The sequence below is a fragment of the Flavobacterium gelatinilyticum genome, from assembly GCF_027111295.1.
Classification (GTDB): Bacteria; Bacteroidota; Bacteroidia; order Flavobacteriales; family Flavobacteriaceae; genus Flavobacterium; species Flavobacterium gelatinilyticum.
The window spans coordinates 1,614,803-1,672,473 of the sequence record NZ_CP114287.1; the positions used below are offsets into that span (position 1 = coordinate 1,614,803).

Annotated in this window: 49 protein-coding genes (2 of these 49 running past the window's edge); 21 read left to right on the top strand and 28 right to left on the bottom strand. The window is 35.1% G+C overall.

Annotation, left to right across the window (positions count from 1 at the left end):
• From OZP11_RS06935 to OZP11_RS06960, 6 genes are all read left to right on the top strand, one after another.
• A protein-coding gene (locus OZP11_RS06935; RefSeq protein ID WP_281234495.1) for a BatA domain-containing protein crosses the window boundary here: on the top strand, positions 1–1,741 show its 3' portion. Its footprint begins 188 nt before the window's first position; the window shows 1,741 of its 1,929 coding nt (coding positions 189–1,929); its start codon lies off the left edge, out of view; it ends in the stop codon at positions 1,739–1,741.
• Between the two features lie 146 nt (positions 1,742–1,887).
• Positions 1,888–3,138 (top strand): dihydroorotase, encoded by a 1,251-nt coding sequence (locus tag OZP11_RS06940; RefSeq protein WP_281234496.1) that lies wholly within the window; start codon positions 1,888–1,890, stop codon positions 3,136–3,138.
• A 4-nt stretch (positions 3,139–3,142) separates the two neighbouring features.
• On the top strand, positions 3,143–3,469 hold the full coding sequence (locus OZP11_RS06945) for a hypothetical protein (RefSeq protein ID WP_281234497.1): 327 nt from the start codon (positions 3,143–3,145) through the stop codon (positions 3,467–3,469).
• 70 nt (positions 3,470–3,539) lie between these two features.
• The gene (locus OZP11_RS06950; RefSeq protein ID WP_281234498.1) at positions 3,540–4,184 is read left to right on the top strand and encodes an alpha/beta hydrolase; all 645 of its coding nucleotides are present in this window, start codon (positions 3,540–3,542) and stop codon (positions 4,182–4,184) included.
• Between the two features lie 27 nt (positions 4,185–4,211).
• Entirely contained in the window at positions 4,212–5,297 is a 1,086-nt protein-coding gene (locus OZP11_RS06955; protein ID WP_281234499.1) for an acyltransferase family protein, read from the top strand.
• A gap of 148 nt (positions 5,298–5,445) precedes the next feature.
• Positions 5,446–6,015, top strand: coding sequence for a cysteine hydrolase family protein (locus tag OZP11_RS06960; protein WP_281234500.1), 570 nt, complete (start codon positions 5,446–5,448; stop codon positions 6,013–6,015).
• A gap of 74 nt (positions 6,016–6,089) precedes the next feature.
• On the opposite strand, the gene OZP11_RS06965 is transcribed toward OZP11_RS06960, so the two are convergent.
• From OZP11_RS06965 to OZP11_RS06975, 3 genes are read right to left on the bottom strand one after another with little or no spacing between them, the layout of a single operon-like run.
• The gene (locus OZP11_RS06965; protein ID WP_281234501.1) at positions 6,090–6,512 is read right to left on the bottom strand and encodes a hypothetical protein; all 423 of its coding nucleotides are present in this window, start codon (positions 6,510–6,512) and stop codon (positions 6,090–6,092) included.
• A 45-nt stretch (positions 6,513–6,557) separates the two neighbouring features.
• Complete coding sequence (locus tag OZP11_RS06970) at positions 6,558–7,061, bottom strand: hypothetical protein (protein WP_281234502.1); 504 nt, start codon at positions 7,059–7,061, stop codon at positions 6,558–6,560.
• A gap of 10 nt (positions 7,062–7,071) precedes the next feature.
• On the bottom strand, positions 7,072–7,836 hold the full coding sequence (locus OZP11_RS06975; RefSeq protein ID WP_281234503.1) for an MBL fold metallo-hydrolase: 765 nt from the start codon (positions 7,834–7,836) through the stop codon (positions 7,072–7,074).
• A gap of 90 nt (positions 7,837–7,926) precedes the next feature.
• Here OZP11_RS06975 and OZP11_RS06980 point away from each other — a divergent pair, with 90 nt between their 5' ends.
• Entirely contained in the window at positions 7,927–9,387 is a 1,461-nt protein-coding gene (locus OZP11_RS06980) for a TonB-dependent receptor (protein WP_281234504.1), read from the top strand.
• Between the two features lie 173 nt (positions 9,388–9,560).
• Here OZP11_RS06980 and bcp read toward each other — a convergent pair whose 3' ends face one another.
• Positions 9,561–10,013: a thioredoxin-dependent thiol peroxidase gene (bcp, locus tag OZP11_RS06985; protein WP_281234505.1), complete on the bottom strand. Its 453-nt coding sequence runs from the start codon at positions 10,011–10,013 to the stop codon at positions 9,561–9,563.
• Between the two features lie 156 nt (positions 10,014–10,169).
• Here bcp and OZP11_RS06990 point away from each other — a divergent pair, with 156 nt between their 5' ends.
• A complete protein-coding gene (locus OZP11_RS06990; protein WP_281234506.1) occupies positions 10,170–10,826 on the top strand; it encodes an endonuclease III domain-containing protein in 657 nt (218 codons plus the stop codon).
• Positions 10,827–10,844: 18 nt separating this feature from the next.
• On the opposite strand, the gene OZP11_RS06995 is transcribed toward OZP11_RS06990, so the two are convergent.
• The 9 genes from OZP11_RS06995 to OZP11_RS07035 all read right to left on the bottom strand — a co-directional run bounded on the left by OZP11_RS06995 (position 10,845) and on the right by OZP11_RS07035 (position 25,283).
• Positions 10,845–11,909: a tetratricopeptide repeat protein gene (locus tag OZP11_RS06995; RefSeq protein WP_281234507.1), complete on the bottom strand. Its 1,065-nt coding sequence runs from the start codon at positions 11,907–11,909 to the stop codon at positions 10,845–10,847.
• Between the two features lie 499 nt (positions 11,910–12,408).
• Positions 12,409–12,552: a hypothetical protein gene (locus tag OZP11_RS07000; protein ID WP_165608771.1), complete on the bottom strand. Its 144-nt coding sequence runs from the start codon at positions 12,550–12,552 to the stop codon at positions 12,409–12,411.
• A 50-nt stretch (positions 12,553–12,602) separates the two neighbouring features.
• Positions 12,603–13,187, bottom strand: a complete 585-nt coding sequence (locus OZP11_RS07005; RefSeq protein WP_281234508.1) for an RNA polymerase sigma factor — start codon at positions 13,185–13,187, stop codon at positions 12,603–12,605.
• Positions 13,188–13,507: 320 nt separating this feature from the next.
• Positions 13,508–14,266: a glycoside hydrolase family 16 protein gene (locus tag OZP11_RS07010; protein ID WP_281234509.1), complete on the bottom strand. Its 759-nt coding sequence runs from the start codon at positions 14,264–14,266 to the stop codon at positions 13,508–13,510.
• Positions 14,267–14,339: 73 nt separating this feature from the next.
• Positions 14,340–15,998, bottom strand: coding sequence for a family 16 glycosylhydrolase (locus OZP11_RS07015; RefSeq protein ID WP_281234510.1), 1,659 nt, complete (start codon positions 15,996–15,998; stop codon positions 14,340–14,342).
• A gap of 57 nt (positions 15,999–16,055) precedes the next feature.
• Entirely contained in the window at positions 16,056–17,651 is a 1,596-nt protein-coding gene (locus OZP11_RS07020; RefSeq protein WP_281234511.1) for a hypothetical protein, read from the bottom strand.
• Positions 17,652–17,663: 12 nt separating this feature from the next.
• On the bottom strand, positions 17,664–19,163 hold the full coding sequence (locus OZP11_RS07025) for a RagB/SusD family nutrient uptake outer membrane protein (RefSeq protein ID WP_281234512.1): 1,500 nt from the start codon (positions 19,161–19,163) through the stop codon (positions 17,664–17,666).
• Positions 19,164–19,174: 11 nt separating this feature from the next.
• Complete coding sequence (locus OZP11_RS07030) at positions 19,175–22,237, bottom strand: SusC/RagA family TonB-linked outer membrane protein (protein ID WP_281234513.1); 3,063 nt, start codon at positions 22,235–22,237, stop codon at positions 19,175–19,177.
• A gap of 241 nt (positions 22,238–22,478) precedes the next feature.
• Entirely contained in the window at positions 22,479–25,283 is a 2,805-nt protein-coding gene (locus OZP11_RS07035; protein WP_281234514.1) for a triple tyrosine motif-containing protein, read from the bottom strand.
• A 197-nt stretch (positions 25,284–25,480) separates the two neighbouring features.
• Here OZP11_RS07035 and uvrA point away from each other — a divergent pair, with 197 nt between their 5' ends.
• Complete coding sequence (uvrA, locus tag OZP11_RS07040) at positions 25,481–28,276, top strand: excinuclease ABC subunit UvrA (RefSeq protein ID WP_281234515.1); 2,796 nt, start codon at positions 25,481–25,483, stop codon at positions 28,274–28,276.
• Positions 28,277–28,337: 61 nt separating this feature from the next.
• On the opposite strand, the gene OZP11_RS07045 is transcribed toward uvrA, so the two are convergent.
• The 5 genes from OZP11_RS07045 to OZP11_RS07065 all read right to left on the bottom strand — a co-directional run bounded on the left by OZP11_RS07045 (position 28,338) and on the right by OZP11_RS07065 (position 34,845).
• Positions 28,338–28,637, bottom strand: coding sequence for a hypothetical protein (locus OZP11_RS07045; RefSeq protein WP_281234516.1), 300 nt, complete (start codon positions 28,635–28,637; stop codon positions 28,338–28,340).
• 325 nt (positions 28,638–28,962) lie between these two features.
• Positions 28,963–30,432 (bottom strand): oligosaccharide flippase family protein, encoded by a 1,470-nt coding sequence (locus OZP11_RS07050; RefSeq protein ID WP_281234517.1) that lies wholly within the window; start codon positions 30,430–30,432, stop codon positions 28,963–28,965.
• A gap of 54 nt (positions 30,433–30,486) precedes the next feature.
• A complete protein-coding gene (locus OZP11_RS07055) occupies positions 30,487–31,773 on the bottom strand; it encodes a glycosyltransferase family 4 protein (RefSeq protein ID WP_281234518.1) in 1,287 nt (428 codons plus the stop codon).
• Positions 31,774–31,894: 121 nt separating this feature from the next.
• Complete coding sequence (locus tag OZP11_RS07060; protein ID WP_281234519.1) at positions 31,895–34,510, bottom strand: YfhO family protein; 2,616 nt, start codon at positions 34,508–34,510, stop codon at positions 31,895–31,897.
• 50 nt (positions 34,511–34,560) lie between these two features.
• The gene (locus OZP11_RS07065; RefSeq protein WP_281235508.1) at positions 34,561–34,845 is read right to left on the bottom strand and encodes a DUF4834 family protein; all 285 of its coding nucleotides are present in this window, start codon (positions 34,843–34,845) and stop codon (positions 34,561–34,563) included.
• 125 nt (positions 34,846–34,970) lie between these two features.
• Here OZP11_RS07065 and OZP11_RS07070 point away from each other — a divergent pair, with 125 nt between their 5' ends.
• The gene (locus OZP11_RS07070; protein ID WP_281234520.1) at positions 34,971–35,939 is read left to right on the top strand and encodes a transporter; all 969 of its coding nucleotides are present in this window, start codon (positions 34,971–34,973) and stop codon (positions 35,937–35,939) included.
• A 49-nt stretch (positions 35,940–35,988) separates the two neighbouring features.
• Positions 35,989–37,107 (top strand): GTP cyclohydrolase, encoded by a 1,119-nt coding sequence (locus OZP11_RS07075; RefSeq protein WP_281234521.1) that lies wholly within the window; start codon positions 35,989–35,991, stop codon positions 37,105–37,107.
• Between the two features lie 169 nt (positions 37,108–37,276).
• On the opposite strand, the gene OZP11_RS07080 is transcribed toward OZP11_RS07075, so the two are convergent.
• Together OZP11_RS07080 and capB are read right to left on the bottom strand one after the other, a co-directional pair.
• Complete coding sequence (locus OZP11_RS07080; protein ID WP_281234522.1) at positions 37,277–37,759, bottom strand: hypothetical protein; 483 nt, start codon at positions 37,757–37,759, stop codon at positions 37,277–37,279.
• 122 nt (positions 37,760–37,881) lie between these two features.
• Positions 37,882–39,141 carry a cysteate-C-fatty acyltransferase gene (gene capB / locus OZP11_RS07085; RefSeq protein ID WP_281234523.1) on the bottom strand — a complete coding sequence of 420 codons (1,260 nt, stop codon included), beginning with the start codon at positions 39,139–39,141 and terminating at the stop codon, positions 37,882–37,884.
• A 280-nt stretch (positions 39,142–39,421) separates the two neighbouring features.
• Between capB and nirK the strand changes: the two genes are divergently transcribed.
• Genes nirK through OZP11_RS07100 form a run of 3 tightly spaced genes read left to right on the top strand, consistent with a single transcriptional unit; the run spans position 39,422 to position 42,284 of the window.
• Positions 39,422–40,867, top strand: a complete 1,446-nt coding sequence (nirK, locus tag OZP11_RS07090; protein WP_281234524.1) for a copper-containing nitrite reductase — start codon at positions 39,422–39,424, stop codon at positions 40,865–40,867.
• Between the two features lie 17 nt (positions 40,868–40,884).
• Positions 40,885–41,661: a formylglycine-generating enzyme family protein gene (locus OZP11_RS07095; RefSeq protein ID WP_281234525.1), complete on the top strand. Its 777-nt coding sequence runs from the start codon at positions 40,885–40,887 to the stop codon at positions 41,659–41,661.
• 17 nt (positions 41,662–41,678) lie between these two features.
• Positions 41,679–42,284, top strand: a complete 606-nt coding sequence (locus OZP11_RS07100) for an SCO family protein (RefSeq protein WP_281234526.1) — start codon at positions 41,679–41,681, stop codon at positions 42,282–42,284.
• A gap of 41 nt (positions 42,285–42,325) precedes the next feature.
• Here the strand turns inward: OZP11_RS07100 and OZP11_RS07105 are convergent, their stop codons facing one another.
• The 5 genes from OZP11_RS07105 to OZP11_RS07125 form a co-directional block, all read right to left on the bottom strand.
• A complete protein-coding gene (locus OZP11_RS07105; RefSeq protein WP_281234527.1) occupies positions 42,326–43,570 on the bottom strand; it encodes a hypothetical protein in 1,245 nt (414 codons plus the stop codon).
• Between the two features lie 231 nt (positions 43,571–43,801).
• Positions 43,802–44,536, bottom strand: coding sequence for an iron-sulfur cluster repair di-iron protein (ric, locus tag OZP11_RS07110; protein ID WP_281234528.1), 735 nt, complete (start codon positions 44,534–44,536; stop codon positions 43,802–43,804).
• A gap of 27 nt (positions 44,537–44,563) precedes the next feature.
• A complete protein-coding gene (locus tag OZP11_RS07115) occupies positions 44,564–46,798 on the bottom strand; it encodes a nitric-oxide reductase large subunit (RefSeq protein WP_281234529.1) in 2,235 nt (744 codons plus the stop codon).
• Between the two features lie 96 nt (positions 46,799–46,894).
• Positions 46,895–47,425: an azurin gene (azu, locus tag OZP11_RS07120; protein ID WP_281234530.1), complete on the bottom strand. Its 531-nt coding sequence runs from the start codon at positions 47,423–47,425 to the stop codon at positions 46,895–46,897.
• A gap of 23 nt (positions 47,426–47,448) precedes the next feature.
• A complete protein-coding gene (locus tag OZP11_RS07125) occupies positions 47,449–47,898 on the bottom strand; it encodes an RrF2 family transcriptional regulator (RefSeq protein WP_281234531.1) in 450 nt (149 codons plus the stop codon).
• 205 nt (positions 47,899–48,103) lie between these two features.
• Here OZP11_RS07125 and OZP11_RS07130 point away from each other — a divergent pair, with 205 nt between their 5' ends.
• Positions 48,104–48,880, top strand: coding sequence for an NYN domain-containing protein (locus OZP11_RS07130; RefSeq protein ID WP_281234532.1), 777 nt, complete (start codon positions 48,104–48,106; stop codon positions 48,878–48,880).
• A gap of 29 nt (positions 48,881–48,909) precedes the next feature.
• On the top strand, positions 48,910–50,424 hold the full coding sequence (locus OZP11_RS07135; protein WP_281234533.1) for an FMN-binding glutamate synthase family protein: 1,515 nt from the start codon (positions 48,910–48,912) through the stop codon (positions 50,422–50,424).
• 59 nt (positions 50,425–50,483) lie between these two features.
• Here OZP11_RS07135 and OZP11_RS07140 read toward each other — a convergent pair whose 3' ends face one another.
• Complete coding sequence (locus tag OZP11_RS07140) at positions 50,484–50,918, bottom strand: hypothetical protein (protein WP_281234534.1); 435 nt, start codon at positions 50,916–50,918, stop codon at positions 50,484–50,486.
• A 251-nt stretch (positions 50,919–51,169) separates the two neighbouring features.
• Entirely contained in the window at positions 51,170–51,574 is a 405-nt protein-coding gene (locus OZP11_RS07145) for a hypothetical protein (protein ID WP_281234535.1), read from the bottom strand.
• Positions 51,575–51,843: 269 nt separating this feature from the next.
• Here OZP11_RS07145 and OZP11_RS07150 point away from each other — a divergent pair, with 269 nt between their 5' ends.
• From OZP11_RS07150 to fjbamP4, 4 genes are all read left to right on the top strand, one after another.
• Positions 51,844–52,242 carry a ribosomal maturation YjgA family protein gene (locus OZP11_RS07150; protein WP_281234536.1) on the top strand — a complete coding sequence of 133 codons (399 nt, stop codon included), beginning with the start codon at positions 51,844–51,846 and terminating at the stop codon, positions 52,240–52,242.
• Complete coding sequence (locus tag OZP11_RS07155) at positions 52,214–52,792, top strand: non-canonical purine NTP diphosphatase (RefSeq protein ID WP_281234537.1); 579 nt, start codon at positions 52,214–52,216, stop codon at positions 52,790–52,792. Before OZP11_RS07150 ends, OZP11_RS07155 begins: the two co-directional genes overlap by 29 nt.
• Positions 52,793–52,996: 204 nt before the next feature.
• Complete coding sequence (locus OZP11_RS07160; RefSeq protein WP_281234538.1) at positions 52,997–54,892, top strand: DEAD/DEAH box helicase; 1,896 nt, start codon at positions 52,997–52,999, stop codon at positions 54,890–54,892.
• Positions 54,893–54,980: 88 nt separating this feature from the next.
• Complete coding sequence (fjbamP4, locus tag OZP11_RS07165) at positions 54,981–55,754, top strand: protein BamP4 (protein WP_281234539.1); 774 nt, start codon at positions 54,981–54,983, stop codon at positions 55,752–55,754.
• A gap of 155 nt (positions 55,755–55,909) precedes the next feature.
• Here fjbamP4 and OZP11_RS07170 read toward each other — a convergent pair whose 3' ends face one another.
• Complete coding sequence (locus OZP11_RS07170; RefSeq protein WP_281234540.1) at positions 55,910–57,370, bottom strand: aminoacyl-histidine dipeptidase; 1,461 nt, start codon at positions 57,368–57,370, stop codon at positions 55,910–55,912.
• A gap of 234 nt (positions 57,371–57,604) precedes the next feature.
• Here OZP11_RS07170 and OZP11_RS07175 point away from each other — a divergent pair, with 234 nt between their 5' ends.
• Positions 57,605–57,671 carry the beginning of a DUF3810 domain-containing protein gene (locus OZP11_RS07175; RefSeq protein ID WP_281234541.1) on the top strand. The gene runs 995 nt beyond the window's last position, so 67 of the gene's 1,062 nt are visible here — the first part of the coding sequence; it begins with the start codon at positions 57,605–57,607; its stop codon lies off the right edge, out of view.

Sequence of the window (57,671 nt, forward strand, 5' to 3'; positions counted from 1 at the left end):
ATTACTGCTGACGTGTGCTATTATTGCTTTTGCACAGCCTTTTTTTGAAGCAAAAGACAGCAAAAATGCCTCAAACGAAATGTATATCATTCTGGATAATTCATTCAGTATGCAGGCAAAAGGCAAAAAAGGCGAACTGCTTAAACGTGCCGTACAGGAATTACTGGAAAATACGCCCGAAACTGCCCAGTTTTCACTTTTAACGAATACTGAAAATTTCTGGAATACTGATATTAAATCATCTAAAAGCGCGCTGCAAAATTTAAACTACAGCGCCTCTCCTTTTGAACTTTCATCGATTTTAGCAAAAGTAAAAGCACACAAATCGGCCTATAATAAAGACATTGTGATTATTACCGATGCTGTTGGCTTAAGCGAAAAAAACACTAAAAATATTGATTTTGAAGAAAAACCATATTTCATAGTTCCAAAAGCCGAACAGAAAAACAACGTTTCTATTGACAGTGTTTACATCAACCAGACTTTAGAAAATTTCTATGAAATTGGAGTAAATTTATCGGCTTATGGCGATGATTTCAAACCTGTTTCTACTGCTTTATACAATCAAAACAAACTGATTGCAAAAACAATTATCAATTTTGACGCTAAGAAAAAGAAAATCAGCTTTACGATTCCGAAAGAAGCTTTTCACGGTTATGTTTCTATTGAAGACAACGGTCTGACGTATGACAACAAATTATTTTTCAGCATTTCTAAAAACAAAAAAACAAACGTTATTAGTATTGGGGAACCGGAAAAAAGCAATTTCTTAACCCGAATTTACACTCCGGCTGAGTTCAACTATAATAATTACGCCATTAATTCTTTAGATTACAATAGTTTAGAAAAACAAAACACGATTATTTTAAATGAATTAATTGAAATTCCGCAGGCCTTACAAACCACTCTAAAAGCTTTTGTTTCAAAAGGCGGGAATCTTGTGGTAATTCCTTCTGAAAAAACGTCGGTTTCAAATTTCAATGCTTTCTTAGCTAATTTTGGTAAAATTCAATTTAATACTCTTAAAACAGAAAGTAAGCTGATTACGAAAATCAATTTCGATCATCCTCTATTTTCAGGTGTTTTCGAGAATAAAATCACAAATTTCCAGTATCCAAAAACAAATGTTTCATTTGACATCTCAAGTCCATATCCGGCTGTTTTATCTTATGAAGACCAAAGTGCTTTTGTGACGTCGGTTCAAAGTCCGGTTTCGGGCATTACCGTTTTTTCAGCACCAATAAACAGCAGTAATTCTAATTTTCAGCAGTCACCTTTAATTGTTCCGTTGTTTTATAAAATAGCACAGAACAATCAGAAAACGGGCGTTAATGCTTTGACAATAGGAAACAATCAGCCTTATTTTGTAGATGTTTTATTGACAAAAGATGCGATTTTGGAAGTAAAAGGAACAGAAGATTCTTTTATTCCGATTCAGCAGATACTAAACAATAAAGTCAAATTAACATTTAATGATTTTCCGGAAACAGCCGGAAATTACAGCATTTTTGACAAAAAAGAATGGGTTGAAAATTTAAGCTTTAATTACAAAAGAACCGAAAGTGATTTGAGTCAGGTAAACACTAATGTGATTTCGGATTTCAAAACAGCCGATACAATTTCAACCATTTTTAATACCCTGCAGACAGAGCGGACAGACAGCCAGATTTGGAAATGGTTTGTTATCTTTGCACTGTTATTTTTAGCATTAGAAATGGCAATTATAAAATTTGTAAAATAGGTTTCGAATTATTCATTTAGTATGTCATTTCAACGAAGGAGAAATCACAGATACTAAGAACATTTGGAACAGAATATCGAGTGCGATTTCTCCTTCGTCGAAATGACAAAATGAAATCTTTTAATAAAAAATAAATTTCTCTACATATGAAACTAATCATCAAAAGCGCCAAAATTATCGACTCAAAAAGTCCGTTTCATAATCAGACCGTTGATCTTTTAATTGCAGATGGTTTAATAGAAAAAATAGGGGTTTCACTTCCAAACGATGATGCAGAAGTAGTACGATTCGACGATCTTCATGTTTCTCAGGGCTGGTTCGACAGCAGTGTTTCTCTTGGAGAACCGGGCTACGAAGACAGAGAAACGATTGCAAATGGTTTAACTGTTGCGGCCAAAAGCGGTTTTACAGCTATAGGTCTACAGCCCAACTCCTTCCCTATTATCGACAACCAGTCTCAGGTTAATTTTGTAAAAAATAAAGCAAACGGTTTTGCAACAGAAATTTTCCCAATCGGTGCTTTAACAAAAGCCAGCGAAGGAAAAGATATGGCAGAACTTTTTGATATGAAAAAAGCCGGAGCCATTGCGTTTGGAGATTACAATAAAAGTATCGACAACGCCAATATCCTGAAAATTGCTTTACAATATGTACAGGATTTCGACGGGCTGGTAATTGCGTATTCGCAGGATCCAAATATAAAAGGAAATGGTACTGCCAACGAAGGAATTGTTTCTACACGATTAGGTCTAAAGGGAATCCCGAATTTAGCCGAAGAACTGCAGGTTTCAAGAAACTTATTTTTACTGGAATACACAGGCGGAAAACTTCATATTCCGACTATCTCTACAGCAAAATCGGTTGAATTAATCAGAGAAGCAAAAGCAAAAGGTTTACACGTAACCTGCAGCGCATCTGTACATCATTTGGTTCTAACCGATGAAAAACTGGATGGTTTTGACACTCGTTTTAAAGTTACGCCTCCACTACGTACAGAAGTTGACAGACAGGCTTTATTAAACGGAATCGCCGATGGTACAATCGATATCATCACATCAGATCACAACCCGATTGATATTGAATTCAAAAAAATGGAATTTGATACGGCTAAAAACGGAACAATTGGTCTTGAAAGTGCTTTTGGAGCTTTATTAACGGTTTTACCCATAGAAACTATTGTTGCTAAATTAACAGCGGCGAGAACAGTTTTCGGATTAGAAAATACCATAATTGAAGAAGGTGCAAAAGCAAATTTAACACTGTTTTCAACCGAAGGAAAATCAACTTTTACAAAAGAAAACATTCTGTCAAAATCTAAAAATTCTGCTTTTTTAGGAACTGAAATTAAAGGTTCTGTTTACGGAATTTTAAATCAAAATCAACTTGTTACAAAATAATACAATGAAGAATACAGTCGAAGAAGGAAAATCAATTGCCATTACCAGTTACATCTTGATTATTGGCGTTTTAATTGCCATGAGCATGAATTCTGAAAAAAAAAACAGTTTTGCTTCTTTTCATATTCGTCAGGCATTAGGTCTGTCTCTGACTTTTATTTCTCTGGGAGCCATTATCAGCAATTTCGACAGTTTTTTCATCACGTTCCCAATGTGGATTTGTATCTCAATCCTCTGGACTTTTGGTATTTTTAATGCTATTCAAGGACAAATGAGACCAATTCCTTTAGTTGGGGAATTGTTTCAAAAATGGTTTAAAAAGATTGGATAATCATTTAAATTCCAAAACCTGGAACTTGAAACCTGAAACTTGAAAAATTCACAACTCACAATTAAAAAAAATGAATCTATCCTTAGAATATAAAATACAAGAACCAAAAGTAATTTTAGATAAAAATCCATTATTACTTTTATTACACGGTTACGGAAGCAACGAAGCCGATTTATTCTCATTTGCCTCTGAATTACCGGACAATTATTATGTAATTTCTGCAAGAGCACCTTACGATTTGCAATATGGTGCTTACGCGTGGTACGCAATCAACTTTGATGCAGATCAGAATAAATTTTCAGATAATGAGCAGGCTAAAATTTCAAGAGACAGAATAGCTGTTTTTATTGATGAATTAACAGCAAATTATCCTATTGACGCTAATAATGTTACTTTAATCGGATTCAGCCAGGGATCGATTTTGAGTTATGCAACGGCACTTTCTTATCCTGAAAAAATTCAGCGAGTTGTTGCGATGAGTGGTTATTTTAACGAAGAAATTATCAAAGAAGGTTTTGAAAACAATGATTTCAAAAACCTAAAAATATTCGCTTCACACGGAACAGTCGATCAGGTTATTCCAATTGAATGGGCAAGAAAAACACCTGCAATTTTAGAGAAATTACATATTCCGGTAGTTTATAAAGAATATCCTGTTGGACATGGAGTTGCACCTCAGAATTTCTTTGATTTTAAGAATTGGTTAGCTATTTAATCACTCTTGCATGCACAAATAGTTAAAATGAAAATAACTTGCTTTCTAAACAAAGAGAACAACAATTTAGATTTAATCAGAATCTTACTAGCTTGTATTGTTATTCTTGGCCATACAATCGCATTAAATGGAATAACACCATATTGGACGGATCCAGTAAGTTTATTTTTTCCAGTAACTTACTCCGGAGCACTCGCTGTAAAGCTTTTCTTTTTTATAAGTGGCCTGGTTGTTACGAATAGTCATCTAAAAAATGACAGTTTCGTATATTTTGCAATTTCAAGACTATTTAGAATTTTGCCTGCTTTACTATTTCTTTTACTAATTACTGTTTTTTTAATTGGCCCAACTATTACTAATATAAGTATTTCAGAATACTTTTCAGACTATAATAATTATAAATATATAATAAAAAATATATATTTTAAAACACAATATATACTTACAGGAGTTTTTAATAACAACTTGTACAAAGATGCAGTAAATGGATCATTATGGAGTTTAAATTATGAGATAAAATGCTACATTGCCTTAATGTGTACATTCTTATTAATTAAAAATAAAAGAACGTTCTTTTTCAATATAAGTTTTGCTGCACTTTTTATGGTAAGTGTTTTCCCTTCAAACTTCATACTTAGCAGACTAAGCAATAATCCGGAAATTTATTATCTGCCTATTTCTTTTGCTTACGGAGTCTTTTTAGCAATAAATCAAAACAAATCTATAATGAATTTGCCACTTGTTCTTTTATCATTTTTTGTTTATTTTTTATTCAGAGGACATCAAGCAGAAGAACTATTTCTTATCGTTGCTTTTTGCAACTTGATCATTTTTATCAGCTCTCGGGAATTTATTTTAAAATTCAAACCTAAATATGATATTTCGTACGGGATTTATCTTTGGGGTTTTTTAATACAGCAAATAGTCTACTTTTGCTTTGGCACAATATATGCCGGATTGCATTTTATTGCAGCAGTTAGCATTTCAATCACAATTGCCTATATTTCATTTATTTACATTGAAAAACCAAGTATACTAATAGGAAAACAAATCTTAGCTTTTTACAATTCTAAGAATATAAAAAAAATAAAATTTAAATCCTCCGTTTTTTAGTTTGTCTCAAAATTTTAAATTCATCTAATAAATCTAATCATATTTTCAATTGAATGGAGTTGCACCTCAGAATTTCTTTGATTTTAAAAATTGGCTTATTGGTTAGTTTTTTAGTTTTAAGAGTTGGCAATAATTAAATCTTCATAAAATGAGCAATTCAAAACTTGATAATCCCGCATTAATTTTAATTGATATTCAAAAAGGATTTCTTGACGTTGCTTATTGGGGCGGAGACCGAAATAATGCAAACGCAGAGGAAAAAGCGGGTGAACTTCTGGAAATATGGCGATCTAAAAATCTGCCTGTTTTTCATGTACAGCATTGTTCTTCAAATCCTAATTCGATTTTAAATGAAACTAATTCTGGAAATGAATTTCAGAATGTTGTAAAACCTCTTGAAGGTGAAACAATCATCAAAAAAAACGTCAACAGCGCTTTTATCGGAACTAATCTGAAAGAATTATTAGACAATGCTAAAATCACTAATCTTGTAATTCTGGGTTTAACTACAGATCACTGTGTTTCTACCACGACCAGAATGGCAGGAAATTTTGGTTATACAGTTTATTTAGTTTCTGATGCATCGGCGACTTTCAATAAAAAAGGCGTAAACGGAGAAGATTTCTCAGCCGAAATAATACATCAAACGGCTTTAGCAAGTTTAAATGAAGAATTTGCTCAGGTGGTTACTTCTGATTTTATTAAAGAGAATCTTTAGTTTTCAGTCACAGTATTTAGTCGCAGTTTTCAGTTTCGAACTGAAAACTGAAAACCGCGACTTAACACTAAAAATTACTGTCCCGTATAAAGAATCTTATCTCCTTTCTTCAAAACATATCCTTTCCACGGACTTAACTGCCAGTCTCCTTTAACCCACGAATCACCTTCGGATTTTCTTTCTAAGATGATCGATTCTTTTTGAGTATCAAGAAAAAGTTCTGCTTTATTTCCGTCAAAAATTACATATGATACTGTTGTATACGTTTTTCCGTCATCATAATGCGACAATTTTGTTCCTTCAAAAATTCGGATGCATTCTTTTTTAAGTGTTGACCAGGTATATCCGGCAGAGGCTTTACAACCGTGAGAATCTGAATCAGCTCCTGTAAGTATCTCTTTTTTAGTTTCTTTAGAAGTTACATTTTCCTGAGTAACTTTTTTACCGCATGAAATTGCAGCGGTCACAATAATCGAAAACAAAAACATCTTTTTCATCTATCCTATTTATTTTACGGTCAAAAAAAAATAGGATTTAAAATCCTATTTTTGATATAACCAAGTTTGATTTACTTCAAATGTAATATTTTCTTTATCATCAACAAAGTATTTTAACAAGACTTCTCCCCATAATTCTCCATTGCTGTAATCTGCAATTATCCAACGGTGGTTTAATACTTTTACTTTGTTAATAATAAATTTATTTGGTCCAATCTGATCTTGTCCTGTATACGGATTTCCTTTTGGCTGTGCATTAAAATCCAGTAATTTTTCAGTTACTGCCGGAATCAGTTTTTCATATAAAATCACTTTTCCGCCAGAAGCACTGTTATCGAAGTAATTCTGTGCATTTTCATTATGCTCCAGCGAAAAATAATCTGCTTCGGCTAATTTTCCAGTTACTAAATTAATACTGTCTCTCAGCTTTTTTGTTGTTTTCTCATATCTTTCTTCGCCAAATTTTACTTCACGGCTGTAAAACATATATGTAAAAACGTTCATTAATATCGCAAGGATAAAAAGGTAAAGCATTAAGGATTTTTTCATTTTGGTATAATTAAATTGTAATTTCTAAATTATCGTAAGCCAGAAAAACATTTTCCGGAAGTTGTTTTTGTACTTCTTCATGAAAGCCCAAAACATGGCTGATGTGCGTTAAATAGGCTTTTTCGGGTTTTACCAGATTAATAAAATCCAGTGCTTCCTGTAAATTAAAATGAGTATCGTGAGGTTCAACACGCAGGGCGTTTACAACCAGAACTTTTACACCTTTGAGCTTCTCAATTTCTACCTGCTCGATGGTTTTTACATCGGTTAAATAAGCGAACTGATCGATTCGGTATCCAAAAACCTGCAGGTCGCCATGCATGGCATTTATAGGAACAGCTATTTTATCGCCAACAGCAAAAGGCTCATTGTTATGCACTTCGATTGTCTTTACGCTTGGTGCTCCGGGATATTTGTTTACGGTTTCGAAAACATAATCAAAACGGCGCCTTAAGTTGTCCAGAACACGCTTATGTCCATAGATTGGAATTTCTCCCTGACGGAAATTAAACGGACGAATATCGTCTAATCCGGCAGTGTGATCTGAGTGTTCGTGAGTGAATAAAATTGCATCCAGTTTACGGCATCCGCAGGAAAGCATCTGCTGTCTGAAATCGGGACCGCAATCGATAACGTACGAGTGCTCGTTCCACGAAATCCAGATGGATACACGGAGTCTTTTGTCCTTAGCATCAGTGCTTTTACAAACGGGATGATCGATTCCGATAATCGGAATACCTTGGGAAGTACCAGTACCTAGAAAATAGACCTTCAATTGAACTTAATTTTTTTACAAAAATAGGATTATTTCTCTTTCATTAGAAGCCTAATTTACTAACTTTGTAACAAATCTATTTAAAATATAATGGGTACAGAAATAAAACTCAAAGGTGACAAGGTCATCGAACAGATTCCTTCCATAAAAGACAAAGCTTTACGCATTAATTTAAACGAGAATATTTACGGAACATTTGCTGAAATTGGCGCTGGACAAGAGACAGTTAGACATTTTTTTAGATCTGGAGGATCATCCGGAACTATTGCAAAAGCAATGTCTGCCTATGACAAAGATTTCAGTGACGCTGTTTACGGCGTTGAAAGTGACGGAAGATACGTTACTGAAAACCGACTAAAAAAAATGCTTACGTTTGAAGGCGAATTGATTGAAGAACGTCTGAGCAGAGAAAAACACCCAAATAAACTTTTTTTCAGCTACGCTAATACTGTAGCAACAATAGATTTTGCCAAACAATTTAAAGGCCATGGCTGGGTTGGTATAAGATATCAGATTGAACCTGACGAGGCTTACAACGAAATTATTCTTCACATTCGTTTTAAAGAGACCGATGCCAGATTACAACAAGAAACACTTGGAATTTTAGGGGTTAACTTAATTTACGGTGCTTTTTACAAATATAATGATCCAAAGCGTTTACTGCGTTATTTATACGATCACTTAGACAAAGATCAGTTAGAAATCGATACAATTAACTTTTCTGGTCCTCGTTTTGCCGATGTAGACAATCGTTTGATGAGTTTACAACTGGTTAAAAACGGAATGACTGATGCCGTAATGTTTAATCCTGAAGGAAAAAACATTCTGCCGGCTGCTATTTTGTATAAAAAGAACCTTTTGGCTTTAAGAGGAAGTTTTCGCCCGGTTACGAAAGTAAATATGGACATGTACGAGAAATCGCTGCAAATGTTCCTTGAAGAAAATAAGGTTGAAAAAGACAATACGCTGGTAATTTTTGAAATCACACTTTCGAATTTACGCTCTGATGGTGAAATCGACGAACGTGATTTTATGGACAGAGCTGAATTACTTTGTTCTCTTGGTCAGACGGTTATGATTTCAAATTTCCAGGAATATTACAAAGTGGTTGAATACTTCGCTAATTATACGAAGGCCCGTATGGGTCTTGCAATGGGTGTAAACAACCTTGTAGATATTTTTGACGAGAAATATTACCGTCACTTAAGCGGAGGTATTCTTGAGGCTTTTGGAAAATTATTCTACAGAGATATGAAAGTTTTCCTTTATCCAATGCTGGATGAAAATGGAGAATTAATGAACTCAAGCAACCTTAAAGTTCATCCTAGAATGAAAGAATTATATAAATTCTTTAAATTCAACGGAAAAGTGGTTGACGTTACAAATTATGATCCAGACAACTTATCTGTTTTCTCTCGCGAAGTTTTAAAAATGATCAATCAGGGAAAAAAAGGCTGGGAACATATGCTTCCGCCAGGTATTCCGGAAATTATAAAAGAGCATCATCTTTTTGGATATCATCCACAAAAAGAATTAGAACAAAATGCTTAATAGAAAAAGTCCCAAGGGGCTTTTTTTGGTTTAAGAGTTTTACTTTGTTTCAGGTTTCAAGTTTTGCTTGACGGGTATAGTTTTAACGCAAAATACATTAAAACTATACATCAAGTAAAACAACTTGAAACCTGAAACCTGAAACCTGAAACCAAAAAACTAAAACAAAAAAATTATTTCAAAATCTGTGCAGCGTGTTCTTTTGTTTTCACTTTTTCGATTACTTCTTCAATAATTCCTTTTTCGTCGATTACAAAAGTTGTTCTGTGAATTCCGTCATATTCTTTTCCCATGAACTTTTTTGGTCCCCAAACACCAAATGCGTTGATTACAGATTTGTCTTCATCAGCAATTAAAGGAAAAGGAAATTCATATTTGTCTTTAAATTTCAACTGCGCTTTCTGGCTGTCGGCGCTCACTCCCAGAAGCTCGTAGTCATTCGCTTTAAATCTTTCAAAATTATCTCTTAAATCACAAGCTTCTGCGGTACAACCTGGTGTACTTGCTTTTGGGTAAAAGAAAACTACTAATTTCTTTCCGGCATAATCAGCCAGTTTATGTGTTTTCCCATCCTGATCTGTTCCTGAAAAACTGGGTGCTTTATCTCCTGCTTTTAATGTCGTCATGATTTTTTATTTTAAGTTGTTGATTTTAGACTGCCTGCCTATATTCGTTAGAGATTCAATTAGAAGCAAAGATAACCCATAAAACTTACAACTCTTAACTTACCACTCTTCTATAAACAGATAATTCCTTATTTTTACATTCTTAAAAGTACGTAAATGAATAAAGAAGCTCGTGTTCAGTTTGTTATAAATAAGTTAAAAGAACTCTATCCTACTATTCCTGTTCCGCTTGATCATAAAGACCCTTATACTTTACTAATTGCCGTCTTACTTTCGGCACAATGTACAGATGTACGTGTGAATCAGATAACGCCTTTGTTATTTGCGAAAGCAGATAATCCGTATGATATGGTAAAAATGTCGGTCGAAGAAATTAAGGAAATTATCCGTCCGTGTGGTTTGTCCCCAATGAAATCAAAAGGAATTCATGGTTTATCTGAAATTCTAATTGAGAAATATAATGGCGAAGTACCGCAGAGTTTTGAAGCGCTTGAAGCTTTACCGGCTGTAGGGCATAAAACAGCGAGTGTTGTAATGTCGCAGGGGTTTGGTGTTCCAGCTTTTCCGGTTGATACTCATATTCACAGACTAATGTACAGATGGAATCTTTCGAACGGAAAAAATGTAGTTCAGACTGAAAAAGATGCTAAGAGATTATTTCCAAGAGAATTATGGAATGATCTCCATTTACAGATAATCTGGTACGGACGCGAATATTCACCGGCTCGTGGATGGGATTTAGAAAGAGATATTATTACCCGTACTGTAGGGAAAAAATCATTAATAGAAGAAGCTGCTAAAAAGAAAGTTTAGCAGCTTCTTTATTTTATTTTACATGGTCTTTTTTAAGGCATTGTATTCAGTTGTCATATCTAATGATCGATATACGCCTAAAAGTGATTTTTTAACCTCTTCGTTTTGAGGATCGATAGTTAATGCTTTGGTCAGGTACGGAATGGTGCTTTTTACAAGTTCATTCTTTTGAGTATTCAGCTTTTCATATTCCTTCATTTCTTTCGGACTATTACCCAGTTGATCCATCTGATCGACTAAATCTTTCTTTTGCTGCATTTTTACATAGGTCAGATTAATACAGCAGTCCATACAACCCGGATTTGACTGCAGCCCAGCCTCATAGTATTTAGAAGCATTTAAATAATCATTTCGCTCTAAATAGCAGTAAGCAAGTGAAATTAAAACTTCTTCTTTTTTTGACGGCGGATAAACAGTTCTTGGTTTTTCGTAAAGTCCTGCCTGAATATTGGATTCCCTCGCACTATAAGAAATAAAGGCTTCTTCTACTTTTGTTTTCTTATTAGTAGCATACAAAACAACCCCTTTTCCGGTATAGTTTATTTTTCTAAGCTCATCGTAATATTTAATGGCATTAATATAATCTTTACCTGTCAGGGCAGCGCCGGCCGCATTCATTAAGTTTAGCGTATCTTTTCTGTCGATTTGATATACTTCGTAGCTTTTAGCAGAGCTTTCTTTAAACTTTCCTGCTTTATAATCAGCAAAAGCACCGTCAACAAGTGTAGATTTCATAGCTTTTAATGCCTGATTCGCTTTAAAGGCGTATTTGTAATTTCGGGAATCATTTTCATACAAAAGAATGTCCTGATATGCTGCAGAAGCAAGTGCAAAATTATTTACCGCATCAATATTTTTTGACGCCAGATCTTTGCACGCATTTCCTTTTACAAAATAGAAATCGGATTTATCAGAATCTGAAGCATTAACGATAAGGTATTCTATCTTTTTTAAAACAACCAGTGCTTCTTCACTTTTTCCTTTATCATATAAAGTCTGAGCTTCTTTTATTTGATCTTTTTGAGCAAACGCTCCTACTGTTATCAATAAAGAAATTGATAACATCATTAGATTATTTTTCATTTTTAAATAGGTTTTGTTTGGTGTAGATTAGTTTTAAACGATTCAAAATCGTTAAGGCTTACTGTTATTGTAAATAGATACGACCTAACACAACAAAACAAAATGAACTGAGTAGTTTTTCTTCATATAGTACCGGTTATTAGTTAAACTTTAAATTGGTTTTGGGTTAATTGATTGTTCTATATTCATATAATAAAAAAATCAGCTGTTAAACTGAGATAAAAATTACTTTTTAACTAAAATAAAATTAAATTCCGAATAATTAAATAATTTTTAAAGAATATATTAAATTTTAACAACCTCAACCAAAACCAACCTAAAATACTTACATCTTTGCTTTTAAAATGCACAGAAATACATTCAATTGTAAAATAAGGACCGAGAGATAACGTCATAAAAAAAACTCACTATTGTATTTGCATACGAACAGTGAGCTTTTAACCAAAACGACCATTTGGTTTTTTCGAAATAAACATCCGACCATAGGGCGGCGGGCTGTTTAATTAGCTATTATTTCAAAACTTTTATCTTCGATTTTCACCACCTTAAGGGCTTGTGAATAACTAAGTAAAAAAGAAACTACTTCTTTTTTAGGTTTTAAATCTTTTGAAGCTAATGCCTTTTTTGAGTAAATTTTCGCCATACTATGAAAATGTTTATACATAGTATAACGGACTTATTTTCAAATTAGTATTAGTTGGTCAAAATAATTTGATGTTTGTCAATAATTTTTCTTAAATTCATAAGAGCATATCGCATTCTTCCTAAAGCGGTATTGATACTTACATCAGTTAATTCTGATATTTCTTTAAAACTCATATCCTGATACATTCTCATTACCAATACTTCTTTTTGATCATCCGGAAGCTCTTCTATCAATTTTTTCAAATCAACTTCTACCTGATCTGCAATCATTTTACCTTCGATGGTTAATGAATCGTCAGACATTACAGAGAAAATAGAAAATTCTTCTGTTTCCCTGTACATTGGCATTTTTTTGGTTTTACGGAAATGGTCAACGATTAAGTTATGCGAAATACGCATTACCCAAGGCAGGAATTTACCTTCTTCGTTGTAAGAGTTACTTTTTAAAGTTTTGATTACCTTAATGAAAGTATCCTGAAAAATATCATTTGAAATATCTCTGTCAGCGATTTTAGAATATATAAATCCGTAAATTTTAGATTCATGTCTTTTAATTAATGTTGCAAGAGCATTTTCATTGCCTTCAACATAATTTTTCACTAATACAGAGTCTGGAATATGCAGATCAGCCATAGTACTACTTTTTTAGTTTTAATAATTGGAGTAATTTCTAAAAAGTAGTTTTATTTTATAGGCGTGATATTTTTTGACTTATGTTAATATTGTGATCAAATTTAACAAATATTTATTTTATAAAGCAAACAAAAACAATAATAATTAACAATTTATCGTTAAGTTTTTTAATGCAGTCTCCTGAATAGATAAAAATCGTTAAAAAAACAGGAAAATCCTTCTTATTTTCAATACATTAAAAACAGATGTAAATAACTTACAGCTAGACTATTAGACTATTTACATCTGCCAAATATTTATTTTAAAAGCAAGATATGTAATTATTGGTAAACCCTTACATAATCTACGTAAAATTTTTGCGGTAAAACTGAATCATCGACATCCGGTCCGCCAAAATTGCCGCCAATTGCTAAATTTACAATGATATAAAATGGTTTATCAAAAGGCCACGTATTTTCATTTTTGATTTCAGGATTGAAAGTATAAACTAAAGTTGTATCAACAAAAAAATCGATTTTGTCTTTATTCCATTCGATGGCATATACATGATAACCTTCTTCGATATTTGGAAATTCGGTTCTTTTGGTATTAATGGTGTTTCCGTGGCTGTCTTGTGTATGAAGTGTTGTGTAGACCATGTGAGGATCTCTTCCTATATATTCTAAGATATCAATTTCTCCGGTTTTTGGCCATTTCACCTCATCAATATTGGCGCCTAACATCCAGAATGCGGGCCATAATCCGTGTCCGACCGGAAGTTTTGCTCTTGCTTCAATACGTCCGTATTTAAATTCTTTTTTGCCTTTTGTCGTAATTTTTGTTGAAGAATAGACATTTCCGTCTTTTTTGGCTTCAATAATTAAATTTCCGTCTTTTATTTCGTGGTTGGTTTTGGTATAAATTTGTCTTTCGTTATTTCCCCAGCCGCATAAATTAGGACATCCGTCACCGGTTTCGAAATTCCAGAATTTTTCATTTATCGTTTTTTTACTGAAATTTTCCTCCCAGACTAATTTTCTTTTTACTTCCTGGGCATAGGAAAATCCGCAGACTAATAACAACAGTACTAGCTTGTTCATAGTTTTATTTTAAAAATTATAAATTAAGAAGGCCAGCCGAAACTGACCTTCTCACTCTTACTAATTAATTAACCTATTGATATACTTTAACGTAATCAACTTCCAGGGTTGACTGTGTAAAAGCAGGATCAATATTGCCTCCCAAATTACCACCCATTGCAACATTCAGTATTAAGAAAAAGTCGCTGTTAAAAGGTAATGATCCATCATTTGGCAATGAATGTATTATTGTATCGTCAACATATATTGTTATAGATGCAGGACTCCAGATCGTTTTGTAGACGTGGAATTCTGTAGACACATTTGGAATAGTTTTAGAAGCCGTATTGGCATTTCCGCCGAAACGTCCGGGATAATGAAATGTTCCATGAACCAGATTCTGAGCGTTTCCTACGTGTTCCATAATGTCAATTTCGCCGCAGGCCGGCCAGATTTTCGTAGCATAATTCTGCCCCAGCATCCAGATAGCAGGCCATGTTCCGCCGCCAGAAGGTAATTTGGCACGAACCTCAACTTTACCGTACGTAAAGGCATATTTACCATCTGTTTTCAGTCTTGCCGAAGAATATTCTGCTCCTCCAGAAGCTTCTTTTTTGGCTGTAATTTTCAGGAACCCTCCTTCAACCTTAATATTAGAAGCTGAATTGGTATAATTTTGTTTTTCATTATTTCCCCAGCCGTTATCTCCTCTTCCTAAATCGTAAACCCATTTAGAAGGATCTGGTGCTCCGTCAACATCAAATTCATCTGACCATACTAAGTTGGTGTAATCTGTTGTTGGATTCTGATTTGGTGGTGTTGTAGTAAAGGTATGATACCATGCCAGTGCCGGATTACCGCCCATTACCGCTCTTACTACCATACGGTTTGCTGTTATAGATAGAATTTCGTACGAACTTTGTCCGATATAATACCCCATGAAACCATTGTCTGAGAAGTTCAGCATTGTTCCTCTGGTTTGAGTCTGATGATTTGGATTAGACATTACAACCGATTCTGAAGGGCTTAATGAAACCGTTTTTACGCCGCCAGTATTGTAAGCTAAACAAGCATCGTCTGGTGAACTTCCTCCTGCTACACTTGCAAAAGCAGCATTAAAGAATGTTGATCCTCCGTTGTCTAATTCAAATTTCAATTGCTCCCCGTCTAAAGAGAAAGTCAGCACATTTTCGTATAAACAGCTGCTAGTAGGCGATGCTGCTTTTTCGAATGCTCCGGCAGAGTAATAATTTGGATAGTAGTTTTTAGTAGCGTCACTATCATTCTGACCAACACCTAAATGCCCAGGTTCAGAAGCTGACCAATACCATTTTTTAGATGTTCCGCCAGTTAAGAACTGTACTGCTTCAGGATCGCTGAAATTGCTTAACACTTCCACTTCAACAGTTGTATTTGATGCTACACCTCCCCTGCCGTATGCAATTACGGTTACGGTATATTTATTTACACCTGTTTTAGTGAATGTTTTTTCGAAATGACCGCCCGGTGCATTTGCTGATGTACCATCGCTAAATGTATATTTAAACGAAACGGCATTATCCGCAGTAGCTATAAGTTTTACTTTTCCGGATCCGTCTCCAAAAGGATCATCTGCAGTTTTACCTACAAGAGCAGCCGTAACCTTAATATTTGACGGTGCACTCAGATCGCCGAAGGAATAATCGTCGTTCTGACAACTTATTGCTAAGAGCAGTGCAAAAAGTAATACGAAGTATTTATTGTATTTTTTCATTTTTCTGATTTTTATAAAATGTAAATTCATTTTAATTGCATTGATAATCCCTTGTTCCTATTTATGGAAATACACATTATCAATATAAATAGTATGGCTTCCGCTTGGGTTTCCTGAGTAAATAAGCTGTGCAATATGTGCTCTGGTTGTTAATCCGGTAAAATCACTTAACGGAATATCCAGGCTTACCCACTGTCCTTGTGCCGGAGCGGTAAATCGCAATTCGTGTTCTTTGTCATCTCCTCCTCCGTTGTATACTCCGTTTGGTCCAAAATCAACTAATTTAATTCGGAATTCTGTAAAATCAGACGACCATACATCTACATGGAAATGTGTCATACCGCTGGCATCTATTGGGGACGAAGGTTCTATACCTACAAAATTTAAATCAGAATATTTTTTAACTGCATTTCCTGCAACAGCTGTTTCTTCTAATGTTGCTGCAGACCAGTCTGTACGCCAGGTTTGAATGCCAATATTAGAATAAGCATCGCTGAATAATGAAATTACATCTCCCGAGGCTCTTGTTGGGGTTGGTGCCGGAGTTGTAAGTGATTCGCTGTCTTTATAGAAATAAATATTATCGATATAAACATTTTTACCGGCAGGTAATCCAACTAATTTTAATTGGAATATATCATTTACAGTCATTCCCTGGCTTGTGAATGCCGAAATAGGAATATTTAAACTTGTCCACTGATTCGCTGTAAGATTACTTGTTACTGGTCTTTCAACCGGTCCCGGCTTGATTAAAGATACTTCCAGTTTATCTAAATCTGCTGTCCAGACATCCATATGAAGATATTCCATTCCGGAAACATCAATTGTCACACCGTCAGCCAGGGCAATTCCCTGATAATTCAGATTGTTATAATTCAGGATTTTGTCTCCATTCAGATCAAATTCAGTATAGCTTGTAGACTGACCCCAGTTAGGATAGAAATTGGTTCCTGCTACATTTGTATATTTTGAACTGTAAATAGAAATTACATTTCCTGCCAGTCTGTTTGGAGGCGTTGGTGCAGAAGCTGTTGGATTAAGCACTAATTTTGCTGTAACTTCCTGTGTATATTCTGTAGTTTTAACAGCCGCACTTTTTGAAACAACACGAATAGTATACACTCCGGCTTCTTTATATGTGTATGAAACCTCTGCTCCGTTATTAGCAGTAAGCGGTTCTGTTACGCCTTCTTCTCCAAAATAAACATCGTAAAACAAAGCATAATCTGCTGTTGCTTTTACGGTTACTTTTTTAGAAACTGACAAATCATTTGTAACCACTACAACCAAATTTTCAGGTGCTTTGAAAGAAACCACAACTTCCTGAACTTTTTCAGTAGTTTGTCCGTTAACTCCCATTGCAATAATTTTACTTTGGTACACTCCTTCTTTATAAGTATGTGTTGTAGTTCCTCCCGAGGCAAAATAAGCAGATTCGGGAGATCCGTCTCCAAAGTTTATTTTGAATTGTGTTACTCCTTCTCCGGTTGGTAAAAAAGTTACTTTTCCGGAGTTATCCTGAGTTACTGTAGTCAGAGCTGCTAAGTTTGCAGGTCCGCCTAAGCCCTCTAAATCAATATTGTTATCGTCGCTCGAACAGCTTAAGAAAAGCATCAGGGCGAAGAAACTTATAATAAAATGTATTTTTTTCATAATAGTATCTTTTTAATATCCAGGATTTTGCTGCCAGTTTCCGTTTGCGAATTGAATTTCTTCAATTGGAATTGGAAATAATTCGTTCTTGTCTTTTTTGAATCCCGGAATTGTTCCTTCTGCTTTTCCTGTTCTCACCAAGTCAAAGAAACGATGTCCTTCTCCAAAAAGTTCTGCTCTTCTTTCTGCCCAGATAAAATCGGTTAAGGCATTTCCTGAAGCTGCAATATCATGATTGGTATCGCCAAAAGCGCGTCTTCTTACTTCATTAAGATATGTTCTTGCTTTTGCGTCGTTGATGCCGCCTCTGTTATACGCTTCGGCAGCCATTAATAAAACATCCGAATAACGAATAGATCTGTAGTTGTTCGGGTTTGTCAGGTTTAAATCTCCTTGAGCATCGTTGCTTCTTTTTCTAGGAAGGTATTTTCTGTTGAAAAAACCAGTGTCTTCATTTCCTTTCCCAAATGCTACTCCATTACCATTATCCCATGTTGGATTAGCCGCAGCCCAAGCCGCAATATCTAAAATGGTAACATCTTTACGTCTGTCACCTACTTCAAATGAATCTGCACTTTCCTGAGTTGGGATATTAAAACTGAATCCTGCTGAAAATAAAGGCCCTGAATATCCTCTTACTCCGCTGAATCCAACTGCCACATTACCCTCGCTGCATTGTAAACATTCGAATCCTGCTCCTTCAACATCTGTATACTGAACTTCAAAAACAGATTCACTTCCGTTTTCTCCTTCCATTTCAAATATGCTATTATAATCTGTTACCAGTGTATATTTTCCGGATGTAATTACCGCCTCAAGTGCAGTTGCGGCCTGCTGGAATTTATTTTGATATAAGTACACTTTTCCAAGCAAAGCCTGTGCTGCAGTTTTTGTAACTCTTCCTGTCTGAGAGGCATTAGGAGCTAAATTTTCTGAAGCAAAAATCAAATCGGCTTCGATTGCGGCATATACTTCCTGAGTTGATAAACGCGGGAATGTTTTTTCGTCACCTACTTTAAATCTGGCATCCGGTTTCATTGGAATTCCTCCAAACCATTTTACCAATTCGAACTCGTAGTAAGCTCTAAGGAAACGAGTTTCGGCAATAAGCTGTGTTTTTCCCTGAAAATCAGTTTTGTCTTTAAACTCCATGATGTAGTTGGTTCTCTGAACTCCTGCAAACATCCAGTCCCAAAGGTTCTTAAGATTACTGTTTACGGGAGTATGAATCATATCATCTATCTGCTGAAATCCTATTACGTCAGTCGGGCTTTCTCCTCCTGCCAGTGTATTATCTGAAGCAATTTCGCCTAATAATGCATTTAAATAGGTAGACTGTAAAATATCGTAAGCTGCGATAAGTGCATCATTGTAATCGCTCTGAGAGTTGAAATAGTTCTCAGAATCGATTGAATAGGCCGGTTTTGGGCTGACAAATTCGTCTGAACAGGAAACACAAAGAGTAGAGAACAGAATGAGTGCCGCAACGGTTGTATATAAATATTTTTTCATTTTAACTGAAATTAAAAATTAATGTTTAAGCCCATAATATAGGTTCTCGGAATAGGATAAAATCCGTAGTCGATTCCGGCACCAATTGGCGACTGAGAAACACCGTCTTTGTTTGTAGGACCAAATGAAGCTCCCGGGTCAAATCCTTTATATTTCGTAAAAGTGTACAGATTATTTACACCGGCATACAATCTTAGTTTGGTAATTCCGGCTTTTTGAGTCACCTGAGGATCAAGCGTATATCCTAACTGAACGTTCTGGATTCTTAAATAAGACGCATCTTCAACAAAATAATCTGAAAGTACATTATTTGACGTCGCGCCTGTTGTTACTCTTGGAACAGTATTGCTTGTGCCTTCGCCTGTCCATCTGTCTAAGACATAATCTAAACGGTTGGCATCAGGCAGTACTCTTTCGTAATTACGTACCATATCATTTCCTACTGAAGCAAATGCATAAACAGCAAAATCAAGATTTTTATAATTTAACTGAACATTGAAACCCATTGTAGCATCGGCAATTGGATCTCCAATATTTGTTTTATCTTTTGTATCGATAACTCCGTCTCCGTTAACATCAACAAAACGAATATCACCTGGAGACGCTTTTGCTCCTAAAGCCTGCTGAGAAGGATGTGCATCCACTTCTGCCTGATTCTGGAAAATACCGTCTGTTTTATATCCATAGAAATAACCAATTGGTTTTCCTTTTTCCATTCTTGATGCTGCAGGCTGTCCTACACCAAAAGAACCCTGCTCGATAAATCCGGTACCGTTATTTACTTCCAGTACTTCATTTTTAAGGAAAGTGACATTGTAACCTATACTCATTGAGAAAGAATCTGAGAATTTCTCTCTGTAATCTATAGCAAATTCAAGTCCTGAATTTCGTACTGTACCTGCATTCATTGTAGGCGGATCTGCTCCAGGAGCTCCAATACCTGTAATTCCCGAAACCGGAATACGCGGAATCAATAAATCTTTTCTGGTATCAATAAAATAATCGGTTACGATAGAAATTTTATCGTCTAATAATCGTAAGTCAAAACCAACGTCAAATTTTCTGGCTTCTTCCCATTTTAAATCCGGGTTTGGGATTTGACCTGTTGCTACTCCGTTTACCAGCGCACCGTTGAAAACATAAGTTGCTTCACCGGTTAATAAACTTAGGAAACCGTTATTAGGAATCTGGTCATTTCCTAAAGTACCGTAACTCGCTCTAAATTTTAAGAAATTTACTGTTTTTGGCTGTCCGAAGAAGCTCTCGTCAGATACCACCCATCCCGCTGTAAAAGAAGGAAAATATCCTACTTTGTTTCCAGGTCCGAATTTAGTAGAAGAATCGCGTCTGATCATAGCTGAGAAAAGGTATTTCCCTTTATAATCATACTGCGCTCTTCCAAAATAAGAAAGTCTTCTCTGATCGTAAACGTAACCGCCTGTATTTAATGCAGTAGGTAATCCTTTTGTTAAAGAAAGATCAGCATAGTCCCATGAATTATTTGGAACATCGTATCCGGTGCCGAATGCTGAATTACCCCACTGTTTGTAAATCGTATTTCCTAAAGTTGCTGTAATATTATGACTTTCGGCGATTTTTGTATTATAGGTTGCATAAATATCAAAAGAGTAATCGTTGTCGTTTGTTGCAGTCTGCGTAACAGAACTTCTTTGTACGTCAAATACTTTTCCGCCGTAGCTTATTTGTTTTCCAAATGTTTTTGCTTCGCTGTTTGAAGTATTAAATCCTATTGAACTTGATAATACAAATCCTTTAAAGATTTTATAGTCCAGACCAAAATTACCATTGATTTTTTTGTAATTGTAATCATTATAGGTATTCTCGATCTGTGCAAGCGGATTGATAATTTCATTTCCTAAGCCAGAGGTTGGCACTAAAGTATATTCGCCTGCATCATTGTAAGGTTTTAAAACAGAAGGAACGTTTAAAGCATTGAACAATACAGAACCTAATCCGTTTTCGTTCAGGGTTTTTCTGTTAAAATAGGTATAGATAACATTTGTTTTTAATTTGAATTTATCACTTAAATCTGCTCCTAAAGCAATTCTTGCCGTGTTTCTTAAAAATCCTGATTTATCTTCTCCTACGATACCTTCCTGGTCCAGATGCGAACCACTGATCGAATACGAAATTTTATCTGATCCTCCTGATATGGTTAAATCGCTGTTGATAAGGGGTACACCTTTACGAACAACTTCTTTCTGCCAGTCGGTTCCTTTACCTAAACCGCTTACATTCGGGTAAGGAAGTGCCTGTCCGCCGTTTGCATAACTTTCGTTCAGCAACAAAGCATATTCTGTCGCATCCAGAGTCGATAATTTTTTAGAAGCTTCCTGAAAACCGGTATAACTGTTGAAAGAAATTTTTGTTTTCGAATTTTTCTTTCCCATTTTGGTAGTAATCAAAATAATCCCGTTTGCTCCAATTGTACCGTAAATAGCAGCCTGAGCATCTTTTAAAACCGTAATCGTTTCGATATCATTAGGATTCAGGACATTTAAATCTCCTACATAACCATCTATAATAGTAGTAGGTCCGTTTTGACCATTTGTGGCTATACCACGAATACGAACATCGATTGGTGCTCCCGGCGCTCCTGACTGCGTGGTAACATTTACCCCCGAAATTGTTCCTTGTAAAGCCTGCTCGATTCTTGCTGGTTTCAGGATATCAAGCGTTTTACTGTCGATTACAGAAACAGCACCCGTAACTTCTCTCTTTTTCTGGGTACCGTAACCAATTACAACGACTTCATCTAATGATTTAGCATCGTCGCTAAGTTTTACCGTCATTTTTGGTCCTGAAACCGCAACTTCCTGCGTTTTAAAGCCAATGTAACTAAAGACAATTGTTGTTCCTTTCGGGACATCATTAAGTTTAAAAGATCCGTCGAAGTCCGTGGTTGTACTTTTGGACGAATTTTTAACTTTTACATTTACTCCCGGCAATGACAATCCGGCAGCATCGAATACAGTTCCTGATACATCCTGATTCTGCGAGAAAGCAAAACCTGTACACAGTAACAGTACTGCAAGTAATAATTTAGATTTCATAATTAGTTAGTTTTTATTGAAGTTTAAAATTATTTGTTCCGCTTATGAAAACGATAAATTTAACCTCAACAAAAAACATACATCACAAAAAAAAGTAGTCGAAAATCAGGATATAATAAAAAATACGCCCAATTGCCTATAATTTCCGAATGTTAATTTCTTTAACATTTTCTCTGGATTTTCCCAAGAAAAGCTTAATGTTGAGGTAATGTATAGTTTTTTGAAGTTGGTTTTTCACCTACTATACAGCCAAAATATATTCTACTAAACCGTTTTCGTGCTGCAAATCCATCTTTTTACGCAAACGGTATCGCTTTATTTCAACGCTCCGAACAGAAATATTAAATAAAGGCGCTATTTCTTTTGATGAAAGGTTTAACCGCAGATAGGCGCATAAACGGAGATCATTTGGCGTAAGGGCGGGATGCATTTGTTTTATCCGCTTTAGAAAATCTTTATCAGCATTATCAAAAGCCTCTTTAAAAACATTCCAGGAATCCTCTTCGGTAATATTTTTATTAATCGTGCTGATAACCGATTTTATATTGGAACTGTCATTTTGGGCCGTCTTTTTTAAATCTTCTTTAATAAAGGCCAGTAATTCGTTTTTACTGTTCAGACTCATGGTCGAAACCGCCAGTTCCCGATTTTTATTATCGACGTCCTGCGAAAGCTGTTCATTTCGAAGTTTCATCAACTGCTGTTCGTTTTCAAGTTCTTTAATCTCCAGCAGAAGATTATTCTCTTCAATCAGTTTTTCTTTTTGTTTCTGATAATAATTGCGATAAGCTTTATTAATAAAATATCCTATCGAAAGCGTAAGAAGGAAATAAATAAACCATGCAAAATTAGTGCTGTACCACGGTTTAAAAATCTGAAAATTATATACCGCCACATTCTGCAGAATCGTATTGGCATATTTTGCCCTTACTTTAAAAGTATATTTCCCGGGAGGCAGGTTTTTAAAATTGGCAGTGGCTTTAGTACTCCATTCGCTCCATTCATTCTGAAAACCTTCAAGCAGGTACTGGTATTCTGAATTGATGTATTTATCGTATTCCGGCACCGTATAATTGAACGTAATATTATTTTCGTCAGAGTCGAAACCGCCGTCATTGTAAATCGCCACATTTTTAAAAATCTCGTTTTGTTTGTTGCTGGTAATGTCTGTTATCAAAACATTGTAATTCTTAAAACTGAGTTCGTCTATATTCAGTGTATAATACCCGTCTGTTGTTCCTATTAAATAAGTCGATTTTGAGATTTGGGTAATATTTTCATATCCCAGCATCGAATTAGTCAAAGAGGATGGAATCGGGATTATATTTTCTTTTAATTGATTACTGAGTTTGCTTGCCGAGAAGTAATGAATGTAATTTTTAGAAAAAAGCCAGATTTTGTTCGAATTATCCACAATCAGTTTTCCCGAAGTATATTCGTCTTTTTCGAAAATAGAACTTAAAATACTGTCTTTTTCAAATAATCGCGTTTTAGGGTTTAATTTAAAGATACCGCCTTTATACGCATAATAAATATGATTATTAAAAGTCGTAAGACTCGCACCCTGCCCTTTTTGCGGCGATTTATAAGTATAGAAATTATTGGTTCTCAAAAGCGCTTTGTCCGGTTTTAATCTAAAAATCCCTTTGTATTCGTGGCTTACATAAATTTCCAGATTTTTGGTAATTTCAAAATAACGGGACGAATAATCAAATCCCTGAATTTTATTTTTGAAAACCCATTGATTGTTTACTTTTTCCAAAACCGAAAGTCCGTAATAATTCCCCTGAAGCAGCAGGTTTTTATTACCCGGAACTGGTTCAAACTTCCAACTTCCCGAGGCTGAAAAAATGGATTTAGCCGAATTACCTGTAACAACAAAAGTTCCCGAATCGTGTCCGCAAAAAAGCGTATTATCATACGTAAATAAGGACCAGACCTGCCCCTTTGTTCCGTTGATAAACTTAAAGTCTGAACTGCTTTGAACCGGTTTGCAAAACAATCCCTGATTTGTACCTATATAAAGCGTTCCGTTAAAAACAGCCGAGGCATAAACGGTTCCCAAAACACCCGTATCGTCTGTAAAACTATGTACTGCCGACTGCACATTGATACAGTTTATGCCGTTATCAAGACCAATCCATAAATTCTGGTCTTTGTCTTCAAAAAGAGACAAAGCCGTATTATTGCTTAATCCTTTACTCTGCGAAAGATGGTATTTTAGTTTTCCTTTATCAGTTAAAATAAAAATTCCGTTCGAAACGGTTCCAAGTGCAAAACTTCCGTCTTTAAGCCTCTGGCTGCTATAAACAAAATCCGATTTTAAATCTAAATCTATATCTGTGGCTATAGCTGTTAACGAATTTCCGGAGAGCTTGTACATTCCGTCCTGCTGCGTCTGGATCAGCAATCCGTCATCTGTCGTAAAAACATTTGCAATTGTGAACTTTTTAAGCACCGGATGGTCTGAAACCAATTTAGCTTCACCGCTTTCAATTTCAAAAAGCCCTTCTTTCATTGTCTGAAAATAAATGGCATTTTTTTGCGCAAAAGATTTTATGACTCCGTTCTTCGGGGCCACAATTTCCATTTTTTTCGTTTTGGTATCATAAATGTAAATTCGGTTCAGGGACTGAAACAGAATCCACTGATCGTATTTTAAGATATTCCAGAACTGCTCGTCGTCTAAGATTTTATCTTTTATATCATCACTCAGCGAAGTATACTTTAGTCTCCCATTGGTATTTCGGGTCCAATAGCCAAAATTCATATAACTGCCCGTATAAATTCTGCTGCCAATAACTTTTACAGACCGCACAATGGTTTCATTAGGCCCGGGATACAACTGCCAGCTCGTTCCGTTATATTCCAGAAGCCCGTCGTTGTTGGCAAAATAAAGGTAATTTTTATCATCCTGAGAAATCATCCAGTTTTGATTTCCGGCACCGTAAACGGCAGATGAATATTTGATAATCGGCGGGAGTTCCTGTGAAGACACAATAAGACCGATTAAAATGAACAAGGTGGTGGTTAGTTTAGTTTTCAAGTTTTGGAAATGATATTAAAATAATACTATTACAGTCCTAAAATAAGCCATTTTATGATGAAACAATAATTTTTTAATAAAAAAAATACCAATATGAAGATGAGATTTTACAGTGATAATTCTGTTAGGATTTGGAACAATATCTGTAACAGAACTCTGTTCAAAATTGATTACTTTTGTAAAAATTGACTTTTTTTATGCAAATCGATCTTTCGACACTCGACCCAAAGCAGAATATTATAATAAAAGGAGCGCAGGTACATAATTTAAAAAATGTAGATGTTGCTATTCCCCGAAATAAACTTGTCGTTATTACAGGTCTCTCAGGATCAGGAAAATCAAGTCTCGCATTTGATACACTGTATGCCGAAGGACAGCGCCGTTATGTAGAAAGTTTATCTTCTTACGCGCGTCAGTTTCTTGGTCGTCTGGACAAGCCAAAGGTAGAATATATAAAAGGTATTGCGCCGGCAATTGCCATTGAGCAGAAAGTAAATACAACAAACGCACGATCTACCGTAGGAACTTCTACAGAGATTTACGATTATATAAAACTTTTGTTTGCCAGAATTGGACGTACGTACTCTCCGGTTTCAGGACAAGAGGTTAAAAAAAATACGGTTTCTGATGTTATTGCTGATGTAAAAACACTGGAAATCGACAGTAAATGGCTTCTTCTGGCGCCTATTCATCTTGAAGAGGGCCGTCAGCTTGAAGACAAATTAAAAATACTTTTGCAGCAGGGTTTTGCCCGTATTCTGGTAGAAAATGAAATGGTTCGTCTGGACGAATTTTCGGCTGAGAATCTTCATAACCTGGACAATAAAGACATTCTGCTCATTATTGACCGTATTGTGGTAAAGGAAGAAGAAGAATTCTACAATCGCCTTGCAGATGCTGTGCAGACTGCTTTTTTTGAAGGAAAAGGAATTTGTTTCCTTCAGGAATTAGGTTCAGATAAAAAATTCTCTTATTCTAATAATTTTGAACTCGACGGCATTACGTTCTTAGAACCCAATGTGCATTTGTTCAGTTTCAACAATCCGTATGGAGCTTGTCCGGTTTGCGAAGGTTACGGAAATATTATAGGAATAGATGCCGATTTAGTGGTTCCGAATACTTCATTGTCTATTTTTGAAAGTGCCATTTATCCATGGCGCGGCGACAGCATGAGCTGGTACAAAGACGAACTGGTAAAACATGCTTATAAGTTCGATTTTCCTATTCATAAACCTTATTTTGAACTTTCAGAAGAACAAAAAGATATAATCTGGACCGGAAACAAGTACTTTCAGGGTCTAAATGACTTCTTCAGGGAACTTGAAGAGAAAAACTATAAAATACAAAATCGTGTAATGCTTTCGCGTTATCGCGGTAAAACAAAATGCCACGCCTGTCGCGGAAAACGTTTACGCGAAGAAGCATCGTATGTAAAGATTGGCGGTAAAACAGTTTCTGATTTAGTAGATCTTCCTATTAAACATCTGGTTACTTTTTTCAAAAATCTTGAACTCAATCAATACGAGCAGCAGATTGCAAAACGTTTAATGGTGGAAATCAATAACCGTTTATCGTTTTTAACAGAAGTAGGATTGGATTATCTTACCTTGAACCGAAACTCTTCTACACTTTCAGGAGGAGAATCGCAGCGTATCAATTTGGCTACTTCTTTAGGAAGCAGTTTAGTAGGTTCAATGTACATTTTAGATGAGCCGAGTATTGGACTTCACCCTAAAGATTCTGAAAGACTGATTAAAGTTTTGCTGTCTCTTCGTGATTTAGGAAACACCGTTATTGTCGTAGAGCACGACGAGGATATTATGAAAGCAGCTGATATGATTATTGATATTGGTCCCGAAGCAGGAACTTTTGGAGGAAAGCTTGTTGCGCAGGGTACTTATGAAGAAATTTTACAATCTGATTCGCTTACTTCAAAATATTTAAATGGCGATTTGGAAATTTCTGTTCCTAAAAAGAGAAGAAAATACAAGAATCATATTGATATTATCGGCGCAAGAGAAAACAATCTGAAAAACATCAATGTTACTTTCCCTCTTGATGTTTTAACAGTGGTTACCGGAGTTTCCGGAAGCGGAAAAAGTACTTTGATCAAAAAGATTTTATTTCCGGCCATGCAGAAAAAACTCGAAAGTGCTGCCGAAAAAGCTGGACAGTTCAGCGAAATATCCGGTTCTTTCTCTCAGATTAAACATATCGAATACGTAGATCAGAATCCTATTGGAAGAAGTTCAAGATCCAATCCGGTAACCTATATAAAAGCCTACGACGATATTCGTGATTTGTATGCCAAAGAAAAATTATCCAAAATAAGAGGTTATCAGGCCAAACATTTCTCTTTTAACGTTGACGGAGGCCGATGTGAAACTTGCAAAGGAGAAGGAACAATTAACGTTGAAATGGTATTCATGGCCGATGTTTCGCTTCCTTGTGAAACCTGCGGCGGAAAACGATTTAAAAAAGAAATTCTCGAAGTTACTTTTGATAATCAGAACATCAATGATATCCTGACGATGACTATTGATGATGCGATTGCGTTTTTTGAGAAAAACAAACAATCCAAAATCACGCAAAAGTTACAGCCTTTACAAGATGTTGGATTAGGGTATGTTCAGTTAGGACAATCTTCTTCTACGCTTTCGGGCGGTGAAGCACAGCGTATTAAACTGGCTTCATTTTTAGTAAAAGGAGCTACAAAAGACAAAGCCTTATTTGTTTTTGATGAACCTACGACAGGGCTTCATTTTCATGATATTAAAAAACTGCTGGCTTCTTTTGATGCCTTAATCGAAAAAGGACATTCTATTATTGTAATCGAACACAATCTGGATTTAATTAAATGTGCAGACTGGATTATAGATCTTGGACCTGAAGGAGGAGAAAACGGAGGGCATTTATTAGCTGCCGGAACGCCGGAAGAGGTAGTGAAAATTAAAGAATCGGTTACGGGAATTTATTTAAAGGATAAACTCTAAAAATAATCACAAAAAAAGCCCTGAATTTTTCAATTCAGGGCTTTTGATTTTTAGAGTCTCTTTATGCTACTAAACATTTTTCCTCAAACGGAAAACCATCTTCATCAATAGCAACTAATACCTTTTTTTGTTTAGAAGCCTCGAAGGTTAAATAAAGCCATGCAAATGACCATAATCCGAGGGTTAAACAAAAAATAATGAAATTTAAACTGTGATTTACCACTTTTCCTCCCTTTGAAAGAACTGCGAAAAGGAATTCGTCATTTCTCTCCTCCAGTGTAAAACCGTTATGAACTTTATTGGAAATCATATCGGAAAACACCTGTACACTTTGCTCCTGGCTAAGCTGATTGCTCTTCATAATCATTTGTTTGTGTTTGTCTATATGCGCGGTCCTGTTTACATTTTAATATGTACTCCAACCTAAATAACCCTTAAATTATCCCATTTATTGTGTCAGTTGTATTTTTTAACTAACTATGGAAATGCGAAAAATTCTACATAAAATTAGATTTTATTAATTTAACTACAAAATAATTCTAAGAAAATTTTAAGATTACCTTCACATATTCAGTATATTATAAATAAAATATTCTTTTTTATCTGTTATATTAAAAATATGGCACGTAAAATTAATAGTACATAATTTTAAAGGAGTGCAATTCAGAGCAATCAGAAAAAACGAATTAGATTTTTATTCCTATTTTTTTCAAAATGGTATCAATTACTTTATTAATATCGGGAGAAATATTAAATCGATAGTTTAGATAAACATATAAAATGGTTACTAAAATAGATTTTAAAGCAATACTGATAAGTTGAAAAAACGGAAATTCCCAGAAGTAAAACACCAAAAACAATGCAAATGTCAGGATCATTGACGAAATGGTTTCTTTTGTAAAAGGATAAAGACCCAATTTTTTTACAACAAACAATAATTTGGCAAGGCTGTATAAGGTAATAGATAATAAAGTAGCAAATGCTGAACCAAAAATCCCAAAAATAGGAATAAAGATCATGTTCAGGATTACCGTTAAAACTACCAGCATTAATCCAAGATACAACACCATTCGGTAATATTTTGTATTGAATATAATGGCATTATTGTTTCCTAAAATCAAATCAAAATACTTCGAAAGACCAATCATAAATACAACCGAAATACCGCCGCTGTATTCTTTTGGAACCAATTCGTATAACTGATTAATATTTACAAAAATACACAGCATTACAAATCCGCCCACCATTTGAAGGTTTATGGATGTTTTTTTATACAGCTGATTCAATTCATCGTGTTTGTTTTCGTGCATCAGTTTCGCCGTAATTGGATACACAATTTGATGCATGGCCCTGCTTGGAACCGAAATTACCAAAGCAATATAGGTAGCAACAGAATAATAGGCAATATTCTCAATCTTCATATATTGGTTCAGCATCAGTTTATCACCGTCTAAAAGCAGGTTGGCCACACTTCCTGATAAGATAATATAAAAGGTGTATTCCATCACGCTTTTTACATTTTCAGGAATCGTAATCTGAAAGTTCGGACGTTTGATGTAAAAGGCATAAAACATGGTTACAATAAACGCCAGAAAATAAATCGCGGCGGTTACATAAACAAACTGCACCAATGAAATCCAATGAAAATAAAGACCAATTAAAGCCAGTGTCGAAAGAAGTCTTAAACCCACTTCTTTAATAAAATTACCAAATACGGAATGCATATGAACCCGCGCCCAGGCATAGAAAATCTCAAAATACGCCATGCAGATTCCTATAAACGGAATCAAAAGCATAAACTCCCTTACAACAGGATTTTCTTTTGAAACAAAGTCTGTAATGTCATCATAAAAGAAAATACCAATCAATCCCAACGGAATACACATAAGAATAGGAAACAAGGCTGTAAAGGACAAAAACTGTTCTCGCTGCTCTTCGGTTTCGTACTGCGAATAAAACTTAACTAATGTATTCTGCATTCCAATCGCAAACAAAGGCATTATAACATTTGCAGCAGAAGTAATATAATTTGTTAAAGCATAATAGGTTGCCCCTAGAAATACTGGATATAAATACAGTGTATTGATGGCCCCGATCCCGAAACCAATATAAGTGATAATAGTGTTTTTAAAAGACTGATTTAAGACAATGCCCATTTCTAATTGTAGACTGTAGAGTTCTGATTAATTGATTATTGATTCTTTAAGCGTTTATTTATTAATCAACTCTACTAATTGCTTGGTAAGGTTTTTTCTTGAATACTGCTGTAAACCAACTGCATACGATTGTAATTTTCCTTCCAGAAATTGATTATAAAAGTCCAAAATTACACTTTTTAATCTGGCTTTTTCCGAATAATCAAAAAATACGCCTGTATTTGTTTCTTTTATAATATCAGCAAAATCGGAACCTGTTGGCCCTATGGCAATAATTGGGCGGTTAGAAACCATATATTCGAACAATTTCCCCGGAATGATGCTTTTGGTATCTTCAGAGTTAATTTCGATTAAAAGCAGCACCTGAGACTTTCTTTGGTGTGCAATGGCTTCATTGTGCGATACATAACCTACAAGATTTAGATAAGTATTCAAATTTGATTCTGAAATCGAATCTAATACTTCCTGACTTACAGCGCCAATTAATTTTATTTCTAAATGGTTTTTAAAATCCGGAATTTCATTTAGCAATTCAACCAGACATTCCCACAAAAATTTCGGATTTCTGTCTGATAAAAACGAACCAATATGCGCCAGTGTAAATTTAGAATCTAAAGTCTGTTTTGCAACATTTTCGTTATCATAACCATTTGTAATCACAGAAATCGGTTTATTGGTAATGGCCTGAAATTCTGTTTTTGTCGTTTTGCTGGTAACTATAATTGTATCAGCTGTATTAAGAACTTTATGTTCTAACTTTTTATGTTTTTTATCAGCATAAGAGGAAAGACGCAAAGCTTTATGATAACCAATTGTTGTCCATGGATCACGAAAATCGGCAAACCATTTTACGTTTAGTTTTTCCTTTAATTCCAACCCAATTAAATGCAAACTATGAGGCGGTCCCGATGTAACAATCGTATCGATGTTATTTTCTTTTATATATTTTTCGAGATATGCAACAGACGGTTTTACCCAAAATACACGGGCATCCGGAATAAACAGGTTACCGCGAACCCATAAAAAAAGTTTATCCAGAAAGGTCTGTTTCTTTTTATGCGGAAAAATTCCGGAACTGATTTTCTTGGTTTTATTTTTCGAAAACACAGAAGCCAGCTGATACGGTTCCCATATTTTATTTTTAAGTATTATAACTTTATCTGATATTTCACTTACCAGACCTTCGTCAATAATAGGATACGTTGGATTTTCAGGAATATAAACAATCGGCTGAACATCAAATTCAGGAAGATATTTTACAAATTTCAGCCAGCGCTGTACACCCGGTCCACCTGCAGGCGGAAAATAATAGGTTATTATTAAGAGTTTTTTTTGTTCCAATGAAAATCGTTTATTATTGTAAAATGGAAAATTTTGAGAATCTCTGTGAAATCTTTGACAGCTCTGCGAAACCTATAATTCCACAAAGACTCGCAAAGATTTCACTAAGCTTCACAAAAATTTAAACTTTAAACTCACTTTTATTTGCAGAGCTGTTCTTTCTCTCAAAATAAATACCGCCAGCCAAAAGCAGCAACATTCCAATAGAACTTACTAACACAATAGTTCCTCCTGTTTTAACGACCTGAGGTTCAAATTTAAACTCTATTGTATGTTTTCCACCCGGAATTTCCATTGCTCTTAAAACATAATCAACAGGGAAATGATCTGTTAATTGTCCGTCAATATAAGCGTTCCAGCCGTTTTTATAATACATTTCAGAAAATACAGCCAAACCATCTTTAGTATTATCAGACTGATATTTGATATAATTTGGTTTGTACTCTACTACCTTAATAGTTCCTGTAGTATCCCACTGTTTTTTCATTCGGGCATTTCTAAATTTGCCTTCATGCTCGCGAACGTTAAATACAGCGACCTTTTTAGTATCCAGATTATTTAGAGCTTTCATTACATCATCCGGTTTATTTACCAGTTTTACATGACCTACAAACCACGCATTGCCATTAGCTTCGGGATTTATGGTTGGGATTTCATTTCCTTCTTTATCTGTCTGAATTACATACTTAACATTTAGCATATTCAGTATTTCCAGATTATTTTTTGCGATTTGATAATCAAATAACTGCTGCATTTTTCTAGGCTTAGCAGCGTGGTATCCGCCAATAGAATGATGGAAATAAGAAGCTCTTGCACTTGACATGTTGCCGCTTAATTCAAAAACCCTATAATGAGTAGTATCTTCTAAAATTTTAGCATCTGCGGGTGTTTCCTGAAACGGAGCTGCGATTTCAGCAGGGCTTTTGAATTTCTTTGCATCAACATACTTCTTATCAATAAAAAATAAGTCAGAAAAAATTAAAACTCCAACTAAAATAATTGTAAGCTGATTGTATTCTTTCTTTACTATTAACCTCCAAATTAAATAACCAACAGAAAATGCAATTAAAGGAACAAATGTTTTGATAGTCAATAATGTTTTTTCACCAAAAACAATAAAGATAAAAAACACTCCTAACAGTGCTAATCCTATTACAAGTAAATAGCTTAATGTTATGATTTTACTTTTATACTTTATAAAACAATATAAGAATGCAAATGATAAAACAGTGAAAAAGCTTGAACGCAATAAATCCGCCAGATAGAGACTCATCCTGTCTTCTTTTAATGCATCTACAAAATCAGGTCCATAACTTTGTAATAAATAATTATCACTACTTCCTGAAAAATGAAACATACCTTTGGCAAGAAGCAAAATCAAAAATGTTCCCAAGCAAAAAGCAGCTGTTTGTAATAAAGCTTTAATCTTCAATCGTTCATCATCATTTCTAAAGAAAGATTGAAGTCCCATTATTGACAAAATTGGAAAGCACACTTCCAAAATTACCTGAATAGAAGATACGGCTCTAAATTTATCATACATTGGAACGTAATCAATAAAAAAGTCCGTTAGTAAAGAGAAATTTTTTCCCCACGAAAGCACTAAAGAAACTAAAGCACCTGCAAGGAATACATATTTAATTCTTCTGTTATCTAAAAACAAAGCTAAAACAGCCAAAAAGAAAATAACTATACCTATATAGGCCGGAGCTGCTACAATAGGCTGGTCGCCCCAATACGCTGGTAAACCGGAAACAAAATCCTCTGCCTGATCAGAAGGCACGCCGTGATTAATCATAAACGAATACATATGACTGTCTTTGCCAAGATTTTCGCTGTTTGAACCACCAAAAAGTCTTGGAGCTATCAAATTAAAACTTTCGGCTATTCCGTAACTGTATTCTGTTATATATTCACGGCTAAGCGCGTTTTCATTTTCTCTTTTAGTTCCGTCCGGATTAAAAGTCAATTCACTGTTGCTTCGGGTACTGTATTTAGCATATTCGCTTGTAGCCATTAAATTAGCTGCATTGGCACCAATAGCAAAAATTGCCGCCACAGCCAAAGTACCGCCTGCAATTAAAAGTGGTTTGTATTCTTTATCTTTTATAAAATTGAAGGCAAAATAGCCTGAAAGAATCAATAAGAAAATCAATAAATAATAGGTCATCTGGAAGTGGTTGGCATTAACCTCCAATGCAACTGCAAACATGGTGAGGAGTCCTCCCCAGACATATTTTTTCTGAAAAACCAGTATAAATCCGGCAATGACTAATGGCATATATGCGATTGCATGCGCTTTTGCATTATGTCCAACGCCAAGAATAATTATTAGATAAGTTGAAAAACCAAAGGCTACAGCGCCTATAAAAGCTTTTAAAGGATCTGTTCTTAAAACCAGCAGCAGTCCGTAAAAACCAAAAAAGTATAAAAACAAATAATCAGCAGGACGTGGTAAAAAACGCAATGCATCATCCAGCTTACCTATAAAATCGTAAGGATAATTGGCTCCTAACTGATAAGTAGGCATACCGCCAAATGCAGAATTGGTCCAGTAAGGCTCTGCATGTTCTGCAGCACGGAAGTCATTTTGTTCCTTTGCCATTCCGGTGTACTGAACAATATCTGACTGGAGAATTTGTTTTCCCTGAAGAACCGGATAAAAATAAATTAATGATACTATAATAAAGCCCAGAATTGCAAGGGCGTGCGGGTAGAATTTATTTACTATTTTCAATTTTGGCTGGTTTGGTTAAATGATGAATCCTGTTTACTTAGGATGCAAACTTAATCTATTTCTTCGTAATCAACATAATCGCCTACCTTTTTGGTTTCGCGCGGTTTTTTTGCATTGGCAGTATTAATGATTATTTCATCATTATTATTTTGAGTGCGCTGCCATGAATTATCTTGCTGATATTGTTGTTGTCTCTGAAAATTTTCACCTGCTTTTTCAACCGCTTTTTTTACCAGTACCGGCAAAAAGATTTTGGCTAAAAATTTAAAAATATAATAAAACGCAATAATCCACATTATCGTTTTAAACAAATTTGTAAAAGATGCTTCTTGCATAATCATATAATTTTTTTTCAAAATTAGTAAATCCGTTGCTTAAAATTAAAATATCAATCTTAAATAAATAATAAAATATAGTACATTTGAATTGCGTTATTATTTTCTTTAATCCCCAAATAATTATGTTGAAAATTAAAAACTTACTTTTTACATCGCTTTTTTTAATCCCGCAATTCTTCTTTGCACAATATACAGATGTAATCAACTCTAACCGTCCCGGAAAAAGCATGTCTGCGTATTCCGTTGGAAAATCAGTCATTCAGGGCGAAATAGGTGTTTACGGTATCAAGGAAAAGCATAATTTGTTAGGTTACGATGCGAGCGGTTTTGGAACCGATTTAAGTATTCGATACGGCGCTTTTCTGGAAAAACTGGAGTTTATGTTGGATGTGCAGTACCAAATGGAAAACTTTGACACGCCTTATACCAGCTACAAAAAAAACAATTTCAGGCAGACTACTCTAGGTGCAAAATATTTAATTTATGATCCTTACAAAAATTATAAACGAGAAGTTAATATTTACAGTTACAAAGCCAATCGTAATTTTCAATGGCGCGAATTAATTCCGGCTGTTTCTGTTTACGCAGGAGCCAATTTTGTTGGAGCAGATAATCCGTATTATTTTTCGCCAGACGGTGCTATTTCTCCTAAAGTCTCAATTATGACGCAAAATTTATTAGGAGGAGGAGCCTGGGTTTTTGTAACTAATATTATTGCTGATTATATTGGTACAGATTATCCTAGTTACGGTTATATTTTGACTTTAACACACGGATTTAATGACAGATGGTCCGGTTTTGTTGAAAATCAGGGATACAAAAGTGATTTTTACAGCGATGCCATTGTTCGAGGCGGAGCCGCTTATCTTCTTACTCCAAACATGCAGGTAGATGCTTCTATAAGCACCAACTTTAAAGATACTCCTTCTATTTTATATGGAGGTGTTGGTTTTTCTTGGCGTTATGACGGATGGTACAAACAAAGACAGGAAAACAACAAAGCCCAGGAAAAAGCCAAAAAGAATCCTGAAAACGAAAAGAAAATAGATTATCAGGAAAAAGAAAGAAAGCGTAAAGCGAAATACGAATAAAAACAAAAATTTATCTAACCTCTTAAAAGAGACTTTATAACCAATCTGGATGATCACAATAAAAGAAGCCAAAACAAAAAAAGAATTAACCGAGTATATCAAATTTCCTTTTTCACTTTACAAGGACAATCCGTATTGGGTACCTCCTATTATTGCTGATGAATTAGAGTCATTTGATAAAACGAAAAATCCTGTTTTTGATAATGCAGAAGCTTACTTTTATCTGGCTTACCGCAATAACGAAATTGTTGGACGTATTACCGCTATCATAAACTGGACTGAGGTTAATAATCAGCATAAAAGAAAAGTAAGATTTGGCTGGTTTGATGTTATTGATGATATTGAAGTAACTAAAGCACTGCTTGAAAAAGTCTACGAATTAGGCAGAAAACACAACTTAGAACATGCCGAAGGACCAATGGGATTCTCAAATCTGGACAAAGTTGGTCTGCTTACAGAGGGATACGATCAGGTTGGGACTATGATTACCTGGTACAATCACCCTTATTATGTAACGCATTTGGAACAGTTAGGTTTTGCCGTTGAAAAACAATATATCGAAAGTATTTTCCCTTTCTCTAACGTAAAACCGGAGTTTTTCCAAAAGGCTCAGGAATTAATAAAGAAACGTTACGGATTAAAAGCGCTAAATTTTACCAAAACAAAAGACATTATGCCTCATGTAGACAAAATGTTTGATTTGTTTAACGAAAGCTACGCTAAACTAGCTTCGTTTGTAGCTATTTCGGATATACAAAAAGAGTATTTTAAGAAGAAATACATCAGTTTTATCAATCCGGAATACATCAAATTTGTTTTGGATAAAGATGATAATCTGGTTGCTTTTAGTATCGTAATGCCAAGTTTTACAGAGGCTTTGCAGAAAATCAAAGGAAAACTGTTTCCGTTTGGTTTCCTTCATTTATTAAAAGCTAAGAAACACAGTAAGGATGTTGTTTTTTACCTCATCGGGATTCACCCTGAATATCAGAACAAAGGAGTTACTGCCATTATTTTTGATGAGTATTATAAAACTTTTTCACAAAAAGGAATCCAGAACTGTATCCGTACACCGGAACTTTTAGAAAACAATGCGATCCATTTATTATGGAAAAACTTTGATCCTATTATTCACTGCCAGAGAAAGACTTATTTAAAAAACCTTTAGTTTTTTTAGTCGTTAGTCGCAGTTTTCAGTATTCAGTTAATTCGAGCGGTTTTTAGTTTTCAGATGCTGGAAATGGAATTCAAATAAAAACTAAACGGTTTAAAAATTATATAAAAAAATCCATTCGTCCCCAAAACGAATGGATTTTTCACTTTCATAAACACTTTATTTACTCTACTTTACAATCTACTTTTATTAAAGTATTTTTTTGATCAAATTTTAATTTGGTTTTATCTTTAAAAGTTACTTTATCATTGGCTGTTACTACATCTCCGTATCCTTCAATAAAAGTTCCGTCTTTTTGAAGAAAAACAACTTCTCTTACAGAGGATACTCCTTCCGAATTAAAGGTATAATCGGCAATTAAAGTATCTCCTTTCATATTCCCAATCAAAGTTCCTTCATTTTTATCTTTTCCAACGAGATTATAACTCAGTTTTCCATTTACTTCCTGATGTGAGTTTACATTGAAACTCATCTCGATTACGCTTCCGTCAGATCTCCATGCATAACACTGATCACCGGCCGGTTCTACGATTTCGGCTTCTTTTGGCGGACTTGGTGTTATTTGTACCGGTTCAGTAGTGGTTGCTTTTTTACATGAAACCAAAACTGTTAAAATTAAGGTTGTTAATAATGCTATTTTTTTCATATTCTCTTTTTATTTTGTTGATTATAGCATAAAGTTACCCCAAATAAAAAAAATCCATTCGTATGAGGAATGGATTTTTTTACATAATTCCCACTTAAGGAAATCAATTTTTTTATAGTAAATTATGAAACGTCAACTGTAGTACGTTCTGCAATTTCTTTATAAGTTCCGTTTGTTAATTTCTCACGGATAGCTTCAAAAGCTGTTAAAGTTTCTTCGATATCAGTTAACGTATGAGAAGCTGTAGGGATCATTCTTAACAAGATGATTCCTTTTGGAATAACCGGATATACTACAATAGAAAGGAAAATACCGTAGTTTTCTCTTAAGTCATTTACCATTACCATTGCTTCCGGAATACTTCCTTCTAAATAAACCGGAGTAATACAAGTATTTGTATCTCCAATGTTGAATCCTTTTTCTTTAAGACCGTTTTGCAATGCATTTACATTCTCCCAAAGTTTGTCTTTTATTGCAGAAGAATTACGCAATAATTCTAAACGTTTTAATGAACCAATTGTCTGGATCATAGGTAGTGCTTTTGCAAACATCTGTGAACGTAAATTGTATTTTAAGTAATCAATAACTGTTTTATCAGCTGCTACGAAAGCTCCGATATTAGCCATCGATTTTGCAAAAGTTGAGAAGTAAACATCAATATCTGCCTGAACTCCCTGCTCTTCACCTGCTCCTGCACCTGTTTTTCCAAGTGTACCAAAACCGTGTGCATCATCTACTAATAAACGGAAATTGTATTTTTGCTTCATCGCTACAATTTCTTTCAGTTTACCCTGTTGTCCGCGCATTCCAAAAACACCTTCGGTAATAAACAAAATACCACCGCCTGTTTCCTCGGCCATTTTAGTAGCACGCTGCAGGTTTTTCTCCATACTTTCAAGATCATTGTGTTTGTATGTGAAACGTTTACCCATGTGCAAACGAACACCATCAATGATACAAGCATGAGAGTCAACATCATAAACAATAATGTCGTTTTTAGTAACAAGGGCATCAATAATAGATACCATTCCCTGATAACCAAAATTCAATAAATAAGCAGATTCTTTCATTACAAAAGCAGCCAGTTCATTTTCTAACTGCTCATGATAAGTAGTGTGTCCTGACATCATACGAGCTCCCATAGGATACGCTGCACCAAACTGAATTGCCGCTTCTGTATCTGCTTTACGAACTTCCGGATGATTTGCCAGACCTAAATAATCATTCAGACTCCAGTTTAAAATATCTTTTCCATGAAATTGCATTCTCGGACCTAACTCACCTTCCAGCTTTGGGAAAACATAGTAACCTTCTGCCTGAGAAGCCCATTTTCCTAAAGGCCCTTTGTTGTCCTGAATTCTTTCGAATAAATCTTTTACCATAATATAGTGTAGTAATAATTTTAATGTAAACAGCGAGCAAAAATAATCATTATTATTCTAAAATTCAGAGAGTCATTTTATTTTTATTGAAAAATATTCAGTACATTATAGCGAATCCCTTTTTATTTCTAACAAAAACAACCCTTAAAGTCCAATTTAGACAGATCATTCTCGAAAAAGTATGACTTTTATCATAATAAAAGACAAAAATGTCTTTTATATTTGAATAGAAAAATTCTTATTTTTATTCAAAACACAAAAAAAACAAAATCAGCAAGTTATGAAACCAAAAAACAAAAAATTAATTATGATAAACGTTCTTTTATGTTCGTTTTTCATGCTTCTGTTATTAGGAAGCTGCAAAAAGAATGAGCCTGCTAATTATGCCGATATCATGACAGAAGGTGAAATGGAAGCAGAACTTACTGCACCGCCGCTTGTACCTAAACCGGTTGGAAACAGAACCGCGATGAAATTAAAATTAAACATGGAAATCAAGGAACAGGAAGGAACTATGACTGACGGTGTTAAATATACATACTGGACTTTTGGAGGTTCTGTTCCGGGAAGTTTCATCAGAACCCGCGTGGGTGATGAAGTAGAATTTCACTTGAAAAACCATCCTGATAATAAATTACCTCATAATATCGATTTACATGCCGTAACCGGACCTGGAGGGGGGGCAACTTCTTCTCTTGTAGCTCCGGGACATGAAAAAGTGTTCAGTTTTAAAGTAATCAATCCCGGATTATATGTATATCACTGTGCAACTGCTCCTGTGGGAATGCATATTGCAAATGGTATGTACGGACTGATTTTGGTTGAACCAGAAGGAGGACTTCCTCCTGTTGATAAAGAATACTATGTTATGCAGGGTGATTTTTATACTCAGGGCGAATACGGAGCAAAAGGTTTACAGCCTTTCGATATGAATAAAGCAGTAAAAGAAACTCCTGATTATGTAGTATTTAACGGAAAAGTAGGTGCTTTAACTAATGGCGGTGAATTAACTGCAAAAGTAGGCGAAACTGTTCGTTTATATGTTGGAAACGGCGGACCAAACCTGGTTTCATCTTTCCACATTATTGGTGAAATATTCGACAGCGTACATGTTGAAGGCGGAAGCACAATTAATAAAAATGTTCAGACTACTTTAATTCCTGCCGGCGGTGCTGCGATTGTAGATTTTAAGGTAGAAACTCCGGGAACTTTTATTCTGGTAGACCACTCGATCTTCAGAGCATTTAATAAAGGTGCTTTGGGAATGCTGAAAGTAGAAGGCAAAGAAAACAAAAACATTTATTCAGGAACGATACAGGAAGGAATCTATCTGCCTGAAGGAGGTACAATTCAGAAAATGCCGGGCGGATCAGCAGCAAAAACTGAAACTCCTAAACGTACACTTGCCGAAAAAATCAATATAGGTAAAGAAATTTTCGGGACCACTTGTTTTGCCTGCCACCAGTCTGAAGGACAAGGAATTCCGAACACATTCCCTCCCCTTGCAAAATCAGATTATTTAAATGCCGATTCTAAACGCGCTATTAATACAATTCTGCATGGTTTAACAGGAGAAGTAACCGTAAACGGCAAAAAATACAACAATATAATGCCTGCTCAAAATCTTTCTGATGATGAAATTGCAAACGTACTGACCTACATTTATAACAGCTGGGGAAATAACAAAACTGAGATTACCCCTGAAATGGTAAAAGCGCTAAGATAACAGCAAAAACAACCGGTATGAAAAAATACATTTTCATTCTTGTCTTTTTCTCTATGCTTCCTGCAGTAATGAAGGCGCAGGAAGCAGGAATGGTTCTCATAAAAGAGGGATCTTATGTCCCTCTTTATGGAGCCGTTTCTAAAAATCCCGTTGTGGTAAAATCATTCTATCTGGATGTTTATCCCGTAACAAACCGTGAATTTTTAGAGTTCGTTAAAAAAAATCCTTCGTATAGTAAATCTAAAATAAAAGGAATATTTGCAGATAAAAGCTATTTGTCTTACTGGAAAAACGATTCTGATTTTGGAACCGCAGATCCTAAATCTCCTGTTACCGGGGTTTCGTGGTTTGCAGCCAAAAAATACTGCGAATGCGAAGGAAAACGTTTAGCCACAATGGATGAATGGGAATATGCAGCGATGGCCGACACTAAAAAAATCGACGCCAGAACCAAAAAAGAATTCAATGAATACATTTTATCCTGGTACGAGAAATCACGAACGTATGAGAATCAGGTTGGAAAAACTTTCAAAAATTACTGGGGAGTATACGACATGCACGGTTTAGTATGGGAATGGACATCTGATTTCAACAGCATTTTTCTTTCCGGAGAATCCAGAAAGGATAAAAGCACTGATAAAAACCTTTTTTGCGGCAGCGGTTCTGTAAATGCAACAGATTTAATGGATTATGCCGCTTTTATGCGATATGCTTTCAGAGGAAGTCTTAAAGCCCAGTATTCGACCCGAAATCTTGGTTTTAGATGCGCCAGTACAACAAAACCCAAAATTTAATTTAAACTGAGTTCAAGATGAAAAAAATGACAATCGCTTTACTGGCTCTTATGATTTCTTTTTCCGGCTGTAAAAAAGCAGATAAACAAGAAAGTAAACCGAAAGCAGAGGAAAGCAAGGAAATTAGTGATTTATCTATTTACAATCTGCCATCGAAATGGACCAATCAGAACGGAAAAGATATTGAATTAAAAAGTCTTAGAGGAAATGTTCTGGTCATGGTGATGATTTACACCAGCTGTAAAGCCGCCTGCCCCAGATTAGTCGCAGATATGCGCGATATTGAATCGAAACTGGATAAAAAAACAAAAGGAAATGTAAAACTTATTCTGGTGAGCATAGATCCGAAAACAGATACACCGGAAAAACTGAAATCTTTTGCCATCGCCAATCAAATGAATAAAGATCCGTGGATTTTCCTTCGTTCATCAGAAGAAAATACCCGTGAATTTGCAGCTGTTTTAGCGGTTAATTATAAGCAGATTTCACCAATAGATTTTTCGCACTCTAATATTATCAGTGTTTTTAATCCAGAAGGAGAGCTGATCTTTCAACAAGAAGGTTTAGGTGTAAATAATGAAAAAACAATAACAACAATAAACGAAGAAGCAGCAAAAATATAAAACTTAAAATAGGTTGATTAGTCGGAAACAAGAGCAGATTTTTAGGAATGGATCGGCTCTTGTTTCATTTTTAGAAGTGACGCCATTAGTAAAACCAATCCTAAAACCAGCAGAATACTAAACACAAAGATACTTTGGTAATACCCCGGCATCATTCCTTCGCCGTAATACAAAAGCCAGCCTTGCAAAAATAACAGTAACTCTGTTGCTATATATCCGAGAATAAAACATTTCACTCCCGTTTTAACCAGCAAAGAGCTTCCGGAAAGCATTTTATTCTGAAGCAGTATTCCAAACAAAAATCCGGTGATAATTCCTAAAGTTAACAAGTGGATAAACCCAATTACAAAATTTCGGATTTGATGCGAAACCACTGCCAGATTAGGTAAAATTGTGAGCATCTGAATGCCGATTTTTAAGAATAAAGAGCACAAAGCCAAACTATATACTATTTTAGCGGTGCGATCTAAAGTACTTTTAAATGCAGTTATTTGAGGCTGCAGCATCTTATAAAAATAAACAAAAGCCCCTAACTGACATACCACTCCCAAAGCATTGATGTAATTCAAAACATCATTTTCTACAAACCATCTTACAGGAAAAGAAACGGTCAGGATTGTCGAAATAATTACAGCGATATAGAATTTCTTAAATTTAACTTTATCAATTTCAGCCTGAAACTGTTTTAAAAACAAAGCCAAAATGGCAAGAATAAACCATCCGTTAAACTGAAAATGAAGGAAAAACTGAATAGCAATCTGATAAAAAGCACTTTGCTTTCCTAATGTACTTACAGCCGGTCCCAGGCACCAAACGCCAAAAGTTGACAAAATCATAAATAAAACCGAAGCAAATAAGAGTTTTTGTGCAGGAGATTTATCTTTCAGACTGTCTTTCCATACCAAACGGCAGAAAACATAACTCAGCAGTATATGCATCGTCGAAAATACAATTGAAAACAAGGCATAGCCCTGTATGGGAAAAGCAATCATCATCCCGATAACCGAAACCTGTGTAAGCCAGAACAAACGATTGTAAACCGGTTTTTGACTTTTCTCTTTCGGAATAAAAAAATGTACCACTAAAACATAAATAATCAGATAAACCCAGCCTAACATTGCAGTATGAGAATGTGCGTGGAGCAGAAAGCTGTAGTTTACAAAATCTACCGGAAAAAGATACACAAACCGCATTAAAAGCCCGAAAAGACAGGCAATAAAGAAATTGAAGAAACAGCAGAGTATCCAGCTTTTTTGAGAATTCATAATCAATATTTTTTTATACATAGAAACATGGTTTTGGCACACCTAAAAAGAAGTTCACTTTTCAGGAACAAACATAACTGTTGTTTTAAAGCCTAATATTTTTTTTCTATGTTTCTGTGTTTATTTATTTTTTGAGTTAAACCCAATTTCTAAAAGTAGCAAATTGAGTGGATTTCTTCTAATAAAAAACACCGATAATGTATCGTTTTATTGATATTTATCGGTGCTTTCTCCACTATTAAAATCTAAATTTTATTCTTCAACTTCAACAAATTCTTTTTCAAGAAGAACTGCTTTCGGAAACAAGATATTATTCTCCAGGTGAATGTGTTTGTGCAAGTCTTCTTCAAATTCTTTAAGCATTGCAAAAGCCACTCTATAAGTTGTACAGCCGTCTGCAGGAGGTGTATAATTATCTGTTAACTCAGCAATTTCTCTAAAACGCTCTCCTTCATTATCGTGTTCGTGCATCATCATAGCAATTGGATTTGACACAGTTCCGAAAGATGGCATTGACAAAACACCGTTTGATTCTTTAGTTTTCACCATTCTTTTAACGAAAGGAAATAAAACCAATTCTTCTTTTTTCATGTGCTGTGATAACTCGCCTGCACAACCAATAAACAATTCATTAATTTTAAATAATTCCGGATGATTACCACCGTGAACTTTGCAAAGTTTGTCTAAAAAGGCAAGCAGAACCTGTGATTTTTCTTCTACATAACGGTGATGTGTTTTCTCGATATAATCTGCCAGTAAATCCAAAGGCCATGAATTAAAATCGATGTTTCCGTTGTTTTCTGATTGTAAAACATCATATACACTTTGCAATAATGTATCGGCATCAATATTTTGTTTTTCGCACACTTCGGTTACAGTTCTGTTTCCTTTGCAGCAAAAATCAATTCTATATTTAGAGAATACTGCAGCTGTTCTAAAATCTTCTGCTACAAACGATCCTATTGTTTTGTTTTTTAAATTTTCCATGATACTAAATTTTAAAATTTTGTTTTTTTATTTTTTGTTTTTTAAAGTCAATTCAAATACGAACCACGCCATTGTAATAAACCCGATTCCGAAAATAGAATCCCCAATTGCACGAAGCCATTTTAAGGTAATCATAGCCGGCTGCTGCATTAATTCTGATGAACGTGCATACCACATTCCGTGTTCGATACTTTCGATTGCCTGCCATACTCCAATTGGAAGTAAACTAAGAATCGCCATCAGGAACAAACCAATATTTAATGACCAGAAAGTAATTTTAAGCAGTTTGGTATTCCAGTTTACATTTCTGTATAAACTTCTTAATACAAATAACACCAAGCCAATTCCTAACATTCCGTATACTCCAAATAAAGCAGTATGTCCGTGTAAAGGTGTTGTATTTAATCCCTGCACATAATAAAGCGCAATTGGCGGATTGATGATGAATCCGAAGATTCCTGCTCCAAGGAAATTCCAGAACGCTACAGAAATCATAAAATAAATCGGCCATTTATAATCCGCAATCCACTGTGTTGATTTTGAGATTTTATAGTTTTGATACGCTTCAAACCCAATTAATGTCAATGGTACCACTTCTAAGGCACTGAAAGTAGCTCCTAACGCCATAATCGCAGTTGGTGTTCCTGAGAAATACAGATGATGGAATGTTCCTAAAATACCTCCCGCCATGAAAATAATAGTTGCAAACAATACATTTAAGGTTGCTGTTTTGGTTTTCAATAATCCCAATCGAACAAATAAAAATGCAATTACTACTGTAGCAAATACTTCGAAGAATCCTTCTACCCAAAGGTGCACTACCCACCATCTCCAGTATTCTGCAATAGCAAGATTGGTTTGTCTTCCCCACATTAATCCTGCTCCGTAGAACATCGCAATTGCTGAACAAGAAACTAAGAACAAAATGATCAGGTTTTTCTCTTCTGTTTTTTTCTTTAAAACAGGAAGTAAAGGGCGAATCATTAAAGCCAGCCATAAAAACAGTCCTACTAAAAGGAAAATCTGCCAGAAACGACCTAAATCAACATATTCATATCCCTGATGTCCAAACCAGAAATTTTGCACCAGATTTAATTTTTGCATTACACCAAACCATTGTCCGGCCATTGATCCTAAAACAATAATCAATAAAGCAATGAACAGGAAGTTGATACCAAAACACTGGAATTTAGGGTCTTTACCAGAAACTGCCGGAGCAATATACAATCCGGTTGCCAGCCAGGCCGTTGCGATCCAGAAAATAGCCAATTGTGTATGCCATGTACGGGTTACTGAATAAGGCAAAATCTGATCAATTGGAATTCCGTACAAACCATTTCCTTCCACTCCGTAATGCGCTGTAATGATTCCGAAAACCATTTGTAAAACCATAAGTAAGCTTACAATCCAGAAATATTTAACAACCAATCCCATCGATTTGGTTTTTCCCTGCTTGATAAGCGGATCTTCTTTTGGAAGCGGGAATTCTTCCTCTTCACCTGATTTTGCATGATAGAAAACTAAAATCCCGACACTCAAAATCAATAATATAATACTTACTCCCGACCATGCTAAAAGTTCTGTCGTGGCTGTGTTTCCAACTAAATCATCTGCAGGCCAGTTATGCGTGTATGAAATGTCTCCATCAGGACGATTCGTAACTGTTGCCCAGGTTGCCCAGAAGAAAAATGCATTCATCTTCTGCATGTGAGCTGTATCTTTTATTGAGTTTTTTGGAATTGCATATTCCTCTCTCAATTTATCAAATTTAGGATCATTTGTAAAAAGACCTTTGTAATATTCGCTTAGATATTGAATAGCTGCCAGACGGTTTTCAGATATTTTAAGAACGCCTGACGCCGCGTCGTAGCGATTCACTCTTACATCTTTTTGCAGACGAATTTTTAAAGCCGATTGTTTTTCTTCGTCCAGTTCGTCAAACTTTTTATTAAAATCTTCCTGAGCAAATTTGTCCAGTATAAAAACGGCTTCTCTGTGCAGCCAGTCTGCAGTCCAGTCCGGCGCTACATAGGCTCCGTGACCCCAGATAGATCCTACTTCCTGACCTCCTATACTCTGCCAGATATTTTGTCCGTCTTTAATTTCGGCTTCGGTAAAAACAACTTTACCGGAATCTGTTATAATTTCTTTTGGAACAGGCGGTGCCTGCTGATATATTTCGTATCCGTAATAACCCAGCACTGCAAATGATATACTCATTACAAGTGCAAAAATTATCCATAATTTTTTTTCTCTTTTCATTTCTCTTGGGGGATTATCAATAAAAGATAATATTATCTTTTATTAGGTTTTAAAAAAACTCCAAATCAATATGAAGGGATTTGGAGTTTTGGTTATTTACTCAACAATCAATACACCTTTCATCATAGCCACGTGGCCAGGGAAAGAGCAAATAAATGGATAAGATCCTTTTTTATCAATTGTAAATTCGATTGTATCTTCTTCTCCGCCTCCTAATAATTTAGTGTGAGCGATAATTGAAGCTTTTTCAGATTCCGGAATATAATCTGCTGCTTTAGCATCATTAGCTTTTAAAGCAAAAGCTGCCTGATCTGTTCCTTCCTGTAAAACTACCAAATTGTGTCCCATAGCTTCTTTTGGAATTTTACCAACATGTTTCAAAGTAAGCGTGATAGGTTTTCCGGCAACGGCTTTTAATTCGTTTGTGCTAAACTGCATTTGGTCATTTCCTTCAATAACCAGTACATTTTCTGCTGTTGCAGCTGCTGCAGGCGCTGCTTCTCCTTCTCCTGTTGTATCAGTTACTTCTGTTGTTTCTTCTACCGGAGCTGCTTCTTTTTTTCCGCAGGAAGTTATTGTTAAGAATCCCATAAGGATTAATAGCGAAATTTTGGTTTTTGTATTCATTTTTTTTGGGTATTTATTTAATGTTAATCTTTAATATTAAGTGTCTTTAAAAAGAAATCTCCTGATTTTACACCCAGAGCCAATTGCTCTAAAGTGGTTTTGGTAAGCATTTCCAGCAGTAGTCCCCTTATTTTCTTAAACTCATGATGAACAGGACAAGGATGATCTTCAGAACATTCTCTAAGACCAATGCCGCAACCTCTGTAAATTTTATCTCCGTCGATCGCGTCTACAATCTGAATTAATTTGATGGATTTGAGAGCTTCGTTTGAAACTTCAAAACCTCCTCCTACTCCTTTCGCTGAATGAATAATACCGCTCTTGGTCAAAATCTGCATAATCTTGGCCGTAAAAGGTTCCGGAGAATCAATTTCTTTGGCTACATCTTTTATTCCAACCCTGATTCCTTTTGAGGATTTGGTTGCAATAAAGATCGAAGCTCTAATTCCGTATTCGCAAGCTTTTGAAAACATCTTTCGTTCATGGATTAATTCTGGACAAAGATATTCAAATTGATTATAAAAGACAAATTTATCCTTAATTAATTTTTCAACGAAATTCCTTATTTATAATCAAAATAATTAATGTGGATAAAAACACTTATTCCTGCTCCAGTTCTAATAAAAACAAATTTTAATTTTAACTTTGAGTGTACTTAATTTTTATAATTCTTAAATAATGGCTTTAAGCAACTCACGAGATTTAAAACTAGCCGTTCTTATCGATGCAGATAATGTACCGTACAGCAATGTAAAAGGCATGATGGAAGAAATTGCGAAGCTGGGAACTCCTACTACCAAAAGGATTTATGCCGACTGGACAAAGCCAAATGCAACTGGATGGAAAAACGTTTTACTGGAACATGCCATTACTCCTATCCAGCAGTATAGTTATACGGTTGGAAAAAATTCTTCTGATTCTGCTCTTATTATTGATGCCATGGATTTACTTTATTCCGGAAAACTGGACGGATTTTGTATTGTTTCCAGCGACAGTGATTTTACACGACTCGCAGTTCGTTTGAGAGAATCGGGCATGAAAGTGATTGGCATTGGAGAAAAGAAAACGCCAAATTCGTTTATTGTAGCCTGCGACCGATTCATTTATATTGAGGTTTTGGACGGTGCCACACAAAAGAAAAAGCCAAAAGCAATCGCTGATACTAAAAAACCGGTTGAAAAACCTGCTGAAAAAGCACTTCATAAAGTTGACAAACAAACTATTGAACTTATCGAGGCCACTATCGAAGATATTGAAGATGATGACGGCTGGGCTTTCCTTGGAGATGTAGGTAATCTGATCGTAAAAAAGAAACCAGAGTTTGACCCCCGAAACTACGGTTACTCTAAACTTACGCCAATGCTGAAATCACTGACTGATTTTCTTGAAATCGACGAAAGGGAATCAGACAAAAAAGGCATTAAACATGTCTATGTCCGACTTAGGTTCAACTAATTAATTTTATTACTTTATTATTTAAAAACATGAGAAAAAAATTCTTTATCTACGGATTTTTATTGTTTCTAATTGTTGCCGCAATTTATTACTACACCGGAAGAGGTTATCTTCTTGTGTTTATCATTCCTGTTTTACTGATTGTGGGGGCTTATAACGCATCACAAAAAAAACATGCTATTTTAAGAAATTTTCCGGTTTTGGGTTATTTCAGATATTTATTTGAAATGATTGCACCAGAAATTCAGCAGTATTTTATAGAAAGATCGACTGACGGAAAACCTTTCTCCAGAAACCAGCGTTCACTGGTTTATCAAAGAGCCAAAAATATCGATTCAAGCACTCCTTTTGGAACACAGCAAAACCTGAATACCGAAAGCTATGAAGGAATCAAACATTCTATTTTTCCGGCAAAAGTAAATGAAGAATTACCTCGTGTTCTGGTAGGCGGAAAAGACTGTAAGCAGCCATACAATGCTTCTTTGTTTAATGTTTCGGCCATGAGTTTTGGTTCATTGAGCGAACATGCTGTACGTGCTATAAATCTGGGTGCTAAAAAAGGAAATTTCTATCAGAATACAGGCGAAGGTGGTTTAACTGATTTTCATTTAGAAGGCGGAGGCGATATAACCTGGCAGATTGGTACCGGATATTTTGGGTGTCGTGATGCCGAAGGAAATTTTAGTCCTGAAAAATTCTCAGAAAAAGCGAATCTGCCAAATGTAAAAATGATCGAAATCAAACTTTCTCAGGGAGCAAAACCAGGTCACGGAGGTGTGCTTCCGGCAGCGAAAAACACCGAGCAGATTGCCAAAATCAGAGGAGTTATACCTCACACCATGATTCTTTCTCCTCCGGGTCATACCGCTTTTTCGGATTCAAAAGGATTAATTCGTTTTGTAAAACAATTACGAGAGCTGTCAAACGGAAAACCAATTGGTTTTAAATTATGTATTGGAAACACAGCCGAATTTGAAGCGATCTGTCACGAAATGATTGCCGAAGACACGTATCCGGATTTCATTACTGTTGACGGTGCCGAAGGCGGGACCGGTGCCGCACCTCTTGAATTTGCTGATGGTGTGGGAATGCCGTTTGAACCTGCTTTGATTTTTGTAAATAAAACACTAACTGCTTTAAACATTCGTGATAAGATACGCATTATAGGAAGCGGGAAAATTATTTCAGGATATTCTATCTTGCACGCTATTGCTTTAGGAGCCGATATGTGCAACAGCGCACGTGGTTTTATGTTCTCTTTAGGCTGTATTCAGGCTTTAAGATGTCATAATAACGAATGCCCGACAGGAGTTGCTACACAAAATAAAATGCTGATGAAAGGTTTGGTTGTAACCGATAAATCAGATCGTGTCTATCATTTTCATAAAAATACGCTTCATGCAGCAAACGAACTTTTGGCAGCAGCCGGAAAAACATCATTTGCCGATGTCGACATTAATATCTTTATGCGAGGTGATGAATTTACCAATTTATCAGAGTTGTATTTCCCTGATAACTTAACAAACGTTACCAAACGAAATTAAAACAAAAAGGCCTCTTTGAATACACAAAGAGGCATTTTTCATTTATAGCAGCTGCTAAATTAAAGTTTTGCAGTTTCTTTATTTGGTTCCGAATCTTTTTCTAAAACTGCCAGTTCTTCTTTATTTACTAATTGCTGTGCCAAAATAGCATTATTATAAGCTAAAAAGTAAACATCAAACGTTACGCCTTCATCTATTAAGGAAGCAGAAATCTGGTCATTTTTAATCATTTCTCTCAATAAATCAGGGAATGATTCTTTGTATGTAGCTCTGTTTGAATCGTTTTCTTCTAAATTCGTTTCGATTCGTATTTCAATTTTGTTGTCTTTTAAAGAAGCTTTTGCTGCCGTACTTACAATACCGTATCCTTTAATAGACGATGAATTATTGTATTCACTTACATGTTCCTGAATTTTCTGCTTGGTGTTTTTACAACTTACCAGCAGTAATGCAAAAGCAAATACAAATGCGATTTGGGTAATTTTTTTGATCATAGTTTTTGGTTTTATAGTTAAACTTGTAACTCAAACATAGTGAACTTTTAACACAAAAACAATATCACAAAACAAAAGTTAATTATGTAATTATTTAACTACAAGTAAGTTAAATAAAAAACAGATCTTTAAAATATTAACAAAACAAAAGCTATGTTTCAATAATTTATTTCAGAATTTTTTCCTTGAAAAAACTCTTTTTAAACAAACTCAAACTTAGAAATGCTGCCTAAAAAGCTGAAATTCAGTTATTACTTTAACAATTCCGGCAAAGTTTCTTTATTTACAACTTCTTTTAACAGAACTGTATTATCATCAGCCAGATAATAAACATGAAATTGTACTCCCTCATTTACTAGTTCTGTAAAAATCGGATCTCTATCTGCAACCTGTTTCAACAGTGCCGGAAAAGCCGTATTTGCTTTTACCTTATTTGCTTCATTTTGTTCTAAAGCCGTTTCAAACCGCAATTCGATTTTATTGTCGTTTATATATCCTCTTGCAGTAGTAAGGGTAACATCTTCAGCTTTAAAACTTGCTGCTGTGCTTTTATAAGTTGTTACATATTCCTGAAGTTTTTGTTTGGTGTTTTTACAGCTTATCAGCATTAAAACCAGAATAAACGATGCGGTGATTTGAATAATTTTCTTTATCATAATTTTACAATTTTTTATTTTAGATTTTGAAGTCCTAAAAGTGCTTCAAGATAGTAATAATCGGTGTAATTTAGAGAACAATCTGATTACCAATAAAAAATAAAGCCACAAATTACGGGAAGGAATTTTGTTTTCGTCTGCTTGTTGTTTTTTGCAGATAGGTATTTCTTTTTGTCAAAGTTTTAGAACTTTAACAAAGAGAAAAAAACAAAGAACAAAAAAATCAAAAGATTCATCGTAAATTTACATCATCAAAATCAAAACTAATTTTGAATACATCCAGAGTATTATATTCTATTCTATTTCTGTCGGTTATCTTTCTTGGAATTCTTTCCAGAAAAACATCATTGGTTCCGTTATGGATTGGGGATTCATTGTATGCTATCATGATTTTTCTGTTGTTTCGCATTTTCTTTCCGCACAAAAAAGCATCCCATATAATACTATTTTCTTTAGGAACCTGTTATTGTATAGAGTTTTTACAGCTTTATCAGGGTGCCTGGATGATCGAACTCAGAAAAACACTCTTTGGCAGATATGTTTTAGGTCAGGGCTTTTTATGGTCAGACATACTGGCTTATACAACAGGAATATTTTTTATCTTTTTAATCGAAAAAATCATTTTAAAATACCACACTTATGAAACTCGTTTTCGCTTCAAACAATAAAAATAAAATCAAAGAAATTCAAAGCATCCTGAACGGATCTATACAATTATTAAGTCTTGAAGATATCGGCTGTCATGAAGAAATTCCGGAAACAGCTGATACAATTGAAGGCAATGCTGTTTTAAAAGCCAATTATGTGACCGAAAAATATGGTTATGATTGTTTTGCCGATGACACAGGATTAGAAGTAAAGGCCTTAAACGGAGAACCTGGCGTTTATTCGGCAAGATATGCCGGAGAACAAAAAAATGCCGATGATAATATGGACAAACTTCTTGAAGCATTAAAAAATGAAAAAAATCGAAGTGCCCAGTTTAAAACTGTTATAGCTTTAAATTTAGATGGTGAACAGCATCTTTTTACAGGTCTTGCAAAAGGTGAGATTACCCTAGAAAAATCGGGTACTAACGGCTTTGGATACGACCCGATATTTCAGCCGGAGGCATATTCTGAAACTTTTGCCGAATTGGCTTCGGAAATCAAAAATACCATCAGCCATCGCGCAAAAGCCACTGAGCAACTTATTGATTATCTGAACGCAAGAAAATAATTGTTCAAAATACAACATTTTACTATACAAATTTGATATTTGACGACGTTTTTTCTGCATCAATTCTCAAATTTATTTAAAAAATGATTTTACATAAAATATAACTTTTTGATAATCAAATCATAACAAATCTATAATTATTAATAGAGCATTAGCATATCTAAATAATTAACATTAATTTTGCACCCTATTTTAAATTCACATATGAACAAATTTGAACAATTAGGATTGAATGAATCGTTACTGAAGGCGATTTTAGATCTAGGATTTGAAAATCCGTCAGAGGTACAGGAAAAGGCGATTCCCCTATTATTGGAAAAAGACACAGATATGGTTGCGTTGGCTCAAACAGGGACAGGGAAAACGGCAGCTTTCGGTTTTCCGCTAATTCAAAAAATTGATGCCGACAACAGAAATACACAAGCATTAGTTTTATCGCCAACACGCGAACTTTGTTTACAGATTACCAACGAACTTAAAAACTACTCAAAATACGAAAAAGGTATTAATGTGGTAGCAGTTTACGGAGGAGCTAGTATTACAGAGCAGGCAAGAGAAATAAAAAGAGGTGCACAAATCATCGTTGCAACTCCGGGAAGAATGCAGGACATGATTAACAGAGGCTTAGTTAACATTAAAAACATAGATTACTGTGTGCTTGATGAGGCTGACGAGATGTTAAACATGGGATTTTATGATGATATCGTATCTATTTTATCAGATACACCAGACGAAAAAAGCACATGGTTGTTCTCTGCAACAATGCCGCAAGAGGTTGCGAGAATTGCAAAACAATTCATGAGCGAACCTTTAGAGATTACTGTTGGAGCCAAAAACTCAGGTTCTTCTACAGTTTCTCACGAATTCTATTTAGTAAATGCACGTGATCGTTACGAAGCGTTAAAACGTTTAGCCGATGCTAATCCGGACATTTTCTCTGTAGTTTTCTGTCGTACAAAAAGAGATACTCAGGCTATTGCCGAAAAATTAATCGAAGACGGATACAGTGCTGCGGCTCTTCATGGAGATTTATCTCAGGCACAGCGTGACGGTGTAATGAAATCTTTCCGAGGCAGACAAATTCAGATGCTTGTTGCTACTGACGTTGCTGCTCGTGGTATTGACGTTGATAACGTAACTCACGTTGTTAACTATCAATTACCAGACGAGATCGAAACGTACAATCACCGTTCTGGACGTACCGGTAGAGCAGGAAAATTAGGAACTTCTATTGTTATAGTTACAAAGAGTGAGTTACGTAAAATTTCTTCTATCGAAAGAATCATCAAACAAAAGTTTGTTGAAAAAACAATCCCGTCCGGAATTGAAATCTGCGAAATTCAGTTATTACACTTAGCAAACAAAATTAAAGATACTGAGGTTGATCACGAAATCGACAACTATTTACCGGCTATCAACAATGTTCTTGAAGACTTATCTAAAGAAGAGTTGATCAAGAAAATGGTTTCGGTAGAATTTAACCGTTTCATCACGTATTACAAAAAGAACAGAGATATTTCAGTTCAGTCTTCTGGTGAAAGACGCGAAAGAGGTGATTCTGAGCCAAGAGAATTCAACAACAACGGAGCAGTTCGTTATTTTGTAAACATTGGTTCAAGAGACAACTTTGACTGGATGTCATTAAAAGACTACTTAAAAGAAACATTAGACTTAGGCCGTGATGACGTTTTCAAAGTTGATGTAAAAGAAGGTTTCTCTTTCTTCAATACAGATCCTGAGCATACTGATAAAGTTATGGATATTTTAAACAACGTTCAGTTAGAAGGACGTCGTATTAATGTTGAAATTTCTAAAAATGACGGCGGCGGAAGACGCGATCACAACAACCGCGGCGGAAGACGTAATTCAGGCGATTCAAGAAGAGAAGGAAATTTCGCTCCAAGACGCGAAGGTTCAGGAGGTTTTAGAAGCGACAGAAACTCATCTTCAAGAGAAGGAGGTTTCAGAAGTGACAGAAATTCATCAAATTCAAGAAGAGACGGAGGTTTTAAAAGAAACGAAGGAGGTTCAGACAGAGCACCAAGACGTTCTGAAAGCTTTGGCGATTCGTCAAGACCAAGAAGACCAAGAAGAGATTAATCCTCTCTGTTAATTTTCTTATAATTATATTCACAGACTGCGAAATATTTAATCTTGATTTACTACTTTTAGTGCTTTAAATCAGGATATGAAATATTTCGCAGTTTTATTTTTTTTACTATTCACCGCCATTACTTTTGCACAAGACACTGAGTCTCTTACTCCGCAAAGAGTTTCCGGTTACATCATAAACGATGATAGTAAACAGCCTCTTCCAAACGTAAATATCATTAACACCAACAAAGTACGTGGTGCAAAATCAGATTCAAAAGGATATTTTGAAATTGATGTACAGGTCAATGATACTATTCATTTTTCTTTACTGGGGTTTCAGTCACTTAGAATCAGAGTAACAAATGACTGGATAAAAAATAAAGTAACCCGAATTCAGCTTACTGAAAAAGCGATTGCACTTGAAGAGGTAATTATTGCTCCTTTCAGCCTTACAGGCTATCTTGAAATCGATTCAAAATTAATTCCAACCAAAGAAAACTACCGCTACAGTATCTCAGGTCTTACACAAGGTTATGAGGCCGGTGAATATTCTCCAAACGCTTTCGGAAAAGTACTGGGTTCTATTTTTAATCCTGCAGATATGCTGTATAATTTTTTTGGAAAAAATGGAAAAGAGCTTAAAAAGCTTAAAGACATGAAAAAAGACGATACAATCAGGAATCTCTTAGAAACCAAATATGATCGCGAAACCATAGCAGTGCTTTTAGGAATAAGTAAAGATGAAATACCAGATATTTTACAGCGATGCAGTTATTCTGATGCTTTTATACAAACTGCAAACGACTTACAGATTTTAGATGCCATAAGCGGCTGTTACGAACAATATAAAGTACTTAAGAGAAATTAGCACTCAGTCTCAGTGGTCCGTTTTTAGTGACCCTAATCTATAAATAAAAAAGGGAAGCAATCTGCAATGATTACTTCCCTTTTTATATTTTATGTACTAATTTTTAAGCTTTTTATCCCGACCAGAGACTGAACACCGAGACAGAAAACAGAAAACTATTTAGCCGGTATATTAGAAAGAATTTCCAATACGAATTTCCAGTATTTTTGAGCAGATGAAATACTTGCTCTTTCGTCTGGAGAGTGCGCTCCGTGAATAGTTGGTCCAAAAGAAATCATATCCATATCAGGATAATTTGTTCCTAAAATTCCGCATTCTAAACCTGCGTGACAAGCCACTACTTTTGGCTGTTCACCATTTTGTTTTTCGTAGATCTCTTTTAAAACTTCCAGTATTTCAGAATTTACATTTGGTGTCCATCCCGGATAAGAACCTGAAAGCTCTACTTCACATCCAACCAATTCAAATGCAGAACGAAGTGAATTTGCTAAATCAAATTTTGAAGACTCAACAGAAGAACGGGTTAAGCATCCCACTAAAATTTCGCCGTCTTTAATAACAACTCTTGCAATATTGTTAGAAGTCTCTACCAAATCAGCCATATCAGCACTCATTCTGTAAACTCCATTATGAGCAGCATAAATCGCTCTGATAATACCTTCCTGAACTCCTAAATCCATTACTTTTTCAGGTAAATCTGTTTTTACGATTTCTATAGAAAGGTTTGGCTCTGTTGTTTTATATTCAGCTTTGATATCAGTAATTATTTCCTGCATATCATATACATACGCTTCATCAAACATCTGAGAAATGATTACTGTCGCTTTGCTTTCTCTTGGAATAGCATTTCTAAGGCTTCCTCCATTAATTTCTGCAATCTGCAAACCAAAGTTTTCAAATCCGTCAAATAACAAACGGTTCATGATTTTATTGGCATTTCCTAAACCTTTATGAATATCCATTCCTGAATGTCCTCCATTTAAGCCTTTCACCGTAATGGTGTAACCAACAGAACCTTCCGGAACTTCTTCCTCATGATAGTTTCTAGTTGCAGTTACGTCGATTCCTCCGGCACATCCAATATCGATTTCATCATCTTCTTCTGTATCTAAATTCAAAAGTATCTGACCTTGCAAAATTCCTCCTTTAAGGTTTAATGCACCGGTCATTCCGGTTTCTTCATCAACTGTAAACAAAGCTTCGATCGCCGGATGCGGAATGTCTTTACTTTCCAGAATTGCCATAATTGTGGCTACTCCTAACCCATTGTCAGCGCCTAATGTCGTACCTCTTGCACGAACCCAGTCACCATCAACATACATGTCGATTCCCTGAGTGTCGAAATCAAAAACAGTATCCGCATTTTTTTGATGCACCATATCAAGGTGTCCCTGCATTACAATTGGTTTGCGGTTTTCCATTCCCGGAGTTGCCGGTTTTCTGATGATTACGTTTCTGATTTCATCTTCAAAAGTTTCTAATCCCAGACTGTTACCAAAGCTTTTCATAAACTCGATAACACGCTCTTCTTTTTTAGACGGACGCGGAACGGCATTTAAATCTGCGAATTTGTTCCAAAGTGCTTTTGGTTCCAGATTTCTTACTTCTTGACTCATTTATATTTTGTTTGAAGTTTAACAATTAAGAATGCCAAAGTTACAAAGTTTCAGTTCTTTTTCGCCGCAAATTTCACGAATAAGCATTAATTATAGTCTACCGATGAATTGTGCCTGACGATACAAAAAAAATATTACTATCTATATGGTTTACATCCTATCATTCAATAATAATTTATAAAAATAACAGATACATATATTAAATTATTATTTTTATAAAAAAACACAACATCCGTGAAACGAAAATATATCCTGCCTTTATTTCTTTTAGTTCAGATCATTTTTTATAAAATACTTCCGT

Coding starts and splice junctions, on each gene's coding strand:
- OZP11_RS06940 (WP_281234496.1), top strand. CDS start 1,888: ATGAAACTAATCATCAAAAGCGCCAAAATTATCGACTCAAAAAGTCCG.
- OZP11_RS06945 (WP_281234497.1), top strand. CDS start 3,143: ATGAAGAATACAGTCGAAGAAGGAAAATCAATTGCCATTACCAGTTAC.
- OZP11_RS06950 (WP_281234498.1), top strand. CDS start 3,540: ATGAATCTATCCTTAGAATATAAAATACAAGAACCAAAAGTAATTTTA.
- OZP11_RS06955 (WP_281234499.1), top strand. CDS start 4,212: ATGAAAATAACTTGCTTTCTAAACAAAGAGAACAACAATTTAGATTTA.
- OZP11_RS06960 (WP_281234500.1), top strand. CDS start 5,446: ATGAGCAATTCAAAACTTGATAATCCCGCATTAATTTTAATTGATATT.
- OZP11_RS06965 (WP_281234501.1), bottom strand. CDS start 6,512: ATGAAAAAGATGTTTTTGTTTTCGATTATTGTGACCGCTGCAATTTCA.
- OZP11_RS06970 (WP_281234502.1), bottom strand. CDS start 7,061: ATGAAAAAATCCTTAATGCTTTACCTTTTTATCCTTGCGATATTAATG.
- OZP11_RS06980 (WP_281234504.1), top strand. CDS start 7,927: ATGGGTACAGAAATAAAACTCAAAGGTGACAAGGTCATCGAACAGATT.
- bcp (WP_281234505.1), bottom strand. CDS start 10,013: ATGACGACATTAAAAGCAGGAGATAAAGCACCCAGTTTTTCAGGAACA.
- OZP11_RS06990 (WP_281234506.1), top strand. CDS start 10,170: ATGAATAAAGAAGCTCGTGTTCAGTTTGTTATAAATAAGTTAAAAGAA.
- OZP11_RS06995 (WP_281234507.1), bottom strand. CDS start 11,909: ATGAAAAATAATCTAATGATGTTATCAATTTCTTTATTGATAACAGTA.
- OZP11_RS07000 (WP_165608771.1), bottom strand. CDS start 12,552: ATGGCGAAAATTTACTCAAAAAAGGCATTAGCTTCAAAAGATTTAAAA.
- OZP11_RS07005 (WP_281234508.1), bottom strand. CDS start 13,187: ATGGCTGATCTGCATATTCCAGACTCTGTATTAGTGAAAAATTATGTT.
- OZP11_RS07010 (WP_281234509.1), bottom strand. CDS start 14,266: ATGAACAAGCTAGTACTGTTGTTATTAGTCTGCGGATTTTCCTATGCC.
- OZP11_RS07015 (WP_281234510.1), bottom strand. CDS start 15,998: ATGAAAAAATACAATAAATACTTCGTATTACTTTTTGCACTGCTCTTA.
- OZP11_RS07020 (WP_281234511.1), bottom strand. CDS start 17,651: ATGAAAAAAATACATTTTATTATAAGTTTCTTCGCCCTGATGCTTTTC.
- OZP11_RS07025 (WP_281234512.1), bottom strand. CDS start 19,163: ATGAAAAAATATTTATATACAACCGTTGCGGCACTCATTCTGTTCTCT.
- OZP11_RS07030 (WP_281234513.1), bottom strand. CDS start 22,237: ATGAAATCTAAATTATTACTTGCAGTACTGTTACTGTGTACAGGTTTT.
- uvrA (WP_281234515.1), top strand. CDS start 25,481: ATGCAAATCGATCTTTCGACACTCGACCCAAAGCAGAATATTATAATA.
- OZP11_RS07045 (WP_281234516.1), bottom strand. CDS start 28,637: ATGAAGAGCAATCAGCTTAGCCAGGAGCAAAGTGTACAGGTGTTTTCC.
- OZP11_RS07050 (WP_281234517.1), bottom strand. CDS start 30,432: ATGGGCATTGTCTTAAATCAGTCTTTTAAAAACACTATTATCACTTAT.
- OZP11_RS07065 (WP_281235508.1), bottom strand. CDS start 34,845: ATGCAAGAAGCATCTTTTACAAATTTGTTTAAAACGATAATGTGGATT.
- OZP11_RS07070 (WP_281234520.1), top strand. CDS start 34,971: ATGTTGAAAATTAAAAACTTACTTTTTACATCGCTTTTTTTAATCCCG.
- OZP11_RS07075 (WP_281234521.1), top strand. CDS start 35,989: ATGATCACAATAAAAGAAGCCAAAACAAAAAAAGAATTAACCGAGTAT.
- OZP11_RS07080 (WP_281234522.1), bottom strand. CDS start 37,759: ATGAAAAAAATAGCATTATTAACAACCTTAATTTTAACAGTTTTGGTT.
- capB (WP_281234523.1), bottom strand. CDS start 39,141: ATGGTAAAAGATTTATTCGAAAGAATTCAGGACAACAAAGGGCCTTTA.
- nirK (WP_281234524.1), top strand. CDS start 39,422: ATGAAACCAAAAAACAAAAAATTAATTATGATAAACGTTCTTTTATGT.
- OZP11_RS07095 (WP_281234525.1), top strand. CDS start 40,885: ATGAAAAAATACATTTTCATTCTTGTCTTTTTCTCTATGCTTCCTGCA.
- OZP11_RS07100 (WP_281234526.1), top strand. CDS start 41,679: ATGAAAAAAATGACAATCGCTTTACTGGCTCTTATGATTTCTTTTTCC.
- OZP11_RS07105 (WP_281234527.1), bottom strand. CDS start 43,570: ATGTATAAAAAAATATTGATTATGAATTCTCAAAAAAGCTGGATACTC.
- ric (WP_281234528.1), bottom strand. CDS start 44,536: ATGGAAAATTTAAAAAACAAAACAATAGGATCGTTTGTAGCAGAAGAT.
- OZP11_RS07115 (WP_281234529.1), bottom strand. CDS start 46,798: ATGAAAAGAGAAAAAAAATTATGGATAATTTTTGCACTTGTAATGAGT.
- azu (WP_281234530.1), bottom strand. CDS start 47,425: ATGAATACAAAAACCAAAATTTCGCTATTAATCCTTATGGGATTCTTA.
- OZP11_RS07125 (WP_281234531.1), bottom strand. CDS start 47,898: ATGTTTTCAAAAGCTTGCGAATACGGAATTAGAGCTTCGATCTTTATT.
- OZP11_RS07130 (WP_281234532.1), top strand. CDS start 48,104: ATGGCTTTAAGCAACTCACGAGATTTAAAACTAGCCGTTCTTATCGAT.
- OZP11_RS07135 (WP_281234533.1), top strand. CDS start 48,910: ATGAGAAAAAAATTCTTTATCTACGGATTTTTATTGTTTCTAATTGTT.
- OZP11_RS07140 (WP_281234534.1), bottom strand. CDS start 50,918: ATGATCAAAAAAATTACCCAAATCGCATTTGTATTTGCTTTTGCATTA.
- OZP11_RS07145 (WP_281234535.1), bottom strand. CDS start 51,574: ATGATAAAGAAAATTATTCAAATCACCGCATCGTTTATTCTGGTTTTA.
- OZP11_RS07155 (WP_281234537.1), top strand. CDS start 52,214: ATGAAACTCGTTTTCGCTTCAAACAATAAAAATAAAATCAAAGAAATT.
- OZP11_RS07160 (WP_281234538.1), top strand. CDS start 52,997: ATGAACAAATTTGAACAATTAGGATTGAATGAATCGTTACTGAAGGCG.
- fjbamP4 (WP_281234539.1), top strand. CDS start 54,981: ATGAAATATTTCGCAGTTTTATTTTTTTTACTATTCACCGCCATTACT.
- OZP11_RS07170 (WP_281234540.1), bottom strand. CDS start 57,370: ATGAGTCAAGAAGTAAGAAATCTGGAACCAAAAGCACTTTGGAACAAA.